The sequence below is a fragment of the Methylobacterium frigidaeris genome, from assembly GCF_022179185.1.
Classification (GTDB): Bacteria; Pseudomonadota; Alphaproteobacteria; order Rhizobiales; family Beijerinckiaceae; genus Methylobacterium; species Methylobacterium frigidaeris.
On sequence record NZ_BPQJ01000013.1, the window covers coordinates 79,950 to 136,138 of the forward strand.

A 56,189-nucleotide genomic window follows, 5' to 3' on the forward strand; every position below is an offset into this window, starting at 1 on the left:
CCGATCCCCTTCGGCACGTAGCCGTGGACGCCGACTTCGAGGGCGGTGAGGATCTTGTTGCGCTCGGTCGAGGCCGAGACCACCGCCACCTTCACGGCCGGGAAGCACTCGCGCACCGCGCTCAGGCTCCCGGGCCCCTCCATGCCGGGCATCGCCAGGTCGAACAGTGCCAGGGTCACGGCGCCCCGGCGGGTCGAGAGCTGGTCGAGGGCGGCGTCGAGGGAGCCGGTCTCGACGACCTCCGCGAAGCCGAAGCTGCGGGTGAGAATCGCCACCACGGCGAGGCGGAAGAAATCGTCGTCATCCGCGATCAAGGCGACTGGCGGAGTCGGTTGGGTCATACCGTGGCGTCTCTGGAAACAGTCCGTGCGGCAATCATCCTAGTGCAAGTCGGGGGCGCGTGGGTACCCTCCCGGCACGGAATAACTGGCAATATCAACGACCTATCGCACGGTTAGCCGTCGCCGTAAGAGTTGCGCCGAGACCATGCCGGCTTCCCGTGCGCGAGGGCGCGGGCAACGGCGTGCGGCGCGTCACCGCACCGACGTTCGGAAATTCTATCCTGAGGAATGCCCGCGTTGAAGCAGGGATCGAGGCCGGGACGCCGATCGGGCCGAGACGGGGCAGGAGGAAGAGCGCGATGCGACGGGCGGCCTCGGTGAGTGGGAGGGGAGGATGCCTCGCGACCGTCCGGCGGCTCTGCGCGAGGTCCGTCCTCGCCCTCGCCCTTCTCGGCGTCGCGCCCGCCGCCGGGGCGGAACGCACCCGGCTCGTCGCCTACACGGCCCTCGAGCCCGAGCAGCTCGACCCGATGCGCCGGGCGATCGAGGCGGCCGTGCCGGAGGTCGAGATCGCCTGGCGGCGGGATTCGACCGGCATCATCACCGACCGCATGCTCGCCGAGCGGGACGCGCCGCAGGCCGACCTCCTTCTCGGGATCGCGGCCACGAGCCTGCTGCAATTCGAGGCCGCGAACCTCCTCGATCCCTATCGTCCCGCCGGCGTCGAGGCGCTGCGGCCGTTCTTCCGCGACCCGACCCCGCCCTACAGCTGGACCGGCATGGACGCGTATCTGGGGGTGATCTGCTTCAACGTCGAGGTCGCGGGCCGGCACCGGATCACCCGCCCGAGCTTCTGGCGCGACCTCACCGGACCGGCCCTGAAAGGACGGATCGTCATGCCGAACCCGGCGGCTTCCGGCACCGGCTACCTTCTCGTCGCGGGCTGGCTGCAGACCTTCGGGGAGGATGCCGGCTGGGCCTACATGGACGCCCTGCACGAGAACGTCGCCGCCTACCTGCCGAGCGGCTCGGCCCCGTGCCAGGAGACCGCCGCGGGCCGCGCCGCCGCGGGCCTCTCCCTCGACATGCGGGCCGCCGCCGAGAAGGCGGTGGGCGCCCCCATCGACATCGTGGTGCCGGTCGACGGCACGGGCTGGGAGGCCGAAGGCTTCGCGGTCGTGGCGGGACGGCCGCACCTCGCCCTCGCCCGGCGGGTGGCGGACTGGGCGGCGAGCCGGGAGGCCAACGCGCTCTATGCCCGCAGCTTCGCCATCGTGGCCTATCCGGGCGTCTCCAGCCCGGGTCCGCTCTACCCGCCCCATGCCGAGGCGCGGATGATCCGCAACGATCTCGAGTGGATGGCCCGCAACCGGCCCCGCATCCTGGCCGAGTGGAACCGCCGCTACGGCGCCAAGGTCCGGGAGCGGTGATTCCGCGAGCGCCGATCTCCGGCGCCCGGTCACCTTTATTTTTCCATCCTGCGGTAGCAGACCACCTCTGATAGCGGATCTCCCCCTGCGGGGCCGCGGGTAGGGAAGCGGATGTTTCACGCGGGCAAGGACGGCTGGCTCTTCCTCACCGGGGGCACCAACGAGGTCGCGGACCAGTACCGGCGGATTCGCCCGATGGACCGGGTGCTGCGCCAGTGGCGCCGACAGATCCTCCGGCGCATCCGCCGCTGCCAGGGCCTCGGCACCCGCTACCTGCACCTGGTGGTGCCCGAGAAGCTCAGCATCTACGAGGACCGCTTCGACGGCTTGACGCTCGACCCGCGTCACGGGCCGGCGCGCCGCCTCGGCACCCTGATGCGCTGGTCCTGGCCGGGGCGCCGAGCCTGGATCGACCTTCTCGGACCGATGCGGGCCCGGCGGGACGAGCGCGACCTGCACTACCGCACCGACACGCACTGGAACATCCACGGCTGCCTGCTCGCCTACCGGCTGGTCTGCCGGGCCTGCGGCGCCACCCCGCGCACCGACTTCCTGGCGCGGCCGTTCCAGGAATTCGACGCCGTGCTCGACATCGGCAACAAGCTCGATGCACCGCCCCTCGAGACCGTGCGCAATTACCAGCTCTTCCGCGACGCTGAGCGGGTCGCCGGCGGCAGGCTGATCGATGCCTACGCGGCCGCCGGCCGCCTCGGCGAGCTGCATAGCGGCGCCCACGCGGTCTACCGCAACCGCTCGGCCGACGCCGACCCCCGGACCCTGGTGCTGTTCGGCGATTCCTGCGCCAATTTCTCCCCGAACGGCCTGACCGCGATGCTGGCCGAGACCTTTCGCGAGGTCCACTTCATCTGGTCGTCGAACCTCGACTGGGGCTATATCGAACGGATCCTCCCCGACATCGTGCTCTGCGAGCAGGTCGAGCGCTTCCTGCCGCGCGTGCCGGAGGACGACTTCGATCTCGCGGCCGCCGAGGCGGAGCGGCTGGCGGCCCTGGAGGTGGCAGCGTAGCGGCGCGGAGAATCGGGCCGATCCGCCGACCTCGTCTGTACGCCCGGGCGTGGTGGCACCAAGATGACCTGATCGCACGTCCGCCATCAGTCACCCGGCGCCGTCGCACGTCTCCTGATCGTGAAGTCGGCACCGCGCGACCGTGACCCTCGCCCCCGATCCGCCGGCTTGACGAAAAACTTGCATATGCCACTAATTGCCCGGCGCCGGACGGGCCGGCCGCGCTGACCCATAGAGGAGTGCCGCCCGATGGACGCGCGCACCCACCGCCTGCTCCACGCCCCGATCGGGCCGACGCTTCTGCGCCTCGCCGCGCCGAACGTCGTCGTGATGCTGGTCCAGGCCCTGGTCGGGCTGATCGAGACCGCCTTCGTCGCCGGGCTGGGGACCGACGCGCTCGCCGGCATGGCGCTGGTCTTCCCCGTGCTGATGCTGGTGCAGATGATCTCCGCCGGCGCCATGGGGGGCGGCATCCTGTCGGCGGTGGCACGGAGCCTCGGGGCCGGGCGGCGGGCGGAGGCGGACCGGCTGCCCTGGTACGCCGCCGCCATCGCCCTCGTCCTCGGCCTTCTCACCACGGCACTCGACCTCGCCTTCGGGCCGGCGCTTTACCGGGCGATGGGCGGGGAGGGCGCCTCGCTCGCCGCGGCCACGACCTATGGCGGCGTGGTCTTCTGCGGCGCGGTGCTGATCTGGCTGTTCAACGCCCTGGCGGCGGTGATCCGCGGCACCGGCAACATGGCGCTGCCGGCGATCGTCATCAGCGTCGGCGCCGCCGTTCTGGTGCCACTCTCGCCGGCGCTCATCTACGGGTTCGGGCCGATTCCCGGTCTCGGCATCGTCGGCGGCGGGGTCGCGGTGCTGGCCTACTACGCCGCCGGCACTGTGGTGTTCGTCCATCATCTCTGGGCCGGGCTCGGCCTGTTGCGTCCCAGCCCCCGGCCGCCGCGCCTCGCCTGGGCGCCGCTGCGCGACATCCTGCGGATCGGCGCCGTCTCATCGATCGTCAGCGCCACCACCAACGTGACGATCGCCGCCGCCACCGCCTTTGCGGGGGCCACCGGCCCCGCCGCGGTCGCGGGCTACGGCACCGGCGCGCGGCTCGAATATCTGCTGGTGCCGCTCGTCTTCGGCCTCGGCGCGCCGATCGGCGCGATGGTCGGCACCTGCATCGGTGCCGGCGACCGGGCCCGCGCACTCAAGGTGGCCTGGACCGGGGCGGCGATCGCCGGGGCGCTGACGGAGGCGATCGGGCTCGCCGCGGCCCTGTGGCCGCTGCCGTTCCTGACCCTGTTCGGCCACGATCCGCAGATGCTCGCCATTGGCAGCCGCTACCTCCACCTCGTCGGGCCGTTCTACGGGTTCGCGGGCGTCGGGCTCGCGCTCTACTTCACTTCGCAGGGAGCGGGCCGGGTCGGCTGGCCGCTGGTGGCGGGGCTCGCCCGCATGGCGGTATCGATCGGAGGCGGTCTCCTGGCGCTCAAGCTCGGTCTTGGGCTCGACGGGGTCTTCCTGGCGCTCGGCGTCGGCCTCGCCGCGCTCGGACTCATCAATGCCGGCGCGGTCGCCGCCGGGGTGTGGTTTCGCGGGGAGCGGGCGGCGGCGCCCGTCCTCGTCGCGGCGGGAGGGGAATAGGCGATGACGCGGGAACTCTATCTCGACGATCTGGCGCCGGGCCAGGTCTACGGCTCGGGCGAGACGACGGTGACCGAGGCCGATATCGTCGGCTTCGCCGAGAGCTTCGATCCGCAGCCCTTCCACCTCGACGCGGAGAAGGCCGGGGCGACGTTCTTCGGCGGCCTCGCGGCGAGCGGCTGGCACACCGCGGCGCTCACCATGCGGCTCCTCGTCGAGAGCGACATGCGGCTCGCCGGCGGCATCATCGGCGCCGGCATGGACGAGCTGCGCTGGCCCAAGCCCCTGCGGCCCGGCGACACGATCCGGCTCACGAGCGAGGTGATCGAGGTGCGCCCCTCCCGCTCGCGGCCGAGCCAGGGTCTCGCCAAGGTGCGCACCACGACGCTGAACCAGCACGGCGAGGCGGTGCAGGTGCTCACCGCCAACCTCCTGGTGGTGCGGCGGCCGGAGGGGTGAGGCCTGGCTATCCCGTCACCCGCAGCCGCGCCGGGTTACCGACCGCGACCCCGCCCGCCGGCACGTCGCGGGTCACCACGCTGCCCGAACCGATGATCGCGTCGTCGCCGATCGTCACGCCCGGCAGGATCATCGCCCCGCCGCCGATCCAGACATTCGCCCCGATGGCGATCGGCCGGCCGAATTCGAGCATCTGACGGCGCTGGGCCGGATCGCGCGGGTGGTCGGCGGTGAGGATCTGCACGCCCGGCCCGATCTGCGTCATGTCGCCGATCGTCACCGGCACCACGTCGAGGATGCAGCAGTTGAAGTTGAGGAAGACGCCCCGGCCGAGGCTGATGTTGTAGCCGTAGTCGCAATAGAAGGGCGGGCGGATATTGCAGCCCTCGCCGACCCGGGCAAAGGCCTCCGCCATCAGCGCCTCCCGCTCCGGCTGGCTCAGGGTGTTGCTGGCGTTGTAGCGGTCCATCCACGCCGAGATACGCCGGTTGTCGGCCGCGAGCTCCGGATCGTCGGCGATGTAGAGTTCGCCGGCGAGCATCTTCTGCTTCTGGCCCGTCATGTTTCCTCTCTATCAGTTGGCACTCAGCCGCGATGCGTACATATGTACATATCGCAGCCGAAAGCCAGCCCGCCCGCGAGACCCGCTTGCCCCGAGTTCCGCTTGCCCAGAGTTCCGCTTGCCCACTATCACCCGCCGCCACGATCCCGACCGCCGCGCCCGCATCCTCCGGGCGACCCTCGACGTCGTCGCCGAGCACGGCGTCGCCGGCACGACTCATCGGCGGATCGCCGCCGTGGCCGACGTGCCGCTCGGTTCGATGACCTACCATTTCGCGAGCCTGGACGACCTCCTGACCGAGGCGTTCACGCTGCTCGCCGACACGGTGGCGGCCCGCTTCACGGAACGGCTCGCCGCCGCCGGGACTCGCGCCGAGGCCTGCGAGGCGGTGGTCGACCTCGTCGTCGACGACAGCTGGGCGACGCCCCGCAACCTGCTGCTCAGCTACGAGCTCTACGCCTACGCGGCCCGGGTGCCCGCCTTGCGCGGCGTGATGCAGGGTTGGATGGGCAAGAGCCGGGCAGCCCTGGAGCAGCACTTCGCGCCCGGGACCGCCCGGGCGCTCGACGCGATGATCGAGGGCCTGTCGATCCATCGCTCGGTCGACCTAGAGCCCGCCGGCCGCGCCGAGGTGCGGGCGATCGTCGCCCGCCTGACGGGCGACGCGCTCGCGCTTCCTTGAAAAGCTCGGCCCGGCCCCGCATATCCGCCCGCGACGATTTGTTCCCATCGGAGAACCGACACGTGAGCGAGACTGTGGAGCGGCATTCGTTCGGCGCCGAGGTCGGGCGCCTCCTGGACCTCGTGGTCCACGCCCTCTACTCCGAGCGCGAGATCTTCCTGCGCGAGCTCGTCGCCAACGCCGCCGACGCGGTCGACCGGCGCCGGTTCGGGGCGCTGACCGACGCCGCCCTGGCGCTGCCGGCGGACGCCAAGGTGCGCATCAACCCCGACAAGGCGGCCCGGACCCTGACCATCTCGGATCCCGGGATCGGCATGGGCAAGGACGAGCTGGCGCAGAACCTCGGCACCATCGCGCGCTCGGGCACCCGGGCCTTCAGCCAGTCGCTGGCGGATGCCAAGCCCGAGGAGCGCCCGAGCCTGATCGGCCAGTTCGGCGTCGGCTTCTACTCCGCCTTCATGGTCGCAGACCGGGTCGAGGTCACCTCGCGCAAGGCCGGCTCGGACGAGGCCTGGACCTGGGCCTCGGAGGGGCAGGGCGAGTACACGCTGGCCCCGGCCACCCGGGCTGAGCCCGGCACCGACATCGTCCTGCACATGAAGGCCGATGCCGAGGAATATCTCGAGCCGCTGCGTCTCGAGACCATCGTGCGCAAATGGGCCGATCACATCACCGTACCGGTGACCCTGGTGCGCGACGGCGAGGAGGTCCCCGGCACCAAGGGCACGGCGCTCTGGCGGAAAGCCAAATCCGAGGTGAGCGAGGAGGAATATACCGAGTTCTACCGCCAGGTCGCGCACGCCTTCGACAAGCCCTGGGCGACGCTGCACTGGCGGGCGGAAGGGCAGCTCGAATTCACCGCGCTCCTGTTCGTGCCGGGCATGAAGCCCTTCCTCGCCGTCGAGGAGGAGCGCGAGAGCAAGGTGCGCCTGCACGTGCGCCGGATGTTCATCACCGACGAGGCGGGGCTGCTGCCGTCCTGGCTGCGCTTCGTCCAGGGCGTGGTCGATACCGAGGATCTGCCGCTCAACGTCTCGCGCGAGATGCTGCAGGCGACGCCCGTTCTCGCCCGCATCCGCCGCGCGGTGACCGGCAAGGTGCTCTCGGAGCTGAAGACCCGCGCGAAGGACGCGGAGTCCTACGCCACCTTCTGGCAGGCCTTCGGGCCGGTGCTGAAGGAGGGGCTGTGGGAGGATGCCGAGCACCGCCAGGACATCGCGAACCTCCTGCGCTTCCGCTCCTCGACCACCGAGGGCTGGACCTCGCTCGCCGACTACGTCTCGCGCATGAAGCCGAACCAGGAGGCGATCTACATCCTCACCGGCGACGACACCGAGGCGCTGAAGCGCTCGGCGCAGATCGAGGGCTTCTCCGCCCGCGGCCTCGAGGTGCTGCTGCTCTCCGACCACGTCGACGCGTTCTGGCCCGAGCGTCTCGACACGTTCGAGGGCAAGCCGATCCGCAGCATCACGCAGGGCGGCGACGACCTCTCGGCCTTCGAGCCCGAGGTGGCGGAGGCCGACGCGCCGGCCGACCTCGCCGACCTGCTGCCGAAGCTGAAGGAGGCGCTCAAGGATGACGTCTCCGACGTCAAGGCGAGCCAGCGCCTGGTCGACAGCGCGGTGCTGCTCTCGGCCTCCGCCTTCGGGCCCGACCTGCAGATGCAGCGCCTCCTGCGCCGCGCCGGCCGCGGCATGGGCGGCGGCCAGCCGGTCCTGGAGCTGAACCCGCGCCACCCGCTGATCCGCCGCATCGCCGAGCGCGCGGCGGCCGGCGAGGATGTCGGGGAGGCGGCCCAGACGCTCGTCGATCTCGCCCACGTCCAGGGCGGCGACCCGCCCCGCGACCCGGTCGCTTTCGCCCGCCGGGTGGCGGCGGCCCTGGCGCAGGGGTGACGAGAGGCGGGCCAGGCATGGGGGAGGAGGCGACGAGCCTCCTCCCCTTTTTTGTCTGACTTGCGCTCGACCCTCGGCGCATCCCGGTCTGCGCTGGTGCTCCGAACCCGCCGACTCTCCCGGCTCGTCCCCCGCTGGTCTTGCCATGCGCAGCCGAATCGGACGCCCGAGCCACGACGCTCCTCCGCGTTCACCCCGTTCCTGACCCAATCGCCCTGGCCTATTGGGGCATTCCGGCTGCCGGGCGAAGCGGCTATCGTTCGCTTGCAAGTTCTGCCTGGAGACAAATCCCGCCAGGATGTTCGCGTCTCGAAGACCGGACACTTCCCAGATGGCAGAATAGGCGCCCGCACCAGCATTGTCCCCGAATAACCCTGCCGCCCGCGGGACGAGGGGAGCCCCCACCTTCTGGTACGTTGTATTCCGCAGAGGAAGACCTGACAATCGCCAAGGAGGAACCCTGATGAGCTTCACCCTCGTCCAGCAAGCCACGCCCCGCCTGCACCGGTCAGAGCTGGCGGTGCCGGGCTCCAACCCGACCTTCATGGAGAAATCGGCGAAATCCGCCGCCGACGTGATCTTCCTCGATCTGGAGGACGCCGTCGCGCCCGACGACAAGGAGCAGGCGCGCAAGAACATCGTCCAGGCCCTCAACGACATCGATTGGGGGACGAAGACGATGATGATCCGGATCAACGGCCTCGACACCCACTACATGTACCGCGACGTGATCGACATCGTGGAGGCCTGCCCGCGCCTCGACATGATCCTGATCCCGAAGGTCGGCGTGCCGCAGGACGTCTACGCCATCGACGTGCTGGTGACGCAGATCGAGCAAGCCAAACGGCGCGAGAAGAGGATCGGCTTCGAAGTGCTGATCGAGACGGCGCTCGGGATGGCCAATGTCGAGGCGATCGCCCAATCGTCGAAGCGCCTGGAGGCGATGTCGTTCGGCGTCGCCGACTACGCCGCCTCGCTGCGCGCCCGCTCGACCGTGATCGGCGGCGTGAACCCGGATTATGCGGTGCTGACCGACAAGGACGAGGCGGGCGGGCGCCAGACCCACTGGCAGGATCCCTGGCTGTTCGCGCAGAACCGGATGCTGGTCGCCTGCCGCGCCTACGGCCTGCGGCCGATCGACGGACCGTTCGGCGACTTCTCCGATCCGGACGGCTACCGCTCCGCGGCCCGGCGCTGCGCGGCGCTCGGCTTCGAGGGCAAGTGGGCGATCCACCCCTCGCAGATCGATCTCGCCAACGAGGTCTTCACCCCGAGCGAGGCCGAGGTGACCAAGGCGCGGCGCATCCTGGCGGCGATGGAGGAGGCGGCCAAGGCCGGCCGCGGCGCCGTCTCCCTCGACGGGCGGCTGATCGACATCGCGTCGATCCGCATGGCCGAGGCGCTGATCGGCAAGGCCGACGCCATGGCACGCGCCTGACGCCGCAGGGACGGTGCCTGCCACACATCGCGCCGTTCCCCACCCGCTTGCCTCCCGCCTGCCGCGGCAGGGCAGGCCTGCCTGCCGCGCAGAAAAGACGCACTGGTCTCGCATACTGTAGAAACAGTCGAGTGCCATACGCTCGAAGGATGCCAGCCCCCCTCGGCCGCCCTGGAGGTTGCTTGAGCTTGTCTTGGGCTGGCTCCCGACTTGTGGAAGCGCGCGACCGATGAGATCAGAACAGGGCGCTGGACCGAAGATGCGCCGGCGCGGCGGATGGCTCCTGACCCTGATGATCCTGGCCGGGGCCGGCGGCGCGTATGCCTGGCAGGGCCGCGAGCACGCGGCGGCGACGAAGCCCGCCGCCCGGGCCCCCGCCCCCGTGCCGGTGACCCTGGCCCCGGTCGAGCAGGGGCCACTCGCGGTGGTGCTCGGCGGCCTCGGCACGGTGCAGGCCTACAACACCGTGCAGGTGCGCAGCCGGGTCGATGGCGAGATCCTGAAGATCGGCTTCCGCGAGGGCCAAGTGGTGAGGAAGGGCGACCTCCTCGCCCAGGTCGACCCGCGCCCCTATCAGGCCGCCCTCGACCAGGCCAAGGCGAAGAAGGCCCAGGACGAGGCCAACGTGAAGAACGCCAGGGCCGACCTGGAGCGCTACACCAAGCTCGGCGACTACGCCTCGCGCCAGCAGACCGACACGCAGGCCGCCACGGTGAACCAGCTCACCGCCCAGATCGCCGCCGACCAGGCGGCGATCGACAACGCCACGACGCAGCTCTCCTACGCCACGATCCAGGCGCCGATCGACGGCGTCACCGGCTTCCGGCTGATCGACGTCGGCAACATCGTCAACGCGGCGCAACAGACGGCGATCGTCACCATCACCCAGGTCGAGCCGATCTTCGTGGTCTACACCGCGCCCGAGGAGCAGCTGCGCGAGGTGACGAGGGCGCTCGCCGCCGGGCCCGTGCCGGTCGAGGCCTGGAGCACCGACGCGATGACCCGGCTGTCCGAGGGGCGCCTCGACCTGGTCAACAACCAGGTCGACACCGCCACCGGCACGATCCGCCTCAAGGCCTCCTTCGCCAACAAGGACCACGCCCTGTGGCCAGGCCTGTCGGTCTCGACCCGGATGCGCACCGGCACGATTCCCGACGCCGTCACGGTGCCGGACGACGCGGTGCAGCACGGACCGAAGGGGCTCTACGCCTTCGTGGTCGACGACCAGAAACGAGCTCATATGCAGCCGATCACGGTCGGCCGCTCCACCGACGGCCGCACCCAGGTCACGAAGGGCCTGACGCCCGGCCAGACCGTGATCTGGCGCGGCCAGTCGCGGGTGCAGGAAGGCGCGCTGGTCGCCGAGGCGAAACCCGCGGGCCAGGAAGCGCGGCCCCAGGAGGCGCGCCAGGCGGACAACGCCGCCCTGGCTTCGAGCGAGGCGCGCTGACATGCAGTTCGGTACCGGGCAGGAGGGCGCCGAGCGCGGCGGCATCTCCGGCTATTTCATCCGCTTTCCGATCGCGACCTCGCTCATCATGGCGGGGATCCTGTTCATCGGCATCGTGGCCTATCCGCTGCTCGGCGTGGCGCCGCTGCCGCAGGTCGACTTCCCGACGATCCAGGTCACCGCGCAGCTGCCCGGCGGCAGCCCGGAGACCATGGCGTCCTCGGTGGCCCAGCCGCTGGAGCGGCAATTCGCCCAGATCCCCGGCGTCAGCCAGATGACCTCGACGAGCGCCTTGGGCATCTCGTCGATCACGGTGCAGTTCGACCTCAACCGCAACATCGACGCGGCGGCGAACGACATCCAGGCGGCGATCAACGCCGCCGGCGGGCAACTTCCAAAAACCCTGCCGAGTCCGCCGACCTACCGCAAGGTGAACCCGGCCGATTCGCCGATCCTGCTGCTCTCGGTCACCTCCGACACCCTGCCGCTGATCGAGGTCGATGACGCCGCCGACGTGCAGCTGGCGCAGCGCATCAGCCAGGTCTCGGGCGTCGGCCAGGTGCTGATCGGCGGCCAGCAGAAGCCGGCGGTGCGGGTGCAGATCGACCCGGCGAAGCTCGTCGCCAAGGACCTGTCGCTGGAGGACGTGCGCACCCAGCTCTCGATCACCACGGTCAACAGCCCGAAGGGCAGCTTCGACGGGGCGACCCGCAGCTACACAGTCTACGCCAACGACCAGCTCACGCTCGCCAAGGACTGGAACGACGTCATCATCGCCTACCGCGCCGGCGCGCCGTTGCGGGTGCGCGACATCGGCCGGGCGGTGGCGGGACCCGAGGATGCCAAGCAGGCGGCTTGGGCCAACGGCCAGCGCGGCGTGTTCCTGGTCATCTTCAAGCAGCCGGGCGCCAACGTCATCGACACCGTCGACCGGATCAAGGCCGAGCTGCCGCGCATCACCGCCTCCCTGCCGGCGGGCGTCAGGGTTCAGACGCTGAGCGACCGCACCCAGACCATCCGCGCCTCGGTGGAGGACGTGCAGTTCACGCTGCTGATCACCATCGCGCTCGTGGTGGCGGTGATCTTCGTCTTCCTGCGCTCGCTCTGGGCGACCATCATCCCGAGCGTGACGGTGCCGCTGGCGCTGCTCGGCGCCTGCGCGCTGATGTGGATGGCCGGCTACACCCTCGACAACCTGTCGCTGATGGCGCTCACCATCGCGGTCGGCTTCGTGGTCGACGACGCGATCGTGGTACTGGAGAACATCGCCCGCTACGTCGAGGAGGGGATGAAGCCGATGCAGGCGGCGCTCAAGGGCGCCGGCGAGATCGGCTTCACCATCGTGTCGATCTCGGTCTCGCTGATCGCGGTGCTGATCCCGTTGCTCCTGATGGGCGGCATCATCGGCCGGCTGTTCCGCGAGTTCGCGGTCGTGCTGTCGATGACGATCGGCGTCTCGGCCTTCGTGTCGCTGTCCCTGACCCCGATGATGGCCTCGCGCTTCCTGAAAGAACACAAGGCCGAGCATCACGGCAGGCTCTACCGCTGGAGCGAGCGCGTCTTCGACGGGATGCTGCACGCCTACGAGGCCGCCCTCGACGTGGCGCTCCGCCACCACGTCGTCACCTTCCTGACCTTCCTCGGGACGGTGGCGCTCACCGGGTACCTGTTCGTCGTCATCCCGAAGGGCTTCTTCCCGCAGCAGGATACCGGCCTCATCGTCGGCATCACCGAGGGCGGGCAGGACATCTCGTTCTCGGCGATGGAGGACCGCCAGCGCGCGGTCGGCGCGGTGATCCAGGCCGATCCGGACGTGGCGAGCGTCGCGATGTCGATCGGCGGCAGCGGCCAGGCGCTCAATTCCGGCCGGATGTTCATCACCCTCAAGCCCCGGGACGAGCGCGAGGCCAACGCCTTCCAGATCATCGAGCGGCTGCGGCCGAAGCTCGGACGGCTCGAGGGCGTGAAGGTCTTCCTCCAGGCCTCGCAGGACGTACGCACCGGCGGGCGCGCCTCGCGCACCCAGTTCGAGTACACCCTGCAGGACCCGAATCTCGACGAGCTCAACACCTGGTCGCCGCGCCTGCTCGACAAGCTGAAGACCCTGCCGGAGCTGCGCGACGTCGCCACCGACCAGCAGACCGACGGCACGACGCTGACCCTGGCGATCAACCGCGACGCCGCCTCGCGCTACGGCATCACGCCGCAACTGATCGACGACACGCTCTACGACGCGATCGGCCAGCGCCAGGTGGCGCAGTACTTCACCCAGCTCAACAGCTACCACGTGGTGATGGAGATCCTGCCGGCCCTGCAGGGCAACCCGGAATCCTTGCGCAACATCTACGTGAAGTCGCCGACCACCGGCGGGCAGGTGCCGCTCGCCGCCTTCGCAACCTGGACCACCGAGCCGGTGCGCCCGCTCTCGATCAGCCACCAGGGCCAGTTCCCCTCGGTGACGATCAGCTTCAACCTCGCCCCCAACGTCGCCCTCGGGCAGGCGACGACGGCGATCGACAACGCCGCCAAGGAGATCGGCGTGCCGGCGACGCTTGCGACCGGCTTCCAGGGCACCGCGCAGGCGTTCCAGCAATCGCTCTCGACGGTGCCGCTGCTGATCCTCGCCGCCCTGGTGGTGGTCTACCTGATCCTCGGCATCCTCTACGAGAGCTACATCCACCCGCTCACCATCCTGTCGACCCTGCCCTCGGCCGGCGTCGGCGCGCTCGCGATGCTCCTGTGGTTCGGCTACGATTTCAGCCTGATCGCACTGATCGGCATCATCCTGCTGATCGGCATCGTGAAGAAGAACGGCATCATGCTGGTCGACTTCGCGATCGTGGCCGAGCGCCACGAGGGCATCGGCCCGGAGGAAGCGATCCGCAAGGCGGCGCTCCTGCGGTTCCGCCCGATCCTGATGACCACAATGGCGGCGCTCCTCGGCGGCATCCCGCTGATGTTCGGCACCGGCACCGGCTCGGAGATCCGCCAGCCGCTCGGATACGCCATGGTCGGCGGCCTCGCGGTGAGCCAGGTGCTGACGCTGTTCACCACGCCGGTGATCTACATCTACCTCGACAAGCCCTCGACCTTCCTGTCCGGGCGCTCGCACGGCCCGGAGGACACGGGCGAGACGCCGGAGGACGAGGCGCCGCCGCAGCTGCGCGAGGCGGCGGAGTAGGGGGCTCCCACGGCTTTTGTCATCACCGGGCGCAGGCCCGCCTGAGGGCGGCCCGGGCGAGGAGCCGGGTCGAGTCGAGGGTCCGAAGGGGCGAGTTGCGGTCGTCGAGAAGCAGCGGCAATTCGGTGCAGCCGAGGACCACGGCGTCGCAGCCCGCCTCTGCCATACGGGTGATGACGCCCTGGCAATAGGCCAGCGCCTTCGGTGTCACGATGCCGCGAACCAGTTCGTCCATGATGATGCGGCCGATCTCGATCTGCTCCGCCTCGCTCGGCCGATGATGTCCGAGCCCACACGCCCCCAGGGCTCGCGGATAGACCTCGCTCGCGACGAGCCAGTGCGTGCCAGTGATGCCGAGGCGCTGGTAGCCGCGCCGCTTCGCCTCCGTTGCCACGACCTCGGCGATGTCGAGCCAAGGCAGCGGCGAGCGTGGCAGCACCCAAGGCATTGCCTGATGAATGGTATTGTCCGGGCAGATCAGAAATGCTGCGCCGGCAGCAGCCAGCTTCTCGGCCGAAGACAGCATCAGCGCGCCGACCCCAGACCAATCGCCGACGTTCAGACACGCGACGTAGTTCGCCAGGGAATGGCCATGCAGCAGCACCTCGGGGTGCCCGTGCGGTCCAAGCTCGGCTTCTCCCTCGGCGCAGATCGTGCGGTAGCAGAGCGCCGCGCCCTCGGCCGAGCAACCCACGATGCCGATGGGATGCGACATGATCCCGCGAGGCATGCCTTCAACTCCGTGGTTTCGGACGCCCCGACTGAGTGACATCGACGGTCCGCGAACAGGGGTCATCGGCAGCTTAAGCTGTCAGGCTCAGACCGTCGCGATGAACTCCGACAGAACCGCGAAGGTGCGCGTGCCCGCTGCCGCGATGGTTGTCACGAACCATCTGCGCCACGTGGCTCGGCCTCGACGTCGACGAAGAGGGGGACGCCGTTGACGGCGAGGAACATGGAGGATCGATCCTCGATGCCGAATCTGGACGGCCCGGCTCCCCGAACCGCCTCCGGCTGAAGCGTCCGCCCTCAGGCCACCGCCGCCTGCTTCTGCAGGCTCAGCAGCATGTTGGCGATCTGGCGCACCTGCAACTCGCTGTCCTGCAGCTCCTTCTTGCGGGCGCCGCCATAGGCGAACTCGTCATGGTCGATGCCCGGGACCGTCAGGCCGGCTTCTTGGAAGTGACGCTCGAGGCGGGTGAGGAGCTGCTCCCAGACGCCGAGGCGCGACCAGCGGATGAAGGTCTGGGCCGCCATCCACCATGGGCCGTAATGCGCCGGAACGGCGCGCCAGTTGGTATCGTGCCAGTGACGCCAGAGTATCGCATCGACGGTTCGCTTGAGATCGTGAGGCTGCGTCTTGCCGCGGGGCCTGCAGCCTTCGAGCAAGGGCGCCAGCACCGCCCACTGCGCCTCCGTCAACATAAATCATCCCCTCGCCAGTGATTCCTCTGGGAATCAGATTACCAAGGGTAACGTGACAATTCAATCGGCCTGCACACCGTCGGTTGAGGTTTATGGACTCTCTGCAACATGGGAATGGGTGCGGATCGTTTGTGTTCGAACATGTTGTGATTTGCAAATATCGTATCGTTACTTCTAAGAATATCCGTTTCTATGTGTAACTACTTTTGGATCTCGAAAGTCTGGCCCGAAGCATAGCGCGGCCAGGCGAGGGAATCGAAAAAGATAATTGCAGCGCGAACTTGCCCCAGATGACGAGGAATAGCTCTCCGGATTCGGTCGCGGATGTAGGGATTATCTTTTAAGAGCCGGCGAACGATCGGTAGTTTCAGCAAGTGAGATGATGATATTTCGACCCACTTTCGCTGCGTCGCAGCAAACAGGGACGATTGCCTGGCCCACCAAGCTCTGCGGCAAGAGAGGGCACTCAACGTACTGTTCCGAACAATGCGCGAGTACCGCGGGGAGACGCGCCGTCACCGCGATGTTCATCGGCCAGAGCGCGGGGTGGGGCATGGGGGACGGACACTCCCGATCGGGGCCGAAAGGCTAGTTGTGGCCGAGCCACGCTCCCGCTCAGCGACGCCCACGACCTTGGGAAAGGGGCCGGGACAGGGTCCTTTCGGGCCTTCTGGCCCGTTATCCGGTGGCGTGAACCTCCCGCATCGCGTCCCCTCGCAGGCCCGACGCGATCCGCATGAGCGCGGTGAGACGACAGCCCGTCGGCCACGGACGGGCCGGAGATCGCGCGGTGCCCCGGAAACCCGCTTCGTCGCGATCAGAAGCCGAAATGGCTGAGCCCCGGATGGTCGTCCGGGCGGCGGCCCAAGGGCCAGAGGAAGCGGCGGTCCGCCTCCGCGATCGGCTGCTCGTTGATGCTGGAATGGCGGACGCGCATCAGCCCGTCCTCGGCGAATTCCCAGTTCTCGTTGCCGTAGGCTCTGAACCACTGGCCGCTGTCGTCGTGATACTCGTAGGCGTAGCGCACAGCGATGCGGTTGCCGGCGAAGGCCCAGAGCTCCTTGATGAGGCGGTAGTCGAGTTCCCGGTTCCACTTGCGGGTCAGGAAGGCCTCGACCTCCTGACGGCCGTTCAGGAACTCGACGCGGTTCCGCCAGCGCGTGTCGGTCGTGTAGGCCAGGGCGACCTTGGCGGGATCGCGGCTGTTCCAGCCGTCCTCGGCGAGACGGACCTTCACGATGGCGCTCTGTTCGTCGAAGGGCGGCAGCGGGGGGCGGGACATGGCGGGCTCCTCGAAGGCTTGCGGGAGTGGACGAGTGACCGAGCGAGGCGCGGGTCGGCGCCTCGCGTCGGTGGGCTCCCTCCGCCGACGCGAAGCCGGACGTCGCGGCCCGCTACTCCTTGTGCGCGAACAGGTAGGTGCCGCTCGCCAGCTCCCTATTCTTCTGGTCGCTCAGCTGCGTCACGTAGGGCTCCTGGAGGAGCGAGAGCGGGTCGGCGGTGAAGTCGGAGAGGCGGCGCGACAGGAAGCGCTTGCGCACGTCCGGCGGCAGGCCGGCGGCCCAGGACTGGATCATCCAGGTCAGGCTCCAGATCGGCAGGAGCGAGGCCGGGACGTACTGGTGGTCGACCGCGAGGTGGCCGGCGAACAGGTTGCGCAGGCCCTCGCCGGTCATGTTGTAGTAGTGGTGGGGATAGCCGTGCAGCGGCTGCAGGAACGGCACCGCGCAGACCAGGCGCCCACCGGGCTTGAGCACCCGGGCGATCTCGCGGGCGCAGGCGAAGGGATCGCGGACATGCTCGAGAACCGCGATCGAGATCACCCCGTCGAAACTGTCGTCCCGGAACGGCAGAACCTCACCGATGCCGAGCACGTCGGTCGTGTCGTAATCGGCGATCTCGAGGTTGACGACGTTGGCGTAGTAGCGGTCGCGGCGGCCGGCGCCGCAATCGAGGATGAGCCCGTCCGGATTGGACGCGATCAACTCCTGGACGTGTCCGTCATAGGCGTTCTGCGAGACGTTCGGGCTGTCCTCCGCGCCCGAGAGCGCGCGCAGTTCCTCGCTGAGGTAATCGTACTTCTCGCCGATCCGGCGGTGAGGCAGGTCGTCCCGCATCAGCGGCGCGAGCCGCGCGAGCTTCTCGGCCCGCATGGCCTCCAGGCCCTCGGGGAGACGGCTCTGGCGCCGGCCCTGGCGCAGGCCGTGCTTGTCGAAATGCGCCCGGCCGCTCGCCAGGCGCCCCTCGCGCACCGCGAGATGGAGATCCGGATTGGCCGCCAGGTAATCGGCCTCGCGGAAGGTCGCCGCCGTAGCCGGCTCGACCATGTCGAGATAGGACGTCACGGCCTGCCCTAGAGAGTGCGCAGAAAGCCGGCGAAGCGCATCAGCCCCTCGGGCCAGGGCCCGTGCCCGCTCTCGGCGTTGAGGTGCCCGGACTCGCCGGCATCGACCAGTTCCGCCCCCCAGGCGGCGGCGAACTCGGCCGCACGGTCGTAGGCGGTGTAGGGATCGGTCCGGCTCGTCACCAGGACCGACGGGAAGGGCAGGGGCTCCCGCGGGATCGGCGCGAAGGTGCGCAGGACCGCCGGCGTGTCCGGCCGCTCGATGTCGGGAAGCGCGACCAGGAAAGCGCCGGCGACGCTGCCCTTGGGCAGGTATGGCGCCGCCTGCACGCAGGAGATCACGCCGAGGCTGTGGGCGACCAGCACTGCCGGCCGGCTCGAGCCCTGCACCGCCGCGATCACCGCATCGCGCCAAGCCTCGGGCTCGGGCTGGTCCCAGCTCTGCTGGGTCACCCGGCGGGCAGTCGAGAGACGCTCCTGCCAGCGGCTCTGCCAGTGTTCGGGCCCGGAATTGGTATAGCCCGGGACGACGAGGATGTCGCAATCGGCCGATCTCATGCCGCACCGTTACAGGCAGGACGCGGAAGCGTCGAGACCATCTTGGTCCGCCGCAGCGTCGGGAGCATCTACTCCGCCGCGACCGCCGCGGGAGCGACGCCGAGGAGGCCGGGGCCGACATGGAGCGCCAGGCCGGTCGAGGCGAGGTTCTTCAGCTTGGCCTCGACCTCGATGTCGCACCAGGCCAAGTGGCGGGCCACGACGTCGTTGAGCGCCCGGTTCCACATCATGTCGGAATGGGCGGCGAGGTCGCGGCCGTTGAGGCCCGTCGCGGTGAGGCCTGCGAAGTCCGGCAGGGCGTCCGGGTCGTGACCGGGCAGCACGTCCTCGCGCGAAACGCTGACATGGCCGACCGGCCGCACGCCGCGCCAGGATTCGATCACCCTGGCGATCCGCGGATCGTCCGGCTCGATGTACTCGCCGCGGCTGTGGATCCAGTGGTGGTGCAGGTCGAGCACCACCGGCACCGCGTCGGCGAGGCGAAGGACCTCGTCGAGGCCGAAGGCCGATTCGTCGTTCTCGACCGTGACGAGGTCGCGGGCCACCTGGGAGACCTTCGCCAGGTTCACCCGAAACGCCTCGACCCCGGGGTCGCGGGCGCCGACATGGATGTTGACGTGGGCGCCGTGCGGGTGCCACCCGCCGCCATAGCCCATCATCGCCATCACCTCGGCGTGGTAGTCGAGCTCGGCGATGCCGTTCGCGAGCGCTGCCGGGTTGCGGCTCGCCAGGATGCAGAACGGGCCCGGATGCATGCTGAGCCGCACGCCGCCCGCCCGCGCCGCCTCGCCCACCGTGGCGAGCCCGGCCTCGATGGTGCGGCGAAAGTCAGGATCGGCGTAGAGGTCGCGCACCTCCGGATGGGTGTAGCCCGGGAGGATCGAGCTCGCGAGGCGGAGCAGCCGCTCAAGCGGCGGCCGTCCCGCCACCCAGGCGACCTGGCGCCCCATCGCGGCGAGGTTGTGCGTCACCACCGCGACCAGCTTCTCGCGGGCCGCCACCGGATCGAGGCGGCGCAGATGCGCGATCGTCACCGTGGTGACGTTCATCGTCATCGCGGCGTCCTTGGCGGCCTTCACCGTCTTGTGCCGGCCGGGCGGCTCATCCGGGATGAACTTGCAGCAGAAGCCGAGGCGGGGGCTGGAAGCGGGGGAGGGGGTGGAGGTCATGGCCGACAACGCGGCGTGCACCGTCACGGGTCCACGCGACTCCGACGGGACGTATGGGTGGCCCCCAAGTGGGTGGCCCCAAGAAAAAGGCCGGCCCCTCGGGGCCGGCCGGTCATGATCGGAGAAGCCCGATTCAGTGCGTCTGCCGTCCCGGCTCGCCGGTGCCGGACGTGCCCTGTCCGGGCTGGTTCTTGCGCAGCTCGTCCGACGCGGCGTTGGCGGCCGCGACGGCGGCGTCCTGGGCCTGGTCGAGGGCGCTCTCGACGAACTGACGGCCGCGCTCGGTCGCCTCGCGGGCGTAGCGCAGGCCCTGGTCGCGAACCTCGTCGGCGTAGGCGCCGACCGTCCGATCCTCCTGGCGCGTGCGCGGCAGGAGCGAGCCGAGCAGCATGCCGGCGGCAAGGCCGACGACGCCGACCAGCACCGGATTCTCCGTCACGAAGCGCTCGACGGCGCTCTGACCCTGCGCGAGGCGCTCGCTGCCGCGGTCGCGCAGGTCGGCATAGCGCTGGGAGCCGGTCTCGATCCGATCGCTAGCCCAGTCGCGGGCGCGGTCGAGGGCCTCGGAGCTGCGACCGCCGACGGCGCCGTACGCCTGGCTCGCCTGGGCGTGGGCGCGCTCGACCGCCTCGCTGGCGCCCTGCTTCAACCTGTCCGCAGTGGCATCGGCCTTGGCACGCAGCTGCTCGGCGGTCTGGCTGATGCGCTCGCCGATCACCGAGGCGGCCTCACTCGCCCGCTCGGAGGTCTGGGCGGTGGCGTCCTTCACCGTGTCGCCGGCATTGCGGGCCGCTCCCTCCGCAGCGCCGAGGTTCTGGCGGACCGTGTCGTGATCCTGGTGCAGGTTGCGCTCAGGCCCGGTGGCCGGGGTGTGGGCCGAGGGCGCGCCCGGATTGGCCGGGTTGATGGTGTGCTCTGCCATGGCTCGGATACTCCCTGGCAGGTCTTGCGACGGCGGTGCTGGTGCCGTTGCAGCCTGCGGCGAAACGAAGGTTCGAGAAAACGGGCGCCGGCTTCGGGCCGGCGCCGCACTACATCCGCATTCCGTCGGCGACGCGATCGGCGGCCGGGTGCGCGGTCGGCCGGTCGGGGTCATAGACCCGGGCCGCGCCGGTGTTGAGCACCGGCACCGCCTCGGCGCCGTTCATCGTGGCGTCGAGGTGCTGACGGCGCTGCGATTCCCGGGCGACGCGGTGGATCAGCCAGCCGATCCCGGCGACGATCAGCATGACCGGCACGGGGTTGCGCCGCACCGCCTCCAGCGCTCCGTCGTAGAGGCCGCTCGCCGGGGAGTGCCGCACCGTGCCGAGCATCTCGTCGACGATGCTCGCCGGGGAGAGCCGGCCCTGGATCTGATCGATGGTGCGATCGAGCCGCGCCCGCGTCTCCTCGATGTCGTGTTCGAGCTCGTTGATCGACTGGGTCATCCCGACACCCTCTCGGACAGGACCCTCGCATCCTGGCGCACCTGGCGCGTCGTGCGGGTCGGCGTCAGCGTGGACAGGGACATGGCGCTGCGGCCCCAAAGGGCCAGCCCGATGCCGATCACCAGGAACACCGCCCCGACGATCAGGGCGGCGAGAGCCTCCGAGTTCACCACCGTGGCGAGCCACTTCACCAGGGCGTCGGTGAGCACGAGCAGGGCCACGACGGCGAAGACCGCGGCGCCGACCATCATGCCGAGCCCGAGGAACAGAGACCTCAGGTTGTTCGACATCTCGGTGCGGAAGAGGGCGATCTCCTTGCGGGCGAGGTCGGTGGTCTCGCGCAGGGCATCGCCGAGGAGCCCCTGGATGCTCCCAGGGGATCCGTTGCCGCCGATCGGGCGGCCGGCATTGGGGTCGGCCATGGCGGATGCCTCCTTATCAGGCCGAGTAGCGCGGACCGGAGGGGCCGGTGCGGTACGGGTCGGGCCGGGCGGTCTCGGGCTCGCTATGGGCACCGGGAACGTCCCGGTAACCGGCCGACCCGCGCGTGCCGTACGGATCTGACGTCCGGCCGGCAGCCCCGCGCGAGCGGTCGGCACCGACCTCCGGTCCGCGCGCGAAGGCGTCGCGGCCGTCGAGCACGTGCGCGGGATGGGCCGAGGACTTGATGAAGCGGGCGGCGAGGAAACCGGTGAGGAAGGTCGCCACCGCGACGGCCGCCGGCCGGCGACGGGCCACCGACTCGATCTCGCTGTAGAAATCCTCGAAGCTGCGCTCGCGGATCGATCCGGAGAGCTGCTCCAGGCCGTCGGCGGCGCTGTCGAAGAACGCCTTCACGTTCGGCTGCTGATCGAGCTTGCCGCCGGAATCGCGCAGGGCCTGGGCGAGATCGGAGACCGACTGGGCGGCGTCGCCCTTGCGCCGATCGACGTAATCGTTGACCTGCTCGCGGGCCGACTCGACCAGGCTGAAGCCGCGCTCCATCGCGACGTCGCCGAGCTGGCGCACGTCGTGGCGCAGGTCGTTCCAATCCGCCGGGCGCTCGCCGGGGGCGTTCCGGTCCTCTGCCCGGTGCTGTCCGTTCTCGTAACCCGCGCTCATCAGGGCACTCCATCCTCTTTCAGCGCGGCGGGCAGGCCGGACCGGCCACCGCGCCGAACACATGCGACGATATTGCGGGTAACAGCAGCCAAGGCGCCCGGTTCCGGTCTCATCCAAGGAGGAATCGAGGCGGGATTCCTGTGGAGCGCCGGGCACAGCCCGTCCGGGTGCGATCGCCGCCGGATTCGCCGAAAGGGTTGACCAAATCGCGCGGATCGCGCTTGCTGCCCGTGCGTTTTCTCCGTCGGGGGCGGATGGACGCGGCGACGTTCCCGCCCCACAAGGTCCGTGCAGCCGGAGTCCATACCCGCCGTGTCACGCCTCATCATCGTGTCGAATCGCGTCGCCGTCCCGGATGCGGGTTCCAAGGCGGTCGCGGCCGGCGGGCTCGCCGTCGCCCTCAAGGAGGCCTTCACGGCCTATAAGGGGTTGTGGTTCGGCTGGAGCGGCAAGATCACCGACAACCCGTCCTCCGAGCCGGTCATCGCCGACCGGGGTCGGGTGCAATACGCGGTGATGGACCTCTCGCCCCAGGATCACCGCGAGTATTACAGCGGCTTCGCCAACCGGGCGCTCTGGCCGATCATGCATTACCGCCTCGGCCTGGCAGCGTTCTCCCGGGCCGATTACGCGGGCTACCAGCGGGTCAACCGCATCTTCGCGCAGGCGCTGGCCGGCCTGATCGAGCCCGGCGACCTGATCTGGGTCCACGACTATCACCTGATCCCGCTCGCCTCCGAGTTGCGGGGCCTCGGGGTCTCGAACCCGATCGGCTACTTCCACCACATCCCGTGGCCCTCGGGCGAGGTGTTCAACACCCTGCCGGCCTCGACCGAACTGCTGCGCGCGGTCTCCGACTACGACCTGATCGGCCTGCAGACCGACAGCGACGTGCACAACCTCTCGCGCAACCTCGTCGACGAGCTGCGGGCGATCCCGCTCGGCGGCGGTTCGCTGATGGTCGACGGGCGCCGCACCCGCATCCGCAGCTTCCCGATCGGCATCGACGTCGACGGCTTCCGCCAGGCCGCGGAGCGCGCCGGCATGAACCGCACCGTGCGCGACACGGTGGCGGGCCTGCGCACCCGTAAGCTGCTCATCGGCGTCGACCGGCTCGACTACTCGAAGGGCGTGCCGGAGCGGATGGAGGCGGTGGAGCGCTTCTTCGCCTCGAACCCCGACCAGCGCGGCAACGTCGTCTTCCTGCAGATCGCCCCGAAGTCGCGCACCGAGGTGCCGGAATACGAGCAGCTCAGCCGCGACGTGAACGAGGTCCTAGGCAACATCAATGGGTCGCTCGGCGAGCCGTCCTGGACGCCGATCCAGTACGTCACCAAGGCCTATCCTCGTGCCGTCCTGGCCGGCCTCTACCGGGCGGCCCGGGTCGGCGTCGTCACGCCGATGCGCGACGGCATGAACCTCGTCGCCAAGGAATACGTCGCCGCCCAGAGCGAGGATGATCCGGGCGTGCTGGTGCTGTCGAAATTCGCCGGCGCCGCCCGCCAGCTGCCGGAGGCGCTGCTGGTGAACCCCTACGACCGGTTCGAGGTGGCGGAGGCGATCCGCGCCGCCCTCTACATGCCCAAGGCCGAGCGCGTGGAGCGCTGGAAGCCGATGTTCGAGCGCATGGCACGCGAGGACGTGGATTGGTGGGCCAGGAGCTATCTCGGCGAGCTGGAAGGCTTCCGGACGGTCGAGCGCGAGCCGCCGGCGGCGGCGGAGGCGCGGTAGGGATCGGATCCGGCACGTCGGGGCCGCGCGTGAATCCTCTCCCCCTTGTGCGGGAGAGGGGAACCACGTTTCCGGATAGGACGGAACCGTTCTGACAGGCACCATACCCGGTACCGTCCTGCTGCCCCTCACGACCGGACGCAGTGCTGCGCTCGGCCCGATCTCACCCTCCCCGTAGCGGACGGAGATTCGGGCGCGGCCGATGTCATGCTGTTTTCGTGAACCGTGCGAGCGATTCAACTCGCCCCAGGTGTAGTCCGGCCCGCCTTCAGCCCCCCCATCAGGAACGCGATCATCGCGTCGAGGGCTGGTACGAAATCCTCCGGGCACTGCACCACCAGCACCGGATGGCAGAACCGCACGATCGCCGTGTGGACGCAGCGCGCCGCCACCGCCGGATCCTCGACCGCGAACTCGCCCCGCATCACGCCGTCGGCAATGACGCGCTCCAGCACGGCGGTGATCCGGTCGACGTGGTGGCGGCACACGTCCCAGCTCTCGGACATCGCCGCCTCGACCATCTCGTGCATGCGGGGATGGCCGGTGAAGCGGCCGACGGCGTCGCGGTGCAGGAAGACGATGACCTCGCGCAGGCGGACCTCGGCAGCGAGGTTGGGCCGGTCCGCGATGGCCGCGATGCGCGCCTCGACCTCGCCGATAAGGCGCGCCACCACGGCCTCGTTGATTGCCTTCTTCGAGTCGAAGAAGCGGTACACGTTGGCCGGGCTCATCCGCAACGTCTTGGCGATGTCGGCCACGGTAGTTTTCTGGTAGCCGATCTCACGAAAGAAGCGCTCCGCCGTCGCAAGGATGCGGCAACGGGTGTCGGGCGAGGTTTGCTCGACCGGTGGGGATGCGGACAGGGCAGGGATCATCCGCGAAGCCTATCGTGCCGATCACATGCTGGTCAAAAGGCACCGGCAACCTTCATGCCGGGTGTGGCATCTGCGTCACCCGGCGCGAGGGGGATCAGGAACCGAATTGCGAGCCCAGCCGCTCCAGATACTCGGCGAGATCGATGCCGCCGACCTTCTTCCCGTAATCGAAGCGCATGCCGGGCCGGATCGCCACGCTCTCGCGGGCCGTGGTCAGGGTGACCGGCTTGGTGCAGACCCAGGCCCCGTCGCGGTGATGCTCGAAGTAGTCCAGAATCTCGTGCCTGCCCATCTCCGGCCTCCCGATCAATGCTGCCGGACAACGTGACAATCGGGCGGAAGTTCGCGGGAAGTTGCACTCGCTGAGCGGACTTCGCCCAAGCTTGAGCATCCGCGGCCGCTTGCGCCGCTCCGCCGCCCGGGGGACACTCGGACGAGTTCGCAAGGAACCATCCCGATGCCGGTCGCCCGCCGCGAGGCCCTGTTCCTGATCGCCGGCGCCTTCGCCCTGCCGGCCCGGGCCGCGCCGCTGCAGAGCGGGGCGACGGCCTCCGCCTTCAGCTTCGCGAGGCCCGAGGGCGGCAGCCTGGCACTGGCCGAGCAGGCCGGCAAGCCGATCCTGGTGGTCAACACCGCCACCGCCTGCGGCTACGCCCCGCAATTCTCCGGATTGCAGCAGCTCTGGACCCGCTTCGGCCCCCGCGGGCTGACGGTCATCGCGGTGCCCTCGGCCGATTTCGGGCGCCAGGAGCCCCTCGACGGGATGGCGATCGCCGAGGCCGCGCGCAGGAACCACGGCGTTACTTTCCCGGTCGTGGCAAAGACCAGCGTGAGCGGCCCGCAGGCCCACCCGTTCTACCGCTGGGCCGCCACCGAGAAGCCGGCCGAGACCCCGCGCTGGAACTTCCACAAATACCTGGTCGGCCGCGACGGCCACGTCGCCGCCGCCTTCGCCACACCGGTCGAGCCGACCGACCCGCGGGTGATCGCCGCCATCGTCAAGGAACTGGATGCGGCGGGCTGAGGCCCGCCGCGACGCCGGTCAGGCCACCGCCTTCTGCGCACCAGTCTGCACGTGGAAGTCCGGTCCGTTGCCGGTCTTCGCCACGTAGCCGGCCCGGATCACGAAATCGCCGAAGCGCTCGCCGGCCTTGCGGTCCTTGGCATAGGCCGCGAAGAGCGGGTCGAGCTTCGGGCGGATGTCGGCGGCGGTCACGTCCTCGGCGTAGAGCTTGCTCAGCCGCGAGCCGTCGAAGGCGGCACCGAGATAGAGGTTGTAGCGCTCGGGGCCGCGGCCGACGAGGCCGATCTCGGCGATGAACGGCCGGGCGCACCCATTGGGGCAGCCGGTCATCCGGATGGTGATCTCGTCCTCAGACAGGCCGTGGGAGGCGAGGCTCTCCTCGAGCTCGTCGATCAGGCTCGGCAGGTAGCGCTCACTCTCGGCGAGAGCCAGACCGCAGGTCGGCAGCGCCACGCAGGCGAGGCTGTTGCGGCGCAGAGCGCCCGCGCCGGCGGTGAGGCCATATTCCTGCACCAGGGCGTCGATCTCGGCCTTCCGGTCGGCCGGGACGTTGGCAATGATGACGTTCTGGTTGCCGGTGAGACGGAAATCGCCCTGGTGCACCTCGGCGATGCGGCGCAGCCCCGAGAGAATCTGCGGCCCGCCCTCGATGTCCTTGATCCGGCCCGAGGCGACGTAGAGCGTCAGGTGGTGCTTGCCGTCGTCGCCCTCGACCCAGCCGTAGCGGTCGCCGTTGCCCGTGAAGGTGAAGGGCTTGGGATCCTGGAAGGCGCGGCCGACCCGCTTCTCGACCTCGGCCCGGAAGGCCTTCAGGCCGTAGCGCTCAATCGTGTACTTCAGGCGAGCGTTCTTGCGGACGTTGCGGTTGCCCCAGTCGCGCTGGACGGTCATCACCGCCTCGGCCACCTTGAGGGCGTAGTCCGGCTCGCAGAACAGCATCACGTCCGCGGTGCGCGGGAAGGTGTCGGTCTCGCCGTGGGTCATGCCCATGCCGCCGCCGACGGTGACGTTCCAGCCCGTCACCTTGCCCTTCTTGTCGAGGATCGCGATGAAGCCGAGATCGTGGGCATAGACGTCGACCTCGTTGGAGGGCGGCACCGCCACGATGGTCTTGAACTTCCGCGGCAGGTAGGTCTTGCCGTAGACCGGCTCGACCTCGCCCGCATCCTCGCCACCGACCACGCGCTCGCCGTCGAGCCAGATCTCGCGCCAGGCATTGGTCTTCGGCAGCAGGCTGTCGGAGATGTCCTTGGCGAGCTTGTAGGCCGCCTCGTGCGCGCCCTTCTGGGCCGGGTTCGTCGCCGCCATCACGTTGCGGTTCACGTCGCCGCAGGCCGCAATCGTGTCGAGCAGGGCCGAATCGATCGCCGCCATCGTGCGCTTGAGGTTCGACTTGATGACGCCGTGATACTGGAAGGTCTGGCGCGTCGTCGCGCGCAGCGTCCCGTTGGCGTAGGTGCGGGCGATCTCGTCCAGGATCAGCCACTGCTTCGGCGTCACGACGCCGCCAGCGATGCGCAGGCGGATCATGAACGAGTACGCCTTGTCGAGCTTCTTCTTGGTCCGCTCCGCCCGCAGGTCGCGGTCGTCCTGCAGGTACATCCCGTGGAACTTCACGAGCTGCCCGTCATCGTCGGAGATCGCGCCGGTGGCGTTCTTCAGCAGGCCCTCGGCGAGGGTGCCGCGCAGGTAGCCGCTGGCGATCTTGATGTGCTCGTTGGCCGAGAGCTTGGCGGCTCGCGCCGCCTCCGCCTCGGTGATCGGGCGCTCGGTCGGCGGCGTCTCGTAGACGCGCTCGGCGGTGGAAAGGTCGGCGGTCTTGTGGTCGGCCATGGGTGCTGTCCGTTCGGGCGCCGGGTCCGGCGCATCATCTACCCGCATCTCCGACGCCTGACAGCACCGAACGAGACGCGGGAACCCCTCTCCCGGATGGGAGAGGGGCAGGGGTGAGGGTGTGACGCCTCAGAATGAAGCACGAACCTGGGAGCTGGGGTGCTCGATGCCCGGAGTCTAATCCGGAACCGTCGCCACCCTCACGCGGGATCTTCGATCCCCCGGCCCCTCTCCCACACGGGAGAGGGGAGGCAGTGCTAGTAAACGTCCTGCTGGTAGCGGTGGCCCCGCTCCAGGCCGGCCACCGCCGCTTCCGCGGCCGCGGCGTCCAGACCCTTCACGTCGGCGAAGGCCTTCACGAGAGCCGCGCGCACGTCCTTGGCCATCGCCTTGGCGTCGCCGCAGACGTAGAAGTGGGCGCCGCCATCGAGCCAGGCCACCAGCTCGCGCCGCTGCTCCCAGATCCGGTCTTGGACGTAGATCTTCTCGGGCTGGTCGCGGGAGAAGGCGACGTCGATGCGCGCCAGCGACCCGTCCTCCAGGGCCTCCTGCCACTCGAGCTGGTAGAGGAAGTCGTGGGTGAAGTGACGGTCGCCGAAGAACAGCCAGTTGCGGCCCGGCGCCTCGGTGGCGCGGCGCTCCTGCACGAAGGCGCGGAACGGCGCCACGCCGGTGCCGGGGCCGACCATGATCACATCCGTGGCCGGGTCCTTCGGCAGGCGGAAATGCTTGTTCGGCTTCACCCGCACCTTGAGCTTGGCGCCGGTGCGGATCCGGTCCGCCACGTGGACCGAGGCGACGCCGGTACGCGCGCGGTCATGGGTGGTATAGCGCACCGCCGCGATGGTGAGGTGAGCTTCGTCGCCGACCTCGGCCCGCGAGGAGGCGATCGAGTAGGCCCGCGGCGGCAGCGGCCGGGTGATGTCGGAAAGGTGCTGCGCCGTCAGCTTCGCCGGGTAGGTCTCGATCAGGTCGATCAGGTGCCGGCCCTCGATCCAGGCCCGGACCTCGCCGTTGTCGATCAGGCGCCGGGCCTCCTCGTGCCCTGTGGCCTTGACGAAGCGCTCGACCGTCGCCGCCGAGAGGGTGGTGATGTCACGCTCGGCGAGGAGCGCCTGACGCAGGGCCGCGTCGCCCTCCAGGCCGGCAGCCCGGAGGATCTGGTCGACCAGTGCCGGATCGTTCTCGGGGTAGAGTTCGAGGGAATCGCCGGGCTCGTAAGCAGGGGCGGCCTCCTCGAAGGCGAGCGCGAGGTGGATCGTCTCCTTGTCGGAGCGCGACGAGTTCAGGTTGACGTGCTCGATCACCTCGACGGTGACCGGCTCGCGGCTGACTTCGACGTCCTCGTCGGCGCTGCCCGCGCGGGCGAAATCGACCGCCACGACGTTGCCGGCGGGCTCGGCCGGGGCCAGCGCCTTGAGGGCGTCCTTGATCCAGGCGGCGGCCGGCTTGTCGAAGTCGAGGTCGCAGTCGACCCGCGGCAGCACGCGCTTGGCGCCCAGCTCCTCGAGCCGGGCGTCGAGGCGCTTCCCGATGGCGCAGAACTCGGCGTAGGACGTGTCGCCGAGCGCCAGCACGCCGAACTCGACCCCGTCGAGGCGCGGCGCACCCTCGCCCATGATCTCGCCATAGGCGCGCACGGCCCGGGCTGGCGGCTCGCCCTCGCCCCAGGTGGCCGCGATGACGACCAGGCGCTTCTCCCTGCCCAGAGCCGGCACGTCGAGGTCGGCGAAATCGACGACCTTCGGCTTGAAGCCGTTCTTGCGAGCGAGCTTGCCGACGTCGCCGGCGAGCTTCTCGGAGTTGCCCGATTCGCTGGCGAACACGATCGTCAGCGGCTCGGCGGCGCGCGGCGGTGCGGCCGGGGCGGGCGCCTCGGCGGGCACCGCACCGGAGGCGGCGTCGAGGCCGGCGAGGAAGCCGGCCAGCCACGCGCGTTGCAGGGCAGTGGTGGAGCCGAGGGCGGCGTCGAGATGGGCCCGCTCGGCGTCGCCGAAGGGAGCCGTGCGGGGAAGAAGCGCGGGGCGAGACATGCCCGCACAGATGTGCCCGCGCCGCGCCGGAGTCAACCGAAATGTTCTTTTTGAAGAACGCGACCTAGGGAGATCATTGTTATCGCCGACGCCGTCCGGAGGAGAATATTATTTTCCATTCGCCGCGACGGGCTGGATGAACGGCGCCGTCGGGAGCGGCAACGCAGTGGTGCTCTTCACCTTCTCCATGGCGAACCGCGACGTGACGTTCTTCAGCGGCAGCACCGCGATCAGCCGCTTGTAGAAGGCGTCGTAGGCCTGCATGTCGGCCACAACGACGCGGAGCATGTAGTCCACGTCGCCGGCCATGCGGTAGAATTCCAGCACCTCCGGCATGCCCGAGACGGTGGCGGCGAAGCGCTCGAGCCACTCCCTGGAATGGTCGCTGGTCTCGATCGAGACGAAGACCGTTAACCCTAGACCCAGCTTGACCGGATCGAGCACCGCCACCCGGCGGTCGATCACCCCGTCGGCCTCGAGGCGCTGGATGCGCTTCCAGCAGGGAGTCTGCGACAGGCCGACGCGTTCGCCGATCTGGGCGATCGACAGGGTGGCGTCGTTCTGGAGCAGGGCGAGGATCTTCAAATCGATGGCATCCACTGCGCGGCTCCGATTCTGGAGAAGATTCTTTCAAGGATGACCCTAGGGCATGGAACGGACTTTCTACCAGGCCGTTTGCCGGATCCCGCCTGTCCCGAGATCCAAGTCCGAGGGGAACGAAAAACACCGGGATCGCATCCCAGCCATGCCTTGACAGTGTTCGGTATAGCGAACAGTTACCCCTTCACACAAGCAGCCAATCCCGGGCTCTCCATGACCCTTCCCCTCGACCGCGCGGCGCAGGACCTGGCGACGCGCCTGCGTCCACTCGCCCTGCCGGAGCGTCTCGCGCTGATCGACGCGACGGTGGACGGTCGCCTGGTCTTCACCACGAGCTTCGGCCTCGAGGACCAGGCCCTCACCCACGCGCTTCGGATGGCGAAGTCGCGTGCTGAGATCGTGACCCTCGATACCGGCCGGCTCTTCCCCGAGACCTACGACGTCTGGGCCGAGACCGAGGCGGCCTACAATTTCCGCATCCGCGCCTACGCGCCCGAGCGCGAGGCCGAGGAGCGCTTCGTCGCGGAAGCCGGCATCAACGGGTTCCGCCACTCGGTCGCGGCGCGCCAGGCCTGCTGCGGCTTTCGCAAGGTCGAGCCGCTCGGCCGGGCGCTGGCCGGCGCCGCGGGCTGGCTCACGGGCCTGCGCGCCGGCCAGTCGGCTAACCGTGCCGAGACGCCGCTCGCCGAGGCCGATCCGGCCCGCGGCCTCATCAAGCTGAACCCCCTGGCCGACTGGACCCGCGAGGCGATCGCCGAGCTGATCCACGAGAACTACGTGCCCTACAACGTGCTGCATGATCGCGGCTTCCCGTCGATCGGCTGCGCGCCCTGCACCCGCGCCGTGAAGGTCGGCGAGCCCGAGCGGGCCGGCCGCTGGTGGTGGGAGCAGGCGGGCAAGCAGGAGTGTGGCCTGCATGTCGCAGGCGCGCCCGGCAGCCAGATCCGGCGAGGACAGGAGCCCGCCGCCTTCGAGTCGGCACAGTCCGATACGATACACTCCGCTGATTCGTCCCCAAGCAAAACCAATTCGGAGCTGGCCGCATGAGCGCCGCCCTCAAGACTCGTACGGATGGCCTCGACCGGCTGACTCACCTTCAGCGCCTGGAGGCCGAGAGTATCCACATCATGCGGGAGACGGTCGCCGAGACCGAGAACCCGGTGATGCTCTACTCGATCGGCAAGGATTCCTCGGTCCTGCTGCATCTGGCCCTGAAGGCCTTCGCGCCGGGCCGGCTGCCGTTCCCGCTGCTCCACGTCGACACGACCTGGAAGTTCCGCGAGATGATCGCCTTCCGCGACCGGCGCGCGAAGGAGCTCGGCCTGGATCTCCTGGTCCACACCAACCCGGACGGGCTCGCCCGCGGCATCGGGCCGGTGAGCCACGGCTCCGAGGTCCATACCGACGTGATGAAGACCCAGGCCCTGCGCCAGGCCCTCGACAAGCACAAGTTCGACGCGGCCTTCGGCGGTGCGCGGCGGGACGAGGAAGCCTCGCGCGCCAAGGAGCGCATCGTGTCGTTGCGCACCGCGCAGCACCGCTGGGACCCGAAGCGCCAGCGCGCCGAGCCCTGGCACCTCTACAACATGAAGAAGCAGCGCGGCGAGTCTTTGCGCGTCTTCCCGCTGTCGAACTGGACCGAGCTCGATATCTGGCTCTACATCGAGCAGGAGAACATCCCGATCGTTCCGCTCTACTACGCGGCCGAGCGCCCGGTGGTGAACCGCGACGGGCAGCTGATCATGGTCGACGACGAGCGCCTGCCGCTCCAGCCCGGCGAGACCCCGGAGATGCGCCTCGTGCGGTTCCGGACGCTCGGCTGCTACCCGCTGACCGGAGCGGTGGAGAGCGACGCCGCGACCCTGCCGGAGATCATCGGCGAGACGCTGGCCGCCCGCACCTCCGAGCGGCAGGGACGGGTGATCGACAAGGACGGCGCCGGCGCCATGGAGCGCAAGAAGCAGGAAGGCTACTTCTGATGACCGTGCACCAATCCACCCGCGCCTTCGGCTACGAGGCCTTTCTCGCCGCCCATCAGCGGAAGGAAGTGCTGCGGTTCATCACCTGCGGCTCCGTCGACGACGGCAAGTCGACCCTGATCGGGCGGCTGCTGCACGACACCAAGCAGATCTTCGACGACCAGGTCAGCGCGCTGGAGCGCGCCTCGCGCCGCCACGGCACGCGAGGCGGGGAACTGGATCTCGCGCTCCTCGTCGACGGCCTCCAGGCCGAGCGCGAGCAGGGCATCACGATCGACGTCGCCTATCGGTTCTTCTCGACCGAGCGGCGCTCGTTCATCGTCGCCGACACCCCCGGCCACGTCCAATACACCCGCAACATGGCGACTGGCGCCTCGACCGCCGAGGTCGCGGTGCTGCTCGTCGATGCGCGGAAGGGCCTGAGCCCGCAGACCCGGCGCCACGCCCTGCTGGTCTCGATGCTCGGCATCCGCCGCGTCGTGCTGGCGGTCAACAAGATGGACCTGATCGGCTGGTCGCAGGACCGGTTCGAGGCGATCGTCGCCGAGTTCCAGGCCTTCGCGAAGGATCTGCGCTTCACCGACGTCACCGGCATCCCGCTCTCGGCGGCGAATGGCGACAACGTCGTGCTGCCCGGCACCGCCGCCCCCTGGTATGCCGGGGCACCGCTGCTGCAATACCTCGAGGAGGTGCCGGCCCATGTCGAGGAGGAGGTCGCCCCCTTCCGCATGGCGGTGCAGTGGGTCAACCGGCCGAATCCCGACTTCCGCGGCTTCTCGGGCCTGATCGCGTCGGGATCGGTCGCCGTCGGCGACGCGGTGGTGGTGGCGCCCTCGGGCACCCCGTCCACCGTCGCCCGGATCTTCACCTATGACGGCGACCTCCCGCGCGCCATCGCCGGCCAGTCGGTGACCCTGGTGCTCGCCGACGAGGTCGATGCCTCCCGCGGCAGCGTCATCGCGGCGGCCGCGCAAGCGCCGCGGGTGGGCGATAGGCTCGACGTCCGTCTGTTCTGGGCCAACGAGGCCGAGCTGAAGCCGGGTGCGACCTATCTCGCCAAGGTCGGCACCGTGACGGCGAACGCGGTGGTCGAGGCGGTGCGCGCGCGCATCGACACCGAGACCGGGCAGGGGGTGCCGGCCGAGTCGTTGAGCGCCAACGACATCGGCGACGTGACCCTGAGCCTCGACCGCAAGGTCGCGGTCGATGCCTACCGCCAGAACCGCGACACCGGCAGCCTGATCCTGATCGACCGGGCGACCACCGACACGGCGGCCATGGGCCTGGTCCAGCCGCCGCAGGCCGCCCCGCAGGGCGGCACTCGGGTCGAGGCGAAGACGGAAGAGCCCGCGGCTCCCGCCCGCGGCGGCCTCCTCGGCTCGCTGCGCCGTCTGTTCCGCGGCTCGTCCCTGGCGCTCGTCGCGGGGGCCTCGCTCCTCGCGCTCGCCGGGGCGCCCGCCCCGGTGACGGCGCAGACGCTGCTCAACGTCTCCTACGACCCGACCCGGGAACTGTACCGGGCGATCGACGCGGCCTTCGCCAAGGAGTGGAAGGCCAAGACCGGCGAGACGGTGACGGTCCGCGCCTCGCATGGCGGCTCCGGCGCCCAGGCCCGCTCGGTCATCGACGGGCTGCCCGCCGACGTGGTGACCCTGGCGCTCGCCAGCGACATCGACGCCATCGCCGCCCGCTCGAAGAAGCTGCCGGCCGACTGGCAGAAGCGCCTACCCTTCAACTCGACGCCCTACACCTCGACCATCGTGTTCCTGGTCCGCAAGGGCAACCCGAAGGCGATCAAGGACTGGGACGACCTGGTGAAGCCGGGGATCCAGGTCATCACCCCGAATCCGAAGACCTCGGGCGGTGCGCGCTGGAACTACCTCGCGGCCTATGCCTACGCGCTCGCCAAGAACAACGACAACGATGCCAAGGCGAAGGACTTCGTCACCGCGCTGTTCAAGAACGTGCCGGTGCTCGATACGGGTGCCCGCGGCGCCACCACCACCTTCGTGCAAAGGGGCCTCGGCGACGTGCTGATCGCCTGGGAGAACGAGGCATTCCTGGCCGACGAGGAATTCGGCAAGGGCAAGTTCGACATCATCGTGCCCTCGCTCTCGATCCTGGCCGAGCCGCCGGTGGCGCTGATCGACGCCAATGTCGACCAGAAGGGCACCCGCAAGCAGGCCGAGGCCTACCTGCAATTCCTCTACACCCCGGAGGCGCAGCGGATCATCGCCAAGAACTTCTACCGCCCGCGCGACGAGGCCGCGGCGGACAAGGAGGACCTGGCCCGCTTCCCGAAGCTGAAGCTCGTCACCATCGACGACACCTTCGGCGGCTGGGCCAAGGCGCAGAAGACCCATTTCGACGATGGCGGCGTGTTCGACGCCATCCTGAAGTCCCGTCAATGAGCAACGCCGCGGCCCTGCCCGCGGGGCGGGCCGCACCCCGCTTCCGCCGACCGAGCGCGCTTCCGGGCTTCCGCCTCACCTTCGGGATCACGCTCACCTACCTGACCCTGCTCGTCCTGCTGCCGCTGGCGGTGCTGCTCCTGCGCGCCGCCAGCGTCGGCCCCGCCGGCCTGTGGGCGCTCGTCACCGATGCCCGCAACCTCGCGGCGCTCAAGACCTCGTTCGGCCTGTCGCTGGCGGCGGCCGCGATCGACGCGGTGTTCGGGCTCCTGGTCGCCTGGGTGCTGACCCGCTACCGGTTTCCGGGCCGGCGGATCATCGACGCGCTGGTGGATCTTCCCTTCGCTCTGCCGACGGCGGTGGCGGGCATCGCGCTCGCCAGCCTCTACGCGCCGAACGGCTGGCTCGGCGAGCCGCTGATGGCTCTCGGCATCAAGGTCGCCTACACGCCGCTCGGCATCCTGGTGGCGCTCGTCTTCGTCGGCCTGCCGTTCTGCGTCCGCACGGTGCAGCCGCTGGTGGCCGAGATCGACAGGTCGAGCGAGGAGGCCGCCGCGATCCTCGGCGCCTCGCGCTTCCGGGCCCTCGTCACGGTGATCCTGCCGCCCCTGATCCCGGCGATGCTCACGGGCTTCGCGCTCGCCTTCGCCCGGGCGGTCGGCGAGTACGGATCGGTGATCTTCGTCGCCGGCAACCTGCCCTACGTCTCGGAGATCGCTCCGCTCTTGATCGTGATCAAGCTCGAGGAGTTCAACTACGCGGGCGCCACGGCCATCGCGGCGGTGATGCTGCTGATGTCCTTCACCGCGCTCCTCGCCATCAACCTGGTTCAGGATTTCAGCCGCCGCAGGTTCGGGCATGTCTGAGACCACCGTTCCGTCGATCCGCCCGCCGGCCCATGGCGGACCGCACGCGGCGCTGACCGAGCCGCGTGCGGTCCGCATCGCGCTCACGCTCGCGGCCGTCGCCTTCCTGGCCCTGTTCCTGCTGCTGCCGCTCGCGGTGGTGTTCGTCGAGGCGCTGAGCAAGGGGGTGGGGCCCTACCTCGCCACCTTCGCCGAGCCGGACGCCCTGGCGGCGATCCGCCTGACGCTGCTCGTCGCGGTGATCGCGGTGCCGCTCAACGTCGTGTTCGGCCTGTGCGCCTCCTGGGCCATCGCCAAGTTCGACTTCCGCGGCCGCAACCTGCTCATCACCCTGATCGACCTGCCGTTCTCGGTCTCGCCGGTGGTGGCGGGCCTGATCTACGTCCTGATCTTCGGGGCGCAGGGACTGTTCGGCCCGTTCCTGCAGCGGCACGGGATCGAGATCATCTTCGCGGTGCCGGGCATCGTGCTCGCCACCGTGTTCGTCACCTTCCCGTTCGTGGCGCGCGAGCTGATCCCCCTGATGCAGGACCAGGGCACCACCGACGAGGAGGCCGCGTTGACCCTCGGTGCAAGTCCGTGGCGGGTCTTCCGCACCGTGACGTTGCCCAACGTGCGCTGGGCGCTCCTCTACGGCGTGTTGCTCTGCAACGCCCGGGCGATGGGCGAGTTCGGCGCCGTCTCGGTCGTGTCGGGTCGGATCCGGGGGCTCACCAACACCATGCCGCTGCACGTCGAGATCCTGTACAACGAGTACAACTACGTGGCGGCGTTCGGGATCGCCTCGCTGTTGGCGCTCCTCGCGCTCGTCACCCTGGCGGGCAAGACTTTCCTCGAATGGCGCCACGCGGATGCGCTGGCCGGACGCGGAGCCCACTGAGATGACGGCAGGATTCGCTCCCAGCACCCTGTCCCTGCGCCGAGAGGCGCAGGTCCGCCCGGTCGAGGCCGCCGCGCCCGACCGCCTGCGCCACGCCGGCACGTCGGTGCGGGTCGACGGCATCATCAAGCGCTATGGCGGCCCGGGGCCGGCGGCGCTCGAGGGCGTCAGCCTGGCGATCGAGCCGGGCGAGCTGCTCGCACTCCTCGGCCCCTCGGGCTCGGGCAAGACCACGCTCCTGCGCGTGATCGCCGGCCTCGAGATCCCGGATGGCGGCCGGGTGTTCTTCGGCTCGCAGGACACCACCGACATAGCCGTGCAGCGCCGCGGCGTCGGCTTCGTGTTCCAGCACTACGCCCTGTTCCGCCACCTGACGGTGTTCGAGAACATCGCCTACGGCCTGCGCTCGCGCCCCCGGGCCCATCGCCCGAAGGAGGACGAGATCCGCCGCCGGGTCGAGCGCCTGCTGGAGCTGGTGCAGCTGCCCGACCTCGCCAAGCGCTATCCGGGCCAGCTCTCCGGCGGCCAGCGGCAGCGGGTGGCGCTCGCCCGGGCGCTCGCCGTCGAGCCTTCGGTGCTGCTCCTCGACGAGCCGTTCGGCGCGCTCGACGCCCAGGTGCGCAAGGACCTGCGCCGCTGGCTGCGCGAGATCCACCGCGAGACCGGCCAAACCACGATCTTCGTCACCCACGACCAGGACGAGGCACTGGAGCTCGCCGACCGGATCGCGATCCTCAACAAGGGCCGCATCGAGCAGGTCGGTGCCCCGCACGAGGTCCAGGACCATCCGGCCTCGCGCTTCGTGATGTCCTTCGTCGGCGAGACCGCGCGCCTGGCCGCGGAGGTCGCCGGCGGGGAGGTCCGCGTCGCCGGCCGCCCGGTCATCGCTGCGGAGCCCGGCTGGCCGCAAGGCCCGGTCGATCTCTGCCTGCGGCCCTGGGACCTGACGGTCGGGCAGGGGCCCGGCACGTTGCCCGGCACCGTGCGCGAGTGGCGCCGCACCGGCCGCGGCACCGTGGCGGAGATTCTGCTTGATGGAGCCGAGGCCCCGGTCGAGGTCAAGGTGACGGACGTCTACGAGCCGGGCGACCGGGTGGCGCTGGCGGTCGGCGCGGCACGGGTGTTTCCGCGCGGGTGAGCGCGGCGAGCGGCCGAGGTCCGTCCTCGGCCGCCATCAGGGCCGGGACCGTTCCGCAGGTCCGCCCTTTCTTCGGCTGCTTCAACACCCTTTCCCGGATCTCCTTCCGCTGACGCTCCAGTCGTCCGGCAAAGGGAAGGGTGCGATGAACGGGCGGCGCGTCGGGTCATACGCTACCGCCGCACCCGCCGGCTCCGCGCCTCCTGCGCAAAGACGTCCTCCTGCGCCCGCAGCCGGTCCACGAACACCGTGGCGGCCCGGGCGATGTGCTGCCGGGAGAGCCGGTCGGCTTCGTCGCCGTTGCCCGCCGTGATCGCGTCGAGGATCGCCGCATGCTCGTCCCAGATGCGGCGCGGCATCGTCTCGTCCTCGCGCAGCACCTCGCCCATGATCCGCCGCAGGTGGTTGAAGTGCGGCGCCGCGGTCTCGACGATGATCGGATTCTCGGCGATCTCGCCGAGGAAGCGGTGGAAGGCGATGTCGGCGGCGATCAGCTCCGCGACCGAGCCGGTTTCCGCCGCCGCGCGTCCCGCCGCCACGAGGGCCGGGCCCTCCCGGCCGGCACGGGCCGGGTTGCGCTCGGCGGCGAGCCGGCTCGTCAGGCCTTCGAGTACGCCCCGCACCTCGTAGAGGTTCCGCACGAACGAGGCCTCGAGCGGCGCCACCACGAGCCCGCGGCGCGGCGCGTCGCGCACGATGCCGTGGTTGCGCAGGAGCAGCAGCGCCTGCTGCACCGGCTGGCGTGACACGCCATAGGCATCGGCGAGCTCGTCCTGGATCAGCCGCGTATTCGGCGCCAGCCGTCCCTCGGTGATCTCGCTGAAGATCGCTCCGTAGACCTGCTCGACGAGCCGGTGGCGCGTCAGGCTGCGGGCGTCAGAATCGCCGGCCATGGCCGGATCCCCTTTCACGCAAAAACTCTCGCCCAACGTGTTGCGCAAACCGAACCTCCGTGCAATATCGAATTCTAAATTCGAATTCCGAATTCAATAAACGCCGCAGCCGCAAGAGGCTGACGGCTCCGGAATTCCCGAGGGAGAAACGCCATGACTCATCCTCACCCGACGGGTCTCCACCGGCGGCACCTGCTGGCCTCGGGCCTCGGTGCCGCCGCAGCATTCGCCGCCGGCTTCCCGCGGCCGGCCCTGGGGCAGGGCCAGAAGCTCACCTTCAAGCTCGGCACCGACCTGCCGGTACCGCACCCGGTCAACGTCCGCCTCAAGGAGGCGATCGCCGCGATCGTCAAGGAGACGAACGGCGCCGTCGAGATCAGCCTGTTCCCGTCGAACCAGCTCGGCAGCGATTCGGACATGCTGTCCCAGATCCGCTCCGGCGCGCTGGAACTCGCGACCTTCCCCGGCACCGTCGTTTCGACCCTGGTGCCGGCGACCTCGCTCACCGGCATCGGCTTCGCCTTCACGAGCTACGACAAGGTCTGGGCCGCGATGGACGGCGAGGTCGGCGGCTATATCCGCCGGGCGATCGAGAAGGCGAACCTCGTCCCGTTCGAGACGACCTGGGACAACGGCTTTCGTCAGATCACCACCAGCACCAAGCCGATCCGGACGCCCGACGACCTCAAGAACTTCAAGATCCGCGTGCCGGTGGTGCCGCTCTGGGTCTCGATGTTCTCGGCGCTCGGCGCCGCCCCGGTCAGCATCCCGCTGAGCGAGGCCTACTCGGCGTTGCAGACCAGGATCGCCGACGGCCAGGAGAACCCGCTGGCGCTGATCAACTTCGCCAAGTTCTACGAGGTGCAGAAATACTGCTCGCTCACCAACCACGCCTGGGACGGGTTCTGGATGATGGCGAGCGGGCGGGTCTGGCGCGGCGTGCCGGCGGACGTGCGGAGCATCATGGAGAAGCACCTCAACGCCGCCGCGTTGAAGGAGCGCGACGACATCGCCGAGGCCAACCGCGACACCCAGAAGGAGCTGGAGGGGAGGGGGCTGGTGTTCAACACCACCGACCCGAATGCCTTCCAGTTGGCGCTCAAGGCGACGAAGTTCTACGGCCAGTGGCGCGAGAAGTTCGGGCCGGAGGCCTGGGCGCTGGTGCAGAAATATGCAGGCGACATCGGCTGAAGGTTCGCGGCCGAATTCTTACGGACGATCTCGACGGTTTTCCATTCATCCCACCCGCGAGTTCATCCTGAGGTGCCGCGCAGCGGCCTCGACGGAGGTTTCCAGAGATCTCGGCAATCACTGGAAGCCTCCGTCGAGGTCAGCCGATCTGCGCGACTGACACTCTAGGGTGAGGCAGCCGGTGGTATGAATTGCATTGTCTCAGCCGATCGAATCTCGAACAGTAAAGACGAAGCGAGGACGACCACGATGAGGGATGTGCTCACGCCTGGGCAGATGCTCGCCGTCCAGGCGCGCCTGCAGCCCGACCGGATCGGCGCGCGCGACCTCGAGCGCGAGATGACCTTCCGGCAGTGGAACGCCCGCGCCTGCCGCCTCGCCAACGGCCTCCTCGGCCTTGGCCTCGTCAAGGGCGAGCGGGTGGCGGTGCTGGCCTATAATTGCGTCGAGTGGCTGGAGATCTACGCCGCGATGGCGAAGGCCGGCCTCGTCGCGGTGCCGATCAATTTCCGGCTCGTCGGGCCCGAGGTGCGCTACATCCTGGAGGATGCCGAGGTCTCGGCCCTCATCCTGCAAGATGAACTCGCCGGCACGATCGAGGAGATCCGGGCCGATCTGCCGGTGGCGGAGTCCCGCGTGGTGTGGTTCGGCGCCACGCCCTGCCCGGCGGGCTTCTCGTCCTACGAGGATCTCATCGCGGGCGGCCGCGAGGACGAGCCCGGCACCCTCGTCGATCCGGCCGATCCCTGGATGCTGATGTACACCTCGGGCACGACCGGCAAGCCGAAGGGCGCGATCCGCTCGCATCGCGGCGCCGCCATGCTGTCGATGATCACCGAGATCGAGCTCGGCATCCACCGGCGCGATTCTGCGCTGCTGGTCATGCCGCTGTGCCACGCCAACTCGCTCTACTTCTTCGGCGCGTTCAGCTATTGCGGCGGCGTCACCAGCGTCTACTCGCGCAAGAGCTTCGATCCGGAGCATTGCGTGCGGGCCCTCTCCGAGGGCGGCGCCAGCTTCACCTCGCTGGTTCCGACGCATTACGCGATGATGCTGGGACTGAACCCGCAGGTGCGTGAGCGCTACGATCTCACCCGCATCACCCGCCTGATGATCTCCTCGGCCCCGGCCCGGCCCGATACCAAGCGGGCGGTGATGGAGTTCTTCCCCAATTCCGGGCTCTACGAACTCTACGGCGCCACCGAGGTCGGCTGGGCGACAATGCTGCACCCGCCCGAGCAATTCACCAAGCTCGGCTCGGTCGGCCGCGAATGCGTCGGCTCGGCACCGATCAAACTGCTCGACGAATCCGGCAACGAGGTGCCGGACGGCGAGGCCGGCGAGCTGTTCTGCTCGAACCCGTACCTGTTCGACGGCTACTGGAAGCTGCCGGAGAAGACCAAGGAGGCGTTCCGCGGCGCGTACTGCACCGTCGGCGACATGGCCCGGCGCGACGCGGACGGGTTCATCCACCTCGTCGACCGCAAGAGCAACATGATCATCTCGGGGGGAGAGAACATCTACCCGTCCGAGGTCGAGGCCCTGCTCGGCGGCCATCCGGCGGTGCACGACGTCGCGGTGGTCGGCCTGCCGGACGAAACCTGGGGCGAGCGCGTCCACGCGGTGATCGTCCTGCGCGACGGCGCCGCGGCCACCGAGGCCGAGATCCTGGGCTGGTGCAAGGATCGCCTCGCCGGCTTCAAGCGCCCGCGCACGGTCTCGTTCCTGGAGGATGGGGCGATGCCCAGGACGGCGACGGGGAAGACCCTGCACCGGAAGCTGAAGGAACGGCTGGCGCGGGGCGAGGGGTAGCCGATGACTTCGGCAAAATCCTAGAAAGACGAAACCCCTCTCCTGCCCCCTCGTGGGGAGGAGCTGGAGGTGGGGATTGGTGCCGAATGGAGCGCGAGATTTCCCCGGCACCACCCCCACCCCTTACCTCTCCCCACAAGGGGGAGGGAAAACCAAATAACGGGAGGAACCCCATGAGCCAGCAGGCCCAGACCGTCCAGGACCTCAACGCCGACGCGCATTCCTGCGCCGCCTGGATCGCCGAGTTCCTGAAGGCGCGGGGCGTCGATCGGGTGTTCGGGCTTCAGGGCGGCCACATCCAGCCGATCTGGGACCATTGCGCCCGCCTCGGCATCCGCATCGTCGACGTGCGCGACGAGGGCGCCGCGGTGCACATGGCCCACGCCCATGCGGAGCTGACCGGGGAGCTCGGGGTCTGCATGGCGACCGCCGGGCCCGGCGTCACCAACTGCGTCACCGGCATCGCCAACGCTTCGCTCGCGCGCGCGCCGGTGCTGCTGATCGGCGGCTGCACCTCGCGGCCGCAGGCCAATCTCGGCCCGCTCCAGGACATTCCCCACGTCGACATCCTGCGCCCCGTCACCCGCCAGTCGCGTACCGCCCGCGTCGCCGACCAGGTGATCCGCGAGCTCGACGAGGCGGTTTCGCGCGCCATGGGCGATCTCGGCGAACCGGGGCCGGTCTACGTCGAGATCCCGACCGACGTGCTGCGGGCCCACGTGCCGCCGCAGCTGGTGCTGGACGACTGGATGCGGCCCAAGGCGCCGCGGCTGCTGCCGCCCGATCCGGCGGCGGTGGCGCAGGCGGTCGATGTGTTGTGGGGGGCCAAGCGCCCGCTGGTGGTGAGCGGGCGCGGCGCCAGGACGGCTGGTCCCGAGCTGGTGCGCCTCCTCGACGCGCTCGGTGCGGTCTATCTCGACACCCAGGAGAGCCGCGGCCTGGTGCCGGCCGATCATCCCTCGACCGTCGGCGCCATGCGGGCCGCCGCGATGACAGAGGCCGATGTCGTCCTGGTGATCGGCCGCAAGCTCGATTACCAGCTCGGCTACGGCTCGCCGGCGGTGTTCCCCCACGCCCGCTTCGTGCGCATCGCCGACACCGCGGGCGAGCTCGTCGATAACCGCCGCGGCGAGCCGGAGCTGCTCGCCACCCCGGCCCTCGCCCTCGCGGCGATCATCGATGCCGCCGGCAACCAGGCGCCCGCCCTCGATAAGGCATGGGCCGAGGGCCTGCGGGAGCGTCATCGCCAGCGCTCGACCGGCGCCAAGGTGCCGCAGACCGGCTCCGACGGACGCGTCCACCCGGCGGCGATCTTCGAGGCGATCCGGCACGTCGCTGCGCCCGACTACATCGCGGTGGCGGATGGCGGGGACCTCCTCAGCTTCGCCCGTGTCGGCCTGGAGGCGCGGACCTACATGGATGCGGGCGCCTTCGGCTGCCTCGGCATCGGCGTGCCCTACGCCACCGCGGCCTCGCTCGCCTATCCGGACCGGCAGGTGATCTGCGTCACCGGCGACGGCGCCTTCGGCATCAACGCGATGGAGATCGACACCGCGGTCCGCCACGGCGCCAAGCCGGTCATCATCGTGTCGAACAACGCCGCCTGGAACATCGAGCGCTACGACCAGGAGTTCAATTACGGCGGCCGGGTCGTCGGCACGCTGCTGGCCGATTCCGACTACGCCGCGATGGCCCGGGCGCTGGGCGCCCATGGCGAGCGGGTCGAGCGGCCGGAGGACCTGGCCCCGGCGATCGCGCGAGCGCTCGCCAACGCCCCGGCGCTGATCGACGTCGCCACCTCGCAGGTCGCGGTGTCGTCGGACGCCCGCAAGGGGCTCGGCTTCGTGCCCGACTACCAGCCGCTCACCGCCTGGGACGACGCCGAGCGGCGGCGGCGCGGCGAGGCCGTGTAATACCGCCGCGCCTTCGAACGGACGCGTTCGAAGTGCCAGGCAAGCCCGAACGGGCGCCGGCGCTGATCCGCCGGTCGCCTTCACATCGACACGGCGATGCCAAGGCGCGAGGGTATAAGGCGAACGCGGCCGTCACGGCGCGGCAGCGGGCCGCGATGGGTCCGCCGCCGGCAGGCCGGGCGACCCGATCCGACCGGCGAGATGCCGGCTCCACAGCCGCGCCGGCACCTCGATCCGCCGATGCCCCCAGGCCGCGAGCGTGAGGACGAGCCAAAGATCGACCGACACCAGGACGTCCGTCGCGAGAGGCGACCCGAACGGGGAGACCAGCGCGGGGATCGCCACCCGGGCATCCGGCAGGAGCCACGTCGCTCCGGACGCGGCCGCCGCCCTCGACGCGCGGGCGACCGCGATCCTGATCATCGGCCAGGGTGACCGGCTGGTCCACGCCAACGCCGCCGACCGCGCGCTCATCGAGGGCGGCGACCTGCTGGCTCAGCGTGACGGCACCATCCGACCCTGGGACCGTGCCGGCGCGGCGGCATTCCAGGCCCTCGTCGAGGCCGGGCGGACGATGTCCGACTCGGCCGCCGCGACGGTGGCCACGCGATCCCGTCGGGGCTGCCGCTGAGCCGAGGACGCCGGCCGGGGGCTGCGGGCCGCACGGCCCTGTTCATCCAGAGCCGGGCCGCCGCCCCGAACGCCGCCGAGATCGTCGGCCGGACCTACCGCCTGACGGCGGCCGAGCTGCGCGTCCTGCTCGGCCTCGCCGAGGGCCTGACCCCGCAGGACATCGCCGGGCGCTGGGGCATCGCCCCCTCGACGGTGCGCAGCCAGCTCCGGGGCCTGTTCGTCAAGACAGGGACCGGACGCCAGAGCGACCCCGTCACGCTGCTGCTGGCCGCGCCGCCGGCGGCTTTCGCGGCGAGGTGAGGCGGCTGCATCCGCTGCGGACAGCCTGCGGAAGAGGAGAGGCACAGGATCTCCTCGCTCCCACCACATGGGCTCCCACATGGACTATCGTTTCACACAACCCGGTCTGCGGGCTCGTTCCCCCTGAAGGTCGCGCGCCTCTCCTTCCCAGCCGATCGCGGGCCTGCCCGGGATCGGTCGCGCGTGGGGAGGGGAGTGCGCATGAACCTCAAGCTTCGGAGAGTTTTCGTCGGCCGACGACGCCTGGCTTCCGCCGCATCGGCCGAACGACTGCCCCTCAGGCAAACCCCTCCAGCACGATCTTCCCCTTCGCCCGCCCGCTCTCCAGGAGCGCGTGCGCCCGGCGCAGATTCGCGGCGGTGATCGGGCCGAAATGGTCGGCGAGCGTGGTGCGCAACCGTCCGGCCTCGACCAGCCGCGCCACCTCGTCCAGCAACTCGCCCTGCGCCGCGATGTCGACGGTGCCGAACATCGGCCGGGTGAACATGAACTCCCAATGCAGCGACAGGCTCTTGCGCTTGAGGAGCGACACGTCGAGCGTCGCCGGGTCGTCGATGAGCGCGAGCCTCCCTTGCGGCGCCATCAGCTCGACGATCGCCGGCAGGTGCAGGTCGGTATGCGTGGTCGAGAAGACCAGGCCGGGGGCGCCGAGCCCGAGATCGACCACCTGCCGCGCGAGCGATGCCCCGTGATCGACGACGTAGTGGGCGCCAAGCTCGCGGCTCCAGGCTTGCGTCTCCGGCCGCGAGGCGGTGGTGATGACGGTGAGATCCGTGAGCTGCCGCGCGAGCTGGGTCGCGATCGAGCCGACGCCGCCGGCGCCGCCGACGATCAGCACGGCCTTCGCCGCCCCCGGCACGGGCTTGCGCGTGTCGAGCCGGTCGAACAGCGTCTCCCAGGCGGTGATCGCGGTCAGCGGCAGCGCCGCGGCCTCGGCGAAGGAGAGCGAGGCGGGCTTGTGGCCGACGATGCGCTCGTCGACGAGGTGGAACTCGGCATTGGTGCCGGGGCGCTCCAGGGCGCCGGCGTAGAACACCGCGTCGCCCGGGCGGAACCGCGTCGCCTCCGGGCCGGCGGCCACGACGATGCCGGCGGCGTCCCAGCCCAGCACTTTCCAGCCGCCGGCCTCCGGGGCGGCGCGGCGGCGCACCTTGGTATCGACGGGGTTCACCGACACCGCCCGGACCTCCACCAGGAGATCGCGCCCCGTGGGCTCGGGGCGGGGCAGGGTGATGTCCTGGAGGGCAGCCTCGTCCTCGATTGGCAGGGAGGTCTGGTAACCGACGGCGCGCATGGGCGGGCTCCTTGGGCGGGTTCCTTGGATGACGTAGCCCGAGATGACCGCTACCCTCGGCCCGCGCAAGAACGCACATGAAGCGCCTATAGTGTCGAAAAGGATACCGTCATGGCCCGCACCCGGCATCGCAGCCTGGATTGCAGCCCGGGCTGCGCCGTCGAGGCGACGCTGCAGCTGATCGACGGCAAGTGGAAGGGCGTGATCCTCTACCACCTGCTCGCGGAGGCGCCAGAGCCGGAAGATGCTCTACGATTCAACGCGTTGCGCCGCCGAATGCCGAACGTGACCCAGCGCATGCTGACCAACCAGCTGCGCGAGCTGGAGGCGGACGGCTTCGTGCACCGCACGGTCTACGCCGAAGTGCCGCCGCGGGTGGAGTACCGCCTGACCGAGCGCGGCCGCAGCCTCGAGCCGGTGATCCGGGCGCTCAAGGCCTGGGGCGATGCGCACGCGAAGCCTGTCACCGCATCGATGTCGGCGCCGGAGGCCGACGCAGCCTGACGATTCAGCGCGACAGGCTGCGGAAGACGCAAACCCGGCCGCGATCCTCGTAGCCGGCCGGGCATTGCGCCACGCAGGCGCCGGACGCGAATTTGAGGGGAGGGCGGCAATAGCTCTCCTCCTGCTGCGCCCGCAGGGGCGGCGGCCGCAGGAGCGTGACCAGGATCGTCACGGCGGCGGTCAGGATGATCCCGAGGGTGACGAGGCGCAGCACGGATCCGCACTCCTGCACTATGTGCACTGCATCACGGGATATGGGGCGGCGGAGCGGCGCAGACAGGGCTGACCGCCTGTGCGGCATTCCGGCTCGACTCTTCGCCGCGCTTGACCCGCCCGGGCAGACGTGAACCCTCTGAAACGGCGCAGGCCACGCTGCAGGCCCCGACAGGACAGATCCCGCATCTCGCGCAGGAAAAGGACAGGACCCACAACGATGGCGGAGCTCAGCCGTCCGGATCTCGATTACCGCCTCAAGCAGCAGAAGATCCTGTCCGAGTTCGGCGTCGAGGCCCTGCGCGCCGACGATCTCGGCCGTCTGCTGCAGCGCGCGACCGAACTCTGCGCGGAGGGTATGGCGGCGCAGTTCTGCAAGGCGCTGGAGTACAAGCCCGGCCATGACACGCTCCTCGTCATCGCGGGCGTCGGCTGGGGGCCGAACGTCGTCGGCCACGCCCTCGTGGGGGCCGACCTCGCCTCGCCGGCGGGCTATGCCCTCAAGACCGGCCAGCCGGTGATCTCGAACCACCTCGAGAACGAGCGCCGCTTCCGCACCCCGCAGCTGATGGCCGATCACGGGGTGCGCCGGGCGCTCAACGTGCTGATCCGCAACCGCGAGGGCGATTTCGGCGTGCTGGAGGTCGACGACACCCGGGAGGGGCAGTTCGACGAGGCCGACATCGCCTTCATGCAGGGCTTCGCCAACCTGCTCGGCGGCGCCATCGAGCGCCAGCGCGCGGAGGCCCGGCTCCAGGCCGCCCTCGACCGGCAGGAGCTGCTCACCCGCGAGATGAGCCACCGGGTCAAGAACAGCCTCGCTACGGTGGCGGGCCTGCTCTCGCTCCAGGCCCGCACCACGGAGAGCCAGCAGGCCCGCGACGCCCTGGCGGATGCCCGCTCGCGGGTCGAGGCGGTGGCGCAGGTGCACGACCAGCTCTGGCGCCAGCCCGACCTCGCGGCGGTGGAGCTGTCGGGCTTCCTCGACAGCCTGTGCGAGAAGCTGCGCGAGAGCGCGCCCGGCCACGCCATCACCTGCGAAGCTCCGGCCATGCCGATCCCGGCCGACCTCGCGATCCCGCTCGGGCTGTTCGTCAACGAGCTGGTCACCAACGCGGTCAAGTACGCCTATCCGGGCGGCCATGGCCCGGTGCGGGTCGAGGCGGTGCCGTCGAGCGAGGGCCGGGTGCGCCTCAGCGTCTCGGATGACGGCGTCGGCCTGCCGGAAGGGTTCGATGCGGGGGCGGCGCGCCGCAGCCTCGGCATGCGGGTGATCCACGGCCTCGCCCGCCAGCTCGGCGGCGAGCTCGCAGTGTCGGGAAAGGGCGGCGCCCGCTTCACCCTGATGGTGAATTTCGCGGCGTCGTAGTCGCCCGCCACGGATTTTTCGGGGTCGTCACGGTGAGCCGCTTCCCACGGCCGGCCGTCTTGCACTACGCTCGCGGCAGCGCTGCCGCCCGAACGCCAATAATGGGCGGCACGCCGGGGACCGGAAGACCGGCCCCGACCGAGCCCGGGCGCCAGATCCGGGCCAAAGACAAGGGTGGAAACGATGGGCGAGTTCTCCCGCGGCGGTCCGACCCGTCGCCGCATCCTGGCCTCCGGCGCCGCGGCGGCCGGCCTCGGGCTGATCGGTTCACGTCCCGCCTTCGCGGCCGTGGACTGGAAGCGCCATGCCGGCACTACCCTCGAGGTCAACCTGATCAAGGGGCCGCGGGGCGACCTGCTCCAGCGCCACGCCGCCGAGTTCACGGCGCTCACCGGGATCAAGGTCTCCTCCGAGGTGATCCCCGAGCAGCAGCAGCGCCAGAAGATCGTCATCGAGCTGACTTCCGGCCGGCCGAGCTTCGACGTGGTGCATCTGAGCTACCACGTGCAGAAGCGCCAGTTCGACAAGGCCGGCTGGCTCGCCGACCTCTCAGGGTTCATCAAGGACCCGAACCTCACCGACTCCGCCCTGCGCGAGGCGGATTTCAGCTCTGCCGGCCTGCAATACGCCAAGACGCCGAACGGCGAGATGCGCTCGCTGCCGATGTCGGTCGACTACTTCATCCTGTACTGGAACAAGGAGCTGTTCCAGAAGAAGAACGTCGCCTTCCCAGAAACTTTTGACGACATGATGCGGGCGGCCGAGACCCTGACCGACCCGAAGGCCGGCACCTACGGCTTCGTCGGGCGGGGCCTGCGCAACGCCAACATGGCATTGTGGGGCGCATTCTTCCTCGCCTATGGCGGCCGCTTCCTCGACGACAAGGGCAACCTCCTGATCGACGGACCGGAGGCCGTGGAGGCGACGAAGCTCTACCAGCGCCTGCTCACCAAGACCGCGCCCCCCGGGGTCGTCGGCTTCAACTGGATGGAGTCGATGGCGGCCTTCACGCAGGGCAGGGCGGCGATGTGGCTCGACGGCGTCGGCTGGGCGCCGCCGCTGGAGGACCCGAACGCCTCCCGCGTCGTCGGCAAGGTCGGCTACGCCGTGGTGCCGAAGGGCCCGAAGGACCACGCCGCGGCCACCTACGGCGACGGCATCGGCGTCGCGGCGGCGAGTACCAAGAAGGAGGCCGCCTACCTCTACTGCCAGTGGGCGGTCTCGAAGCTGATGGGCGGGCGCCTGCTCCAGATCGGCGGCGGCGTGCCGTTCCGCGATTCGATCCTCAACGACGCCGAGGTCCAGCAGGGCGTGAAGATGCCGCGCGAGTGGCTCGATTCGGTGATCGGCTCGGCCAAGATCAGCAAGCTTGGCCTGCCCGTTGTGGTGCCGGTGGCGGAGTTCCGCGACATCGTCGGCTCCGCCGTCACCGCCACCCTGTCGGGGGCCGACCCGGCGACCGAGCTGAAGAAGGCGGCCGAGCAGTACCGGCCGATCCTCGAGCGCAGCGAGAAGGCCTGATGGCCCGGGCCGGCCTCGCGCCGTCGACCGTCGAGCTGGCGCCCACCGAGGCGCCGGCCGCCCGCTGGCGCCCGCCGGGCTACTGGCCTTTCGTGGTGCCGGCACTGGTCGTCGTCGTCGGGGTGATCGTGTTCCCCTGGGCCTTCACCCTGTGGATGAGCCTGCACGAGTGGAAGGTCGGGGCGGACCCGGCCTTCGTCGGCTTGTCGAACTACGCCCGCCTGCCCACCGATCCGCGCTTCCTCGACGCGGTGTGGCAGACGCTGGTCTACACCGCGCTCTCGGTGGTGCTGCCGCTGATCCTCGGCACGCTCGCGGCCTGCGTGTTCCACGCCAGGTTCCCCCTGCGCGGCTTCCTGCGCGGCGTGTTCATCCTGCCGATGATGGCGACGCCCGTCGCCATCGCGCTGGTCTGGACCATGATGTTCCACCCCCAGCTCGGAGTGCTGAACTACCTGCTCTCGCTGATCGGCATCCCGCCCCAGCTCTGGGTGTTCCACCCGGCGACCGTGATCCCGTCGCTGGTGCTGGTCGAGACCTGGCAGTGGACGCCGCTCGTGATGCTGATCGTGCTCGGCGGCCTCGCGGCGCTCCCCACCGAGCCCTACGAGAGCGCGCAGATCGACGGCGCCTCGCTCTGGCAGGTGTTTCGCCACATCACCCTGCCGCTGGTCGCGCCGTTCCTGTTCGTCGCCGCGATGATCCGGATGATCGACGCGGTGAAGAGCTTCGACATCATCTTCGCGATCACGCAGGGGGGACCGGGTACGGCGTCCGAGACGATCAACATCTACCTCTACAGCGTCGCCTTCGCCTATTACGACGTCGGCTACGGCTCGGCGATCGCCGTGGTCTTCTTCCTCCTGATCATCGCGCTCGCCGCCGCCCTGCTGGTGGTCCGCAAGCGCACACAAGGATCGGTAGAATGACTTGGAGCGGTCGCGTGAACTGGCGCTGGCTCCTCAAGCAGGCCGCCCTACTCTTCGCCGTCCTGGTCATCGTCTCGCCGGTGATCCTGTTCTTCGTCTGGATGCTGTCGCTCTCGGTCAAGTACGAGATCGACAACGCCGCCTACCCGCCGGTGCTGATCCCCGAGCGCTTCGCCTGGAAGAACTACCTCGACGTGCTCGAGTCGAACCGGTTCTCGACCTACTTCCTCAACAGCCTGCTCGTCACCGGCACCGCCACGGGGCTCGCGCTCCTCGTCGGCGTGCCCGCCGGCTACGGCATCGCCCGGATGAAGGCCGCCAAGGCCGCGGTGGTGATCCTGGTCGCGCGCATCACGCCCGGCCTGTCCTACCTCATCCCGCTCTTCCTGCTGTTCCAGTGGCTCGGGCTCCTCGGCACGCTGTGGCCTCAGATCATCATCCATCTCGTCGTCACCGTGCCGATCGTGATCTGGATCATGATCGGCTACTTCGAGACCACGCCGCTGGAGCTGGAGGAGGCGGCCGTCATCGACGGGGCGAGCCGCTGGCAGGTGTTTCGCTATGTCGCGCTGCCGATCGCCAAGCCCGGCATCGCGGTGGCGATGATCCTGGCGGTGATCTTCTCCTGGAACAACTTCGTCTTCGGCATCGTGCTCGCCGGGCGCGAGACCCGCACCCTGCCGGTGGCGGTCTACAACATGATCTCGTTCGACCAGCTGAGCTGGGGGCCGCTCGCCGCCGCGGCGCTCATCGTCACCCTGCCGGTCCTGGTGCTGACGGTCTTTGCTCAGCGCCAGATCGTCGCCGGGCTGACGGCGGGGGCGGTGAAGGGAGGGTGAGGGGGCTTTCGGCCTCGCGGCGGGGCCCGCCCGAGCCGATCAAACAGGTGTCGATCCCACCCACAACCTCAGGATGAGGTTGTGGGTGGGATCAAAGGCTTTCAGTGGAGTCCACGCTCCGACCTTGGGCCGCCGCTACCCCCCTCAATGATACGGATCGGCCGCGTCTCGCAGACCATCGCCGAGGAAGTTGAAGGCCAGCACCACGATCACCACCGGCAGGATCGGCGCCAGCAGCCAGGGATGGAGTTGCACCGCCGCGAGGTTCTGCGCCTCGTTCAGCAGGACGCCCCAGCTCGTCACCGGCGGCCGCAGGCCAAGGCCCAAGAACGACAAAGCCGTCTCGCCGAGGATCATCGAGGGGATCGATAGCGTCGCCGAGGCGATCAGGTGGCTCATGAAGTTCGGGATCAGGTGCCGGGCGATGATCCGGGTCTTCGAGGCGCCCATCAGCTCGGCGGCGCGGACGTAATCCTCCTCGCGCAAAGCCAGCAGCTTCGAGCGCACCGCCCGGGCGAGTCCAGGCCAATCGAGGAGGCCGAGGATCAGCGTGATGCCGAAGAAGACCAGGATCGGGCTCCAGTTCGGCGGCAGGGCCGCCGAGAGGGCGAGCCAGAGCGGCAATTCGGGCAGCGAGCGCAGGATCTCGATCAGGCGCTGAATCACGTTGTCGACCCAGCCACCGAGATAGCCGGCGAGCCCGCCGAAGAAGAGTCCGAGCGTGAACGATACCGCGATGCCGACGAGGCCGACGGTGAGCGAGATTCGGGTACCGGTGATGATCCGCGAGAGCAGATCGCGCCCGAGCCGGTCGGTGCCGAGCAGGAACATCGTTCCGTCCTTCGGCGGGCAGACCAGGTGCCAGTCGGTATCGACCAGGCCCCAGAAGGAATAGCCCTCGTCGCGGCAGAAGAAGCGCAGGGGCTGCACCTTGCTCCGGTCCACCGTGTAGTCGCGGTGGAAGGTCTCGATGTTGAAGGTGAAGTGGTAGGGATGGGTATAGGGTCCGACGAAGCGGCCCTCGTGGAAGAAGTGGATCGATTGCGGCGGCGCGTAGAGGTAGTCGCCGTGACGCTTGGCCGGGTTGTAGGGCGCGATCACCTCGACGAACGGGATCAGCGCGTAGAAGGCGATCAGGATCAGCCCCGCCGCCACCGCGACCCGGTGCTTGCGGAACTTCCACCAGGTCAGGCGCCAGGACGAGGCGCGGTCGACGGCGCTGCTCTCCGCCCCCACCGGCTCGGTGCGGCCGGGATCGAAGGGGGCGGTGTCGACGAAGTGGTGCGGCCGGTCCCGCAGTTCCAGACTCATCGACCGTCCCCTCCGAGGCGGATGCGCGGATCGAGCCAGGCGAGCAGCAGGTCGGAGATCAGCATGCCGATCACCGTGAGCATCGCCACGAACATCAGGATGAAGCCGGCCAGGAACTGGTCCTGGCTCTTGAGGGCGGCGAGCAGGATCGGCCCGACGGTCGGCAGGCTGAGCACCAGCGACACCAGCACCGAGCCCGACACGAGGTGCGGCAGGAGGTTGCCGATATCGGCGATGAACGGGTTCAGCGACATCCGGAACGGGTATTTCAGCAGCGCCCGGGTTGGCGGCAGGCCCTTGGCGCGGGCGGTGACGACGTATTGCTTGCCCAATTCGTCGAGGAGGTTGGCGCGCATCCGCCGGATCATCGCGGCGGTGCCGCCCAATCCGATCACCAGGGTCGGGACGACGAGATGGGCCAGCAGCGAGCGGATCTTCTCCCAGGTCCAGGGCAGGCCCGAATAGGCGCTGTCGTAGAGCCCGCCGATCGACACCTCGAACCAGCGGTTGGCGTAGAACAGCATCACCAGCGCCAGCAGGAAGGACGGGGTGGCGAGGCCGATATAGCCGATGAAGGTCGCGACGTAGTCGCCGATCGAGTATTGCCGCGTGGCCGAGTAGATCGCGATCGGGATCGAGACCAGGTGGACGAAGATCACCACCGCCAGGTTGACCACCAGGGTGAGCCACAGCGCGTCGCCCACCACCTCGCGCACCGGGCGGTCATACTCGAACGACCAGCCCCAGTTGCCCTGGATCAGGCCGTTGAAGGCGCCCTCGGGATTGGGCCATAGCCCGATCCACCGCAGGTACTGCTCCCAGACCGGCCGGTCGAGGCCGTATTGCTGCATCAGGAACTGCGCCTTGGCGATCGAGGCCGCCTCGCCCTGCGAGCGCAGCTCGGCGATCTGGTTGGTGAGGAAGTCGCCCGGCGGCAGCTTGATGATGACGAAGACGAGCGCCGAGATGATCAGCAGCGTGACCGCCATGGTGAGGAGGCGGCGGGCGAGGTAGCGGATCACCGCGACGCCTCCTTCGGGTTCGGGCCCCAGAAGAACTGGTCCATGCGGTAGATCCCGATCAGGGCCGTCGGCTTCCAGCTGTAGGTCTGTTTGTCGGGCACGTTGAGCAGCCGGGTCTTGGCCACCACCGGTTGGAGCGCGCCCGAGACGGTGCCGATCACCCACTGGTTCTCGGCCCGGTTCCGCAGCATCTCGCCCCAGATCGTCGCCTGCTCGGCATTGTCGGCCGTCGCCATCCAGCGGGCGTTGAGGTCGATCAGCACCTTCGCCTCGGGAATGTCGCAGGGCTCGCCCTCCTTACCCCGCGTCTCGACGTACTGCCCCCATTTCGGCCAGGCATAGGTGTCCTGGTGGACCGGGGCGAGCTCGTCGGGCGACATCTCGGCGGTCGGCATCGCGAGGTCGAGGCCTTGCGCCGCCACCATCACGGCGGCGCCCGAATAGGCGCGGTTGCGCAGCACCGTGCGGTCCTGCGGCTTGACGAACAGCTTGATGCCGACCTCGCGCCAGAATTCCGAGATGAGGGTCAGCCCGTCGGTGAGCATGCTGCTCTCGCCGTCGGTCTCGACCACGATCTCCAGCTCGCGCCCGTCGGGCAGGAGGCGGATGCCGGCGCCGTTGCGCTGCGTCAGCCCGATCTCGTCGAGGAGGCGCGAGGCTTCCGCGGGGTCGTAACCGGCATGGAGGGTGCGGTACTCGGGCTTGTAGAGCGGGCTCTTCTCGACGACCGTGTCGTTGCCCTCGATGCCGAGCCCGAACAGCAGGGCGTTGTTGAGGGTGCGCCGGTCGATGGCGAGGGACAGGGCGCGGCGGTAGCGCAGGTCGCGGTTGAGCGTGCGCCAGACCGGATCGGTGACGGTCAGGTTGGGATAGAGCGCCAGTTCCGAGCCGCGCGCAGTGGGCCAGAGATGGGTGCGGTAGCCCTTTGCGCGCTCGCCCTCGCGCAGGATCGGGATGTCCTCCATGTTGAGGCCGCGGAACAGCAGGTCGGCCTCGCCGGCATTGGCCTTGGCGGCGAGCAGCCCGCCCGCCGCCACGTCCATGTTCACCTTGTCGATGTAGGGCAGCTGCTGCCCGTTGGTGTCGACCCGGTGGTAATAGGGATTGCGCACGAAGACGAAGCGGGCCGCCGGCGCGATGGTGGTGACGCGCCAGGGCTGGAGCGTGGGCAGATCGGGATTGGTCTGCTCGAACATCGCGTCGAGCCGGTTGTGGAGCGCCGCCCAGCCCTTGACCTTGGCCTGCTTCACCAGCGGCTCGATCTCGGCCTTCGGCGTGTAGCGCGGGTTGAAGCGTCTCAGGTAATGCGCCGGGCGATAGATGAAGGGATCGCGCGGCGAGGCCAGTTCCGGCAGGAAGCGGGGATTGGGCTTGTCCCAGGTGAAGCGGACGTGGAGCGGGTCGATCAGCTCGAAGCGCGGCGCCTGCCCGTCGACCATCATGAATTCCGGCGGGCCGGAGGGGCTCAGCTCCTTGTTGAGGGCGACGTCCTCCCACCAGTAGCGGATGTCCTCCGCCGTGAAAGGCTGGCCGTCGGACCACCGATGGCCCTCGCGCAAGGTGAAGGTGTAGATCCTGTCGCCGTCGTTCTCGAACTTGTCCAGAATGTCGGGCTGCAGCGTCAGCTTCTCGTCGTAGCCGACGAGGCGGGTGTAGCTGTAGGTCGAGATGTAGCGGATGTCCCGGGCCTTCGAGACCAGGGTGACGATGTCACCGCCGGGCTTGCCGATCCGGCGGCCTTGCGCGGCGGGGTCGACGACGAGGGGCTGCTTGGGCAGGCGGTCGGTGAGGGATTCGGCGGCGAGGGCGGGAGCCGCACCCAGGAACAACAAGACGGACAGAGCGATGCCCGCCCAACCCTCCCCCCTGTGCGGGGGAGGGTGCCCGGCGGATGCCGGACGGGAGAGGGGCAGCGCGACGGCGCAGGATGTGGCGCCCTTCATGAAGCGCGCGACCTCTCCGGAAGCGGCGTCTCCTCTCCCGCCCCGCTCGGCGGGGCACCCTCCCCCGCAGAGGGGGGAGGGTTCAGCAGCGGCGGCGTTCGTGAACAGGTTTCCGAACCGAACCGTCATGTCCCGTCCCTCCCGTGCAGGCGCACCCAGGTGAGACGGGTGGGCGAGTAGCCGGTCGCGGCGTGCAGGTCGTCGAAGGCGTGGGTGGCGGCGATGGCCGCGCGGGCAGCCTCGGCTTCCGGGTCGTCGGGCCGGTAGACGAATTCCCGGCCGTTGCGGCGCCAGCGCACCGGCTCGCCGGAGCGGGGCGCGGTCAGCATCGCGATGGTCGGGAAGGCCGGCCCGCCATGGGCGTGGAGCCGGTGCGCCGCGGCGTCGTCGTCGAAGATCAGCCGCGTCAGGCGGCGCTCGCGGGCTTCCAGCACCCGCCGGGCCTGGCTGATATGGTCGTCGAAGAAGCCGACCGCCCGGTCGGGGTCGAGGCGTGGCAGGCTCGCCGCCGACCAGTCGCCGGCGTGGTAGTGGGCGCGGGCGTCGCGGTAGCGTAGCCCTGAGAGGTCCGGATCGAAGCAGAAGATCTCGGCCCCCGGGCAGGCTTGGCGCATCACCCAGGTGGTGAGGCCGCGAAACACCCCCGATTCGACGATCACCTCAGGCGAGAGCGCCCGCATCAGCACGTAGAGCTGGAGCGCGCCGTTGAAGCCGTTGCCACCCCGCTTCTGCGCCACCGGCGCCGAGGCGATCAGCTCCCAGAAGGTCGCGACGGCGGGCGCGGCGCCGCCCGGCAGCGACAGGCCGGATCCGGCGAGGTCGTGGTCGAGGCGAGCGGCGGCCGCCGCGATCAGGGCGTCGGTCTCGGGACCGGAGAGCGGGCGATGGTTCCAGTCGGACACCGCCGGAACGAGGTCGTAGCCGAGGCGGTCGAACAGGCGGCCGAGGAAGCGGCGGCGCAGCCGCTCGACGAAGGGGTGGGGACGGAGGGCGGCGCCGTGGGGCATCGGGGTCTCGTAGAGGGTTCAGGCGGCTTGCCGGAGCATCGGCCCGGAGACCCGGACGAAAT

At 69.6% G+C, this 56,189-nt stretch carries 51 protein-coding genes and 2 pseudogenes (2 of these 53 cut by a window edge); 28 read left to right on the plus strand and 25 right to left on the minus strand.

Annotated elements, in window-relative coordinates; all coding sequences use genetic code 11:
- Positions 1-341, minus strand: partial view of a response regulator gene (locus MFF64_RS15390; protein WP_099906462.1) — the beginning only. It extends 385 nt beyond the left edge of the window; 341 of the gene's 726 nt are visible here — the first part of the coding sequence; its start codon is at positions 339-341; its stop codon lies beyond the left edge, outside the window.
- 299 nt (positions 342-640) lie between these two features.
- Here MFF64_RS15390 and MFF64_RS15395 point away from each other — a divergent pair, with 299 nt between their 5' ends.
- From MFF64_RS15395 to MFF64_RS15410, 4 genes are all read left to right on the plus strand, one after another.
- On the plus strand, positions 641-1,711 hold the full coding sequence (locus MFF64_RS15395) for an extracellular solute-binding protein (protein WP_099906460.1): 1,071 nt from the start codon (positions 641-643) through the stop codon (positions 1,709-1,711).
- A 111-nt stretch (positions 1,712-1,822) separates the two neighbouring features.
- Positions 1,823-2,737 carry an alginate O-acetyltransferase AlgX-related protein gene (locus MFF64_RS15400; protein WP_099906458.1) on the plus strand — a complete coding sequence of 305 codons (915 nt, stop codon included), beginning with the start codon at positions 1,823-1,825 and terminating at the stop codon, positions 2,735-2,737.
- Positions 2,738-2,986: 249 nt separating this feature from the next.
- On the plus strand, positions 2,987-4,372 hold the full coding sequence (locus MFF64_RS15405; RefSeq protein WP_099906456.1) for an MATE family efflux transporter: 1,386 nt from the start codon (positions 2,987-2,989) through the stop codon (positions 4,370-4,372).
- Positions 4,373-4,375: 3 nt separating this feature from the next.
- Complete coding sequence (locus MFF64_RS15410; RefSeq protein ID WP_099906454.1) at positions 4,376-4,831, plus strand: MaoC family dehydratase; 456 nt, start codon at positions 4,376-4,378, stop codon at positions 4,829-4,831.
- Positions 4,832-4,838: 7 nt separating this feature from the next.
- Here MFF64_RS15410 and MFF64_RS15415 read toward each other — a convergent pair whose 3' ends face one another.
- Entirely contained in the window at positions 4,839-5,393 is a 555-nt protein-coding gene (locus MFF64_RS15415; RefSeq protein ID WP_099906452.1) for a sugar O-acetyltransferase, read from the minus strand.
- A gap of 118 nt (positions 5,394-5,511) precedes the next feature.
- Between MFF64_RS15415 and MFF64_RS15420 the strand changes: the two genes are divergently transcribed.
- From MFF64_RS15420 to MFF64_RS15440, 5 genes are all read left to right on the plus strand, one after another.
- The gene (locus MFF64_RS15420; RefSeq protein ID WP_099906450.1) at positions 5,512-6,075 is read left to right on the plus strand and encodes a TetR/AcrR family transcriptional regulator; all 564 of its coding nucleotides are present in this window, start codon (positions 5,512-5,514) and stop codon (positions 6,073-6,075) included.
- 62 nt (positions 6,076-6,137) lie between these two features.
- Positions 6,138-7,970, plus strand: a complete 1,833-nt coding sequence (htpG, locus tag MFF64_RS15425) for a molecular chaperone HtpG (RefSeq protein WP_238191419.1) — start codon at positions 6,138-6,140, stop codon at positions 7,968-7,970.
- A 463-nt stretch (positions 7,971-8,433) separates the two neighbouring features.
- Complete coding sequence (locus MFF64_RS15430) at positions 8,434-9,408, plus strand: HpcH/HpaI aldolase/citrate lyase family protein (protein WP_099908530.1); 975 nt, start codon at positions 8,434-8,436, stop codon at positions 9,406-9,408.
- A 229-nt stretch (positions 9,409-9,637) separates the two neighbouring features.
- Positions 9,638-10,858, plus strand: a complete 1,221-nt coding sequence (locus tag MFF64_RS15435; RefSeq protein WP_099908532.1) for an efflux RND transporter periplasmic adaptor subunit — start codon at positions 9,638-9,640, stop codon at positions 10,856-10,858.
- Between the two features lies 1 nt (position 10,859).
- Entirely contained in the window at positions 10,860-14,039 is a 3,180-nt protein-coding gene (locus MFF64_RS15440; protein WP_099908534.1) for a multidrug efflux RND transporter permease subunit, read from the plus strand.
- A 22-nt stretch (positions 14,040-14,061) separates the two neighbouring features.
- Here the strand turns inward: MFF64_RS15440 and MFF64_RS15445 are convergent, their stop codons facing one another.
- From MFF64_RS15445 to MFF64_RS15490, 10 genes and pseudogenes are all read right to left on the minus strand, one after another.
- Positions 14,062-14,769 carry an aspartate/glutamate racemase family protein gene (locus tag MFF64_RS15445; RefSeq protein ID WP_238191421.1) on the minus strand — a complete coding sequence of 236 codons (708 nt, stop codon included), beginning with the start codon at positions 14,767-14,769 and terminating at the stop codon, positions 14,062-14,064.
- Positions 14,770-15,068: 299 nt separating this feature from the next.
- The gene (locus MFF64_RS38600) at positions 15,069-15,461 is read right to left on the minus strand and encodes a transposase (protein WP_165795891.1); all 393 of its coding nucleotides are present in this window, start codon (positions 15,459-15,461) and stop codon (positions 15,069-15,071) included.
- 820 nt (positions 15,462-16,281) lie between these two features.
- Positions 16,282-16,746 (minus strand): nuclear transport factor 2 family protein, encoded by a 465-nt coding sequence (locus tag MFF64_RS15455; protein ID WP_099908540.1) that lies wholly within the window; start codon positions 16,744-16,746, stop codon positions 16,282-16,284.
- A gap of 112 nt (positions 16,747-16,858) precedes the next feature.
- On the minus strand, positions 16,859-17,809 hold the full coding sequence (locus tag MFF64_RS15460; RefSeq protein ID WP_133123736.1) for a class I SAM-dependent methyltransferase: 951 nt from the start codon (positions 17,807-17,809) through the stop codon (positions 16,859-16,861).
- An 8-nt stretch (positions 17,810-17,817) separates the two neighbouring features.
- On the minus strand, positions 17,818-18,366 hold the full coding sequence (locus MFF64_RS15465) for an RBBP9/YdeN family alpha/beta hydrolase (RefSeq protein ID WP_099908544.1): 549 nt from the start codon (positions 18,364-18,366) through the stop codon (positions 17,818-17,820).
- A 68-nt stretch (positions 18,367-18,434) separates the two neighbouring features.
- Positions 18,435-19,535, minus strand: a complete 1,101-nt coding sequence (locus MFF64_RS15470; RefSeq protein WP_099908552.1) for an apurinic/apyrimidinic endonuclease family protein — start codon at positions 19,533-19,535, stop codon at positions 18,435-18,437.
- A gap of 133 nt (positions 19,536-19,668) precedes the next feature.
- Positions 19,669-20,457 (minus strand): F0F1 ATP synthase subunit B family protein, encoded by a 789-nt coding sequence (locus MFF64_RS15475; RefSeq protein WP_099908546.1) that lies wholly within the window; start codon positions 20,455-20,457, stop codon positions 19,669-19,671.
- Positions 20,458-20,566: 109 nt separating this feature from the next.
- Positions 20,567-20,962, minus strand: coding sequence for a DUF3618 domain-containing protein (locus tag MFF64_RS15480; protein WP_099908548.1), 396 nt, complete (start codon positions 20,960-20,962; stop codon positions 20,567-20,569).
- The gene (locus tag MFF64_RS15485; RefSeq protein WP_099908550.1) at positions 20,959-21,384 is read right to left on the minus strand and encodes a phage holin family protein; all 426 of its coding nucleotides are present in this window, start codon (positions 21,382-21,384) and stop codon (positions 20,959-20,961) included. The genes MFF64_RS15480 and MFF64_RS15485 overlap by 4 nt, the downstream gene beginning before the upstream one ends.
- 196 nt (positions 21,385-21,580) lie before the next feature.
- Positions 21,581-22,063: pseudogene (locus tag MFF64_RS15490) on the minus strand (hypothetical protein); the annotation flags it as partial.
- 312 nt (positions 22,064-22,375) lie between these two features.
- On the opposite strand from MFF64_RS15490, the gene MFF64_RS15495 reads away from it, so the two are divergent.
- Entirely contained in the window at positions 22,376-23,794 is a 1,419-nt protein-coding gene (locus tag MFF64_RS15495; protein ID WP_238191423.1) for an alpha,alpha-trehalose-phosphate synthase (UDP-forming), read from the plus strand.
- 236 nt (positions 23,795-24,030) lie between these two features.
- Here the strand turns inward: MFF64_RS15495 and MFF64_RS15500 are convergent, their stop codons facing one another.
- Together MFF64_RS15500 and MFF64_RS15505 are read right to left on the minus strand one after the other, a co-directional pair.
- Positions 24,031-24,669: a TetR/AcrR family transcriptional regulator gene (locus tag MFF64_RS15500; protein ID WP_099906446.1), complete on the minus strand. Its 639-nt coding sequence runs from the start codon at positions 24,667-24,669 to the stop codon at positions 24,031-24,033.
- A gap of 94 nt (positions 24,670-24,763) precedes the next feature.
- A complete protein-coding gene (locus MFF64_RS15505) occupies positions 24,764-24,961 on the minus strand; it encodes a hypothetical protein (protein ID WP_099906444.1) in 198 nt (65 codons plus the stop codon).
- 165 nt (positions 24,962-25,126) lie between these two features.
- On the opposite strand from MFF64_RS15505, the gene MFF64_RS15510 reads away from it, so the two are divergent.
- Entirely contained in the window at positions 25,127-25,693 is a 567-nt protein-coding gene (locus MFF64_RS15510) for a glutathione peroxidase (protein ID WP_099906442.1), read from the plus strand.
- A gap of 18 nt (positions 25,694-25,711) precedes the next feature.
- Here MFF64_RS15510 and MFF64_RS15515 read toward each other — a convergent pair whose 3' ends face one another.
- From MFF64_RS15515 to MFF64_RS15525, 3 genes are all read right to left on the minus strand, one after another.
- Positions 25,712-27,526, minus strand: a complete 1,815-nt coding sequence (locus tag MFF64_RS15515; protein ID WP_099906440.1) for an NADPH-dependent assimilatory sulfite reductase hemoprotein subunit — start codon at positions 27,524-27,526, stop codon at positions 25,712-25,714.
- A 257-nt stretch (positions 27,527-27,783) separates the two neighbouring features.
- Entirely contained in the window at positions 27,784-29,559 is a 1,776-nt protein-coding gene (locus MFF64_RS15520; RefSeq protein WP_099906438.1) for a diflavin oxidoreductase, read from the minus strand.
- Positions 29,560-29,667: 108 nt separating this feature from the next.
- Positions 29,668-30,159 carry an Lrp/AsnC family transcriptional regulator gene (locus MFF64_RS15525; protein ID WP_238191426.1) on the minus strand — a complete coding sequence of 164 codons (492 nt, stop codon included), beginning with the start codon at positions 30,157-30,159 and terminating at the stop codon, positions 29,668-29,670.
- A 213-nt stretch (positions 30,160-30,372) separates the two neighbouring features.
- On the opposite strand from MFF64_RS15525, the gene MFF64_RS15530 reads away from it, so the two are divergent.
- The 7 genes and pseudogenes from MFF64_RS15530 (at position 30,373) to MFF64_RS15560 (ending at position 37,433) form a co-directional block, all read left to right on the plus strand.
- Positions 30,373-31,206, plus strand: coding sequence for a phosphoadenylyl-sulfate reductase (locus MFF64_RS15530; RefSeq protein WP_099906334.1), 834 nt, complete (start codon positions 30,373-30,375; stop codon positions 31,204-31,206).
- Positions 31,203-32,138 (plus strand): sulfate adenylyltransferase subunit CysD, encoded by a 936-nt coding sequence (gene cysD, locus MFF64_RS15535; protein ID WP_099906332.1) that lies wholly within the window; start codon positions 31,203-31,205, stop codon positions 32,136-32,138. The genes MFF64_RS15530 and cysD overlap by 4 nt, the downstream gene beginning before the upstream one ends.
- Positions 32,138-33,541, plus strand: a pseudogene (gene cysN, locus MFF64_RS15540) (sulfate adenylyltransferase subunit CysN); the annotation flags it as partial. The gene cysD and the pseudogene cysN, both read left to right, overlap by 1 nt.
- A 60-nt stretch (positions 33,542-33,601) precedes the next feature.
- Positions 33,602-34,549, plus strand: a complete 948-nt coding sequence (locus MFF64_RS15545; RefSeq protein WP_238191484.1) for a sulfate ABC transporter substrate-binding protein — start codon at positions 33,602-33,604, stop codon at positions 34,547-34,549.
- Entirely contained in the window at positions 34,546-35,415 is an 870-nt protein-coding gene (gene cysT / locus MFF64_RS15550; RefSeq protein ID WP_099906328.1) for a sulfate ABC transporter permease subunit CysT, read from the plus strand. The genes MFF64_RS15545 and cysT overlap by 4 nt, the downstream gene beginning before the upstream one ends.
- Entirely contained in the window at positions 35,408-36,295 is an 888-nt protein-coding gene (cysW, locus tag MFF64_RS15555; RefSeq protein ID WP_099906326.1) for a sulfate ABC transporter permease subunit CysW, read from the plus strand. The genes cysT and cysW overlap by 8 nt, the downstream gene beginning before the upstream one ends.
- A gap of 1 nt (position 36,296) precedes the next feature.
- Entirely contained in the window at positions 36,297-37,433 is a 1,137-nt protein-coding gene (locus MFF64_RS15560; protein ID WP_238191428.1) for a sulfate/molybdate ABC transporter ATP-binding protein, read from the plus strand.
- A 173-nt stretch (positions 37,434-37,606) separates the two neighbouring features.
- Here MFF64_RS15560 and MFF64_RS15565 read toward each other — a convergent pair whose 3' ends face one another.
- The gene (locus MFF64_RS15565) at positions 37,607-38,326 is read right to left on the minus strand and encodes a GntR family transcriptional regulator (protein ID WP_099901739.1); all 720 of its coding nucleotides are present in this window, start codon (positions 38,324-38,326) and stop codon (positions 37,607-37,609) included.
- Between the two features lie 153 nt (positions 38,327-38,479).
- Between MFF64_RS15565 and MFF64_RS15570 the strand changes: the two genes are divergently transcribed.
- The 5 genes from MFF64_RS15570 to MFF64_RS38155 all read left to right on the plus strand — a co-directional run bounded on the left by MFF64_RS15570 (position 38,480) and on the right by MFF64_RS38155 (position 44,175).
- A complete protein-coding gene (locus MFF64_RS15570; protein WP_238191430.1) occupies positions 38,480-39,517 on the plus strand; it encodes a TRAP transporter substrate-binding protein in 1,038 nt (345 codons plus the stop codon).
- A gap of 249 nt (positions 39,518-39,766) precedes the next feature.
- Complete coding sequence (locus MFF64_RS15575; RefSeq protein ID WP_238191432.1) at positions 39,767-41,329, plus strand: class I adenylate-forming enzyme family protein; 1,563 nt, start codon at positions 39,767-39,769, stop codon at positions 41,327-41,329.
- A 173-nt stretch (positions 41,330-41,502) separates the two neighbouring features.
- Entirely contained in the window at positions 41,503-43,242 is a 1,740-nt protein-coding gene (locus MFF64_RS15580; protein ID WP_238191434.1) for a 2-hydroxyacyl-CoA lyase, read from the plus strand.
- Positions 43,243-43,501: 259 nt separating this feature from the next.
- Positions 43,502-43,873 (plus strand): hypothetical protein, encoded by a 372-nt coding sequence (locus MFF64_RS15585; protein ID WP_099904910.1) that lies wholly within the window; start codon positions 43,502-43,504, stop codon positions 43,871-43,873.
- A gap of 101 nt (positions 43,874-43,974) precedes the next feature.
- Positions 43,975-44,175, plus strand: a complete 201-nt coding sequence (locus MFF64_RS38155; RefSeq protein WP_369010716.1) for a helix-turn-helix transcriptional regulator — start codon at positions 43,975-43,977, stop codon at positions 44,173-44,175.
- A gap of 277 nt (positions 44,176-44,452) precedes the next feature.
- On the opposite strand, the gene MFF64_RS15590 is transcribed toward MFF64_RS38155, so the two are convergent.
- The gene (locus tag MFF64_RS15590; protein WP_099904907.1) at positions 44,453-45,469 is read right to left on the minus strand and encodes a zinc-binding alcohol dehydrogenase family protein; all 1,017 of its coding nucleotides are present in this window, start codon (positions 45,467-45,469) and stop codon (positions 44,453-44,455) included.
- Between the two features lie 111 nt (positions 45,470-45,580).
- Between MFF64_RS15590 and MFF64_RS15595 the strand changes: the two genes are divergently transcribed.
- Positions 45,581-45,973: a winged helix-turn-helix transcriptional regulator gene (locus tag MFF64_RS15595; protein WP_099904905.1), complete on the plus strand. Its 393-nt coding sequence runs from the start codon at positions 45,581-45,583 to the stop codon at positions 45,971-45,973.
- Positions 45,974-45,977: 4 nt separating this feature from the next.
- On the opposite strand, the gene MFF64_RS15600 is transcribed toward MFF64_RS15595, so the two are convergent.
- A complete protein-coding gene (locus MFF64_RS15600; RefSeq protein WP_099904903.1) occupies positions 45,978-46,187 on the minus strand; it encodes a hypothetical protein in 210 nt (69 codons plus the stop codon).
- Positions 46,188-46,406: 219 nt separating this feature from the next.
- On the opposite strand from MFF64_RS15600, the gene MFF64_RS15605 reads away from it, so the two are divergent.
- From MFF64_RS15605 to MFF64_RS15620, 4 genes are all read left to right on the plus strand, one after another.
- Positions 46,407-47,555: a sensor histidine kinase gene (locus tag MFF64_RS15605; RefSeq protein ID WP_099904901.1), complete on the plus strand. Its 1,149-nt coding sequence runs from the start codon at positions 46,407-46,409 to the stop codon at positions 47,553-47,555.
- A gap of 183 nt (positions 47,556-47,738) precedes the next feature.
- On the plus strand, positions 47,739-49,076 hold the full coding sequence (locus tag MFF64_RS15610; RefSeq protein WP_238191436.1) for an ABC transporter substrate-binding protein: 1,338 nt from the start codon (positions 47,739-47,741) through the stop codon (positions 49,074-49,076).
- The gene (locus tag MFF64_RS15615; RefSeq protein ID WP_099902666.1) at positions 49,076-50,005 is read left to right on the plus strand and encodes a carbohydrate ABC transporter permease; all 930 of its coding nucleotides are present in this window, start codon (positions 49,076-49,078) and stop codon (positions 50,003-50,005) included. Before MFF64_RS15610 ends, MFF64_RS15615 begins: the two co-directional genes overlap by 1 nt.
- Positions 50,002-50,844 carry a carbohydrate ABC transporter permease gene (locus tag MFF64_RS15620; RefSeq protein WP_438823077.1) on the plus strand — a complete coding sequence of 281 codons (843 nt, stop codon included), beginning with the start codon at positions 50,002-50,004 and terminating at the stop codon, positions 50,842-50,844. The genes MFF64_RS15615 and MFF64_RS15620 overlap by 4 nt, the downstream gene beginning before the upstream one ends.
- Before the next feature lie 144 nt (positions 50,845-50,988).
- Here MFF64_RS15620 and MFF64_RS15625 read toward each other — a convergent pair whose 3' ends face one another.
- From MFF64_RS15625 to MFF64_RS15645, 5 genes are all read right to left on the minus strand, one after another.
- Entirely contained in the window at positions 50,989-52,155 is a 1,167-nt protein-coding gene (locus MFF64_RS15625) for an ABC transporter permease (protein ID WP_099904337.1), read from the minus strand.
- Positions 52,152-53,177: an ABC transporter permease gene (locus MFF64_RS15630; RefSeq protein WP_099904335.1), complete on the minus strand. Its 1,026-nt coding sequence runs from the start codon at positions 53,175-53,177 to the stop codon at positions 52,152-52,154. Before MFF64_RS15630 ends, MFF64_RS15625 begins: the two co-directional genes overlap by 4 nt.
- Entirely contained in the window at positions 53,174-55,120 is a 1,947-nt protein-coding gene (locus MFF64_RS15635; protein WP_099904333.1) for an ABC transporter substrate-binding protein, read from the minus strand. Before MFF64_RS15635 ends, MFF64_RS15630 begins: the two co-directional genes overlap by 4 nt.
- Before the next feature lie 125 nt (positions 55,121-55,245).
- The gene (locus tag MFF64_RS15640; protein ID WP_238191457.1) at positions 55,246-56,127 is read right to left on the minus strand and encodes a hypothetical protein; all 882 of its coding nucleotides are present in this window, start codon (positions 56,125-56,127) and stop codon (positions 55,246-55,248) included.
- A gap of 18 nt (positions 56,128-56,145) precedes the next feature.
- Positions 56,146-56,189: the 3' end of an ABC transporter ATP-binding protein gene (locus MFF64_RS15645; protein WP_099903373.1), read on the minus strand. Its footprint extends 1,834 nt past the window's final position; the window shows 44 of its 1,878 coding nt (coding positions 1,835-1,878); its start codon lies beyond the right edge, outside the window; the stop codon is at positions 56,146-56,148.

Excerpts from the sequence above, each read along its gene's own strand:
- MFF64_RS15395 (WP_099906460.1), top strand. The coding sequence starts at position 641 with ATGCGACGGGCGGCCTCGGTGAGTGGGAGGGGAGGATGCCTCGCGACC.
- MFF64_RS15400 (WP_099906458.1), top strand. The coding sequence starts at position 1,823 with ATGTTTCACGCGGGCAAGGACGGCTGGCTCTTCCTCACCGGGGGCACC.
- MFF64_RS15405 (WP_099906456.1), top strand. The coding sequence starts at position 2,987 with ATGGACGCGCGCACCCACCGCCTGCTCCACGCCCCGATCGGGCCGACG.
- MFF64_RS15410 (WP_099906454.1), top strand. The coding sequence starts at position 4,376 with ATGACGCGGGAACTCTATCTCGACGATCTGGCGCCGGGCCAGGTCTAC.
- MFF64_RS15415 (WP_099906452.1), bottom strand. The coding sequence starts at position 5,393 with ATGACGGGCCAGAAGCAGAAGATGCTCGCCGGCGAACTCTACATCGCC.
- MFF64_RS15430 (WP_099908530.1), top strand. The coding sequence starts at position 8,434 with ATGAGCTTCACCCTCGTCCAGCAAGCCACGCCCCGCCTGCACCGGTCA.
- MFF64_RS15435 (WP_099908532.1), top strand. The coding sequence starts at position 9,638 with ATGAGATCAGAACAGGGCGCTGGACCGAAGATGCGCCGGCGCGGCGGA.
- MFF64_RS15440 (WP_099908534.1), top strand. The coding sequence starts at position 10,860 with ATGCAGTTCGGTACCGGGCAGGAGGGCGCCGAGCGCGGCGGCATCTCC.
- MFF64_RS15445 (WP_238191421.1), bottom strand. The coding sequence starts at position 14,769 with ATGCCTCGCGGGATCATGTCGCATCCCATCGGCATCGTGGGTTGCTCG.
- MFF64_RS15455 (WP_099908540.1), bottom strand. The coding sequence starts at position 16,746 with ATGTCCCGCCCCCCGCTGCCGCCCTTCGACGAACAGAGCGCCATCGTG.
- MFF64_RS15465 (WP_099908544.1), bottom strand. The coding sequence starts at position 18,366 with ATGAGATCGGCCGATTGCGACATCCTCGTCGTCCCGGGCTATACCAAT.
- MFF64_RS15470 (WP_099908552.1), bottom strand. The coding sequence starts at position 19,535 with ATGACCTCCACCCCCTCCCCCGCTTCCAGCCCCCGCCTCGGCTTCTGC.
- MFF64_RS15475 (WP_099908546.1), bottom strand. The coding sequence starts at position 20,457 with ATGGCAGAGCACACCATCAACCCGGCCAATCCGGGCGCGCCCTCGGCC.
- MFF64_RS15480 (WP_099908548.1), bottom strand. The coding sequence starts at position 20,962 with ATGACCCAGTCGATCAACGAGCTCGAACACGACATCGAGGAGACGCGG.
- MFF64_RS15485 (WP_099908550.1), bottom strand. The coding sequence starts at position 21,384 with ATGGCCGACCCCAATGCCGGCCGCCCGATCGGCGGCAACGGATCCCCT.
- MFF64_RS15500 (WP_099906446.1), bottom strand. The coding sequence starts at position 24,669 with ATGATCCCTGCCCTGTCCGCATCCCCACCGGTCGAGCAAACCTCGCCC.
- MFF64_RS15505 (WP_099906444.1), bottom strand. The coding sequence starts at position 24,961 with ATGGGCAGGCACGAGATTCTGGACTACTTCGAGCATCACCGCGACGGG.
- MFF64_RS15510 (WP_099906442.1), top strand. The coding sequence starts at position 25,127 with ATGCCGGTCGCCCGCCGCGAGGCCCTGTTCCTGATCGCCGGCGCCTTC.
- MFF64_RS15515 (WP_099906440.1), bottom strand. The coding sequence starts at position 27,526 with ATGGCCGACCACAAGACCGCCGACCTTTCCACCGCCGAGCGCGTCTAC.
- MFF64_RS15520 (WP_099906438.1), bottom strand. The coding sequence starts at position 29,559 with ATGTCTCGCCCCGCGCTTCTTCCCCGCACGGCTCCCTTCGGCGACGCC.
- MFF64_RS15530 (WP_099906334.1), top strand. The coding sequence starts at position 30,373 with ATGACCCTTCCCCTCGACCGCGCGGCGCAGGACCTGGCGACGCGCCTG.
- cysD (WP_099906332.1), top strand. The coding sequence starts at position 31,203 with ATGAGCGCCGCCCTCAAGACTCGTACGGATGGCCTCGACCGGCTGACT.
- cysT (WP_099906328.1), top strand. The coding sequence starts at position 34,546 with ATGAGCAACGCCGCGGCCCTGCCCGCGGGGCGGGCCGCACCCCGCTTC.
- cysW (WP_099906326.1), top strand. The coding sequence starts at position 35,408 with ATGTCTGAGACCACCGTTCCGTCGATCCGCCCGCCGGCCCATGGCGGA.
- MFF64_RS15560 (WP_238191428.1), top strand. The coding sequence starts at position 36,297 with ATGACGGCAGGATTCGCTCCCAGCACCCTGTCCCTGCGCCGAGAGGCG.
- MFF64_RS15565 (WP_099901739.1), bottom strand. The coding sequence starts at position 38,326 with ATGGCCGGCGATTCTGACGCCCGCAGCCTGACGCGCCACCGGCTCGTC.
- MFF64_RS15570 (WP_238191430.1), top strand. The coding sequence starts at position 38,480 with ATGACTCATCCTCACCCGACGGGTCTCCACCGGCGGCACCTGCTGGCC.
- MFF64_RS15575 (WP_238191432.1), top strand. The coding sequence starts at position 39,767 with ATGAGGGATGTGCTCACGCCTGGGCAGATGCTCGCCGTCCAGGCGCGC.
- MFF64_RS15580 (WP_238191434.1), top strand. The coding sequence starts at position 41,503 with ATGAGCCAGCAGGCCCAGACCGTCCAGGACCTCAACGCCGACGCGCAT.
- MFF64_RS15590 (WP_099904907.1), bottom strand. The coding sequence starts at position 45,469 with ATGCGCGCCGTCGGTTACCAGACCTCCCTGCCAATCGAGGACGAGGCT.
- MFF64_RS15595 (WP_099904905.1), top strand. The coding sequence starts at position 45,581 with ATGGCCCGCACCCGGCATCGCAGCCTGGATTGCAGCCCGGGCTGCGCC.
- MFF64_RS15605 (WP_099904901.1), top strand. The coding sequence starts at position 46,407 with ATGGCGGAGCTCAGCCGTCCGGATCTCGATTACCGCCTCAAGCAGCAG.
- MFF64_RS15610 (WP_238191436.1), top strand. The coding sequence starts at position 47,739 with ATGGGCGAGTTCTCCCGCGGCGGTCCGACCCGTCGCCGCATCCTGGCC.
- MFF64_RS15615 (WP_099902666.1), top strand. The coding sequence starts at position 49,076 with ATGGCCCGGGCCGGCCTCGCGCCGTCGACCGTCGAGCTGGCGCCCACC.
- MFF64_RS15620 (WP_438823077.1), top strand. The coding sequence starts at position 50,002 with ATGACTTGGAGCGGTCGCGTGAACTGGCGCTGGCTCCTCAAGCAGGCC.
- MFF64_RS15625 (WP_099904337.1), bottom strand. The coding sequence starts at position 52,155 with ATGAGTCTGGAACTGCGGGACCGGCCGCACCACTTCGTCGACACCGCC.
- MFF64_RS15635 (WP_099904333.1), bottom strand. The coding sequence starts at position 55,120 with ATGAAGGGCGCCACATCCTGCGCCGTCGCGCTGCCCCTCTCCCGTCCG.
- MFF64_RS15640 (WP_238191457.1), bottom strand. The coding sequence starts at position 56,127 with ATGCCCCACGGCGCCGCCCTCCGTCCCCACCCCTTCGTCGAGCGGCTG.